The sequence below is a fragment of the Tsukamurella sp. M9C genome (assembly GCF_020169415.1).
In the GTDB taxonomy this organism is placed as follows: Bacteria; Actinomycetota; Actinomycetes; order Mycobacteriales; family Mycobacteriaceae; genus Tsukamurella.
This window is the reverse complement of sequence record NZ_JAIULG010000037.1, coordinates 1-46,653: the sequence shown is the minus strand read 5'-3', so window position 1 is coordinate 46,653 and position 46,653 is coordinate 1. Positions and strand designations below refer to the sequence as shown.

The 46,653-nt window shown below is 72.5% G+C and carries 43 protein-coding genes and 1 tRNA gene; 18 read left to right on the top strand and 26 right to left on the bottom strand.

The window, feature by feature from the left end:
- The 4 genes from LB823_RS16830 to LB823_RS16815 form a co-directional block, all read right to left on the bottom strand.
- On the bottom strand, positions 1-2,186 hold a 2,186-nt coding region (locus tag LB823_RS16830; protein WP_224649028.1), incomplete at its 3' end, for an ATP-dependent helicase.
- Positions 2,187-2,331: 145 nt separating this feature from the next.
- Positions 2,332-4,113, bottom strand: a complete 1,782-nt coding sequence (locus LB823_RS16825) for a hypothetical protein (protein WP_224649026.1) — start codon at positions 4,111-4,113, stop codon at positions 2,332-2,334.
- Between the two features lie 263 nt (positions 4,114-4,376).
- Entirely contained in the window at positions 4,377-6,149 is a 1,773-nt protein-coding gene (locus LB823_RS16820) for a hypothetical protein (protein ID WP_224649023.1), read from the bottom strand.
- 209 nt (positions 6,150-6,358) lie between these two features.
- Entirely contained in the window at positions 6,359-8,179 is a 1,821-nt protein-coding gene (locus tag LB823_RS16815) for a hypothetical protein (protein WP_224649021.1), read from the bottom strand.
- A gap of 43 nt (positions 8,180-8,222) precedes the next feature.
- Between LB823_RS16815 and LB823_RS16810 the strand changes: the two genes are divergently transcribed.
- Positions 8,223-8,507, top strand: coding sequence for a chorismate mutase (locus LB823_RS16810; protein ID WP_068524189.1), 285 nt, complete (start codon positions 8,223-8,225; stop codon positions 8,505-8,507).
- Positions 8,508-8,510: 3 nt separating this feature from the next.
- Here the strand turns inward: LB823_RS16810 and LB823_RS16805 are convergent, their stop codons facing one another.
- Positions 8,511-9,638 (bottom strand): NAD(P)/FAD-dependent oxidoreductase, encoded by a 1,128-nt coding sequence (locus LB823_RS16805; protein ID WP_224649009.1) that lies wholly within the window; start codon positions 9,636-9,638, stop codon positions 8,511-8,513.
- Between the two features lie 73 nt (positions 9,639-9,711).
- Here LB823_RS16805 and LB823_RS16800 point away from each other — a divergent pair, with 73 nt between their 5' ends.
- The 6 genes from LB823_RS16800 to LB823_RS16775 all read left to right on the top strand — a co-directional run bounded on the left by LB823_RS16800 (position 9,712) and on the right by LB823_RS16775 (position 15,419).
- Entirely contained in the window at positions 9,712-10,374 is a 663-nt protein-coding gene (locus LB823_RS16800) for a TetR/AcrR family transcriptional regulator (RefSeq protein WP_224649007.1), read from the top strand.
- Between the two features lie 95 nt (positions 10,375-10,469).
- Positions 10,470-11,267, top strand: coding sequence for a Stf0 family sulfotransferase (locus LB823_RS16795; RefSeq protein ID WP_224649004.1), 798 nt, complete (start codon positions 10,470-10,472; stop codon positions 11,265-11,267).
- Entirely contained in the window at positions 11,264-12,205 is a 942-nt protein-coding gene (gene cysD, locus LB823_RS16790) for a sulfate adenylyltransferase subunit CysD (protein WP_224649002.1), read from the top strand. The genes LB823_RS16795 and cysD overlap by 4 nt, the downstream gene beginning before the upstream one ends.
- Positions 12,205-14,094, top strand: coding sequence for an adenylyl-sulfate kinase (cysC, locus tag LB823_RS16785; RefSeq protein WP_224648991.1), 1,890 nt, complete (start codon positions 12,205-12,207; stop codon positions 14,092-14,094). Before cysD ends, cysC begins: the two co-directional genes overlap by 1 nt.
- A 125-nt stretch (positions 14,095-14,219) precedes the next feature.
- Positions 14,220-15,020 carry a formylglycine-generating enzyme family protein gene (locus LB823_RS16780; RefSeq protein ID WP_374201342.1) on the top strand — a complete coding sequence of 267 codons (801 nt, stop codon included), beginning with the start codon at positions 14,220-14,222 and terminating at the stop codon, positions 15,018-15,020.
- A gap of 18 nt (positions 15,021-15,038) precedes the next feature.
- A complete protein-coding gene (locus LB823_RS16775) occupies positions 15,039-15,419 on the top strand; it encodes a PIN domain-containing protein (RefSeq protein ID WP_224648964.1) in 381 nt (126 codons plus the stop codon).
- 22 nt (positions 15,420-15,441) lie between these two features.
- Here the strand turns inward: LB823_RS16775 and LB823_RS16770 are convergent, their stop codons facing one another.
- The 3 genes from LB823_RS16770 to LB823_RS16760 all read right to left on the bottom strand — a co-directional run bounded on the left by LB823_RS16770 (position 15,442) and on the right by LB823_RS16760 (position 19,989).
- Entirely contained in the window at positions 15,442-16,854 is a 1,413-nt protein-coding gene (locus LB823_RS16770) for a carotenoid oxygenase family protein (protein WP_224648950.1), read from the bottom strand.
- A gap of 110 nt (positions 16,855-16,964) precedes the next feature.
- Positions 16,965-18,395: a sulfatase gene (locus LB823_RS16765; RefSeq protein WP_224648948.1), complete on the bottom strand. Its 1,431-nt coding sequence runs from the start codon at positions 18,393-18,395 to the stop codon at positions 16,965-16,967.
- Between the two features lie 130 nt (positions 18,396-18,525).
- Positions 18,526-19,989: an NAD-dependent succinate-semialdehyde dehydrogenase gene (locus LB823_RS16760; RefSeq protein WP_224648946.1), complete on the bottom strand. Its 1,464-nt coding sequence runs from the start codon at positions 19,987-19,989 to the stop codon at positions 18,526-18,528.
- Positions 19,990-20,100: 111 nt separating this feature from the next.
- On the opposite strand from LB823_RS16760, the gene pgi reads away from it, so the two are divergent.
- Positions 20,101-21,759, top strand: coding sequence for a glucose-6-phosphate isomerase (gene pgi, locus LB823_RS16755; RefSeq protein WP_224648944.1), 1,659 nt, complete (start codon positions 20,101-20,103; stop codon positions 21,757-21,759).
- Between the two features lie 63 nt (positions 21,760-21,822).
- On the opposite strand, the gene LB823_RS16750 is transcribed toward pgi, so the two are convergent.
- Positions 21,823-22,620: an IclR family transcriptional regulator gene (locus LB823_RS16750; RefSeq protein WP_224648942.1), complete on the bottom strand. Its 798-nt coding sequence runs from the start codon at positions 22,618-22,620 to the stop codon at positions 21,823-21,825.
- A complete protein-coding gene (locus LB823_RS16745) occupies positions 22,620-23,672 on the bottom strand; it encodes a D-2-hydroxyacid dehydrogenase (RefSeq protein ID WP_224648940.1) in 1,053 nt (350 codons plus the stop codon). The genes LB823_RS16750 and LB823_RS16745 overlap by 1 nt, the downstream gene beginning before the upstream one ends.
- Before the next feature lie 56 nt (positions 23,673-23,728).
- Here LB823_RS16745 and LB823_RS16740 point away from each other — a divergent pair, with 56 nt between their 5' ends.
- A complete protein-coding gene (locus tag LB823_RS16740; protein ID WP_224648937.1) occupies positions 23,729-24,625 on the top strand; it encodes an NAD(P)-dependent oxidoreductase in 897 nt (298 codons plus the stop codon).
- Between the two features lie 3 nt (positions 24,626-24,628).
- Here LB823_RS16740 and LB823_RS16735 read toward each other — a convergent pair whose 3' ends face one another.
- The 3 genes from LB823_RS16735 to LB823_RS16725 all read right to left on the bottom strand — a co-directional run bounded on the left by LB823_RS16735 (position 24,629) and on the right by LB823_RS16725 (position 26,353).
- Complete coding sequence (locus LB823_RS16735) at positions 24,629-24,856, bottom strand: hypothetical protein (RefSeq protein ID WP_224648935.1); 228 nt, start codon at positions 24,854-24,856, stop codon at positions 24,629-24,631.
- A gap of 130 nt (positions 24,857-24,986) precedes the next feature.
- Positions 24,987-25,724: an SDR family oxidoreductase gene (locus tag LB823_RS16730; RefSeq protein WP_224648932.1), complete on the bottom strand. Its 738-nt coding sequence runs from the start codon at positions 25,722-25,724 to the stop codon at positions 24,987-24,989.
- A complete protein-coding gene (locus LB823_RS16725) occupies positions 25,643-26,353 on the bottom strand; it encodes a YitT family protein (RefSeq protein WP_224648930.1) in 711 nt (236 codons plus the stop codon). Before LB823_RS16725 ends, LB823_RS16730 begins: the two co-directional genes overlap by 82 nt.
- 61 nt (positions 26,354-26,414) lie before the next feature.
- On the opposite strand from LB823_RS16725, the gene LB823_RS16720 reads away from it, so the two are divergent.
- Positions 26,415-27,860 (top strand): PLP-dependent aminotransferase family protein, encoded by a 1,446-nt coding sequence (locus tag LB823_RS16720; protein ID WP_224648927.1) that lies wholly within the window; start codon positions 26,415-26,417, stop codon positions 27,858-27,860.
- 84 nt (positions 27,861-27,944) lie between these two features.
- On the top strand, positions 27,945-28,565 hold the full coding sequence (locus LB823_RS16715) for a DoxX family protein (RefSeq protein ID WP_224648925.1): 621 nt from the start codon (positions 27,945-27,947) through the stop codon (positions 28,563-28,565).
- Positions 28,566-28,748: 183 nt separating this feature from the next.
- On the opposite strand, the gene efeB is transcribed toward LB823_RS16715, so the two are convergent.
- From efeB to LB823_RS16700, 3 genes are all read right to left on the bottom strand, one after another.
- Entirely contained in the window at positions 28,749-29,996 is a 1,248-nt protein-coding gene (efeB, locus tag LB823_RS16710) for an iron uptake transporter deferrochelatase/peroxidase subunit (protein ID WP_224648923.1), read from the bottom strand.
- The gene (gene efeU / locus LB823_RS16705) at positions 29,986-32,016 is read right to left on the bottom strand and encodes an iron uptake transporter permease EfeU (RefSeq protein ID WP_224648921.1); all 2,031 of its coding nucleotides are present in this window, start codon (positions 32,014-32,016) and stop codon (positions 29,986-29,988) included. The genes efeB and efeU overlap by 11 nt, the downstream gene beginning before the upstream one ends.
- 66 nt (positions 32,017-32,082) lie before the next feature.
- Positions 32,083-32,955: a DNA-formamidopyrimidine glycosylase family protein gene (locus LB823_RS16700; protein ID WP_224648919.1), complete on the bottom strand. Its 873-nt coding sequence runs from the start codon at positions 32,953-32,955 to the stop codon at positions 32,083-32,085.
- A gap of 22 nt (positions 32,956-32,977) precedes the next feature.
- On the opposite strand from LB823_RS16700, the gene LB823_RS16695 reads away from it, so the two are divergent.
- From LB823_RS16695 to LB823_RS16685, 3 genes are read left to right on the top strand one after another with little or no spacing between them, the layout of a single operon-like run.
- Positions 32,978-33,730, top strand: a complete 753-nt coding sequence (locus tag LB823_RS16695) for a 3'(2'),5'-bisphosphate nucleotidase CysQ (RefSeq protein ID WP_224648917.1) — start codon at positions 32,978-32,980, stop codon at positions 33,728-33,730.
- Positions 33,731-33,734: 4 nt separating this feature from the next.
- Entirely contained in the window at positions 33,735-34,400 is a 666-nt protein-coding gene (locus tag LB823_RS16690) for an AraC family transcriptional regulator (protein WP_224648913.1), read from the top strand.
- Positions 34,401-34,452: 52 nt separating this feature from the next.
- The gene (locus LB823_RS16685) at positions 34,453-35,373 is read left to right on the top strand and encodes a sterol desaturase family protein (protein ID WP_224648911.1); all 921 of its coding nucleotides are present in this window, start codon (positions 34,453-34,455) and stop codon (positions 35,371-35,373) included.
- Here LB823_RS16685 and cobF read toward each other — a convergent pair.
- On the bottom strand, positions 35,346-36,110 hold the full coding sequence (cobF, locus tag LB823_RS16680) for a precorrin-6A synthase (deacetylating) (RefSeq protein WP_224648909.1): 765 nt from the start codon (positions 36,108-36,110) through the stop codon (positions 35,346-35,348). The two genes, LB823_RS16685 and cobF, sit on opposite strands and share 28 nt — an antisense overlap.
- Complete coding sequence (locus tag LB823_RS16675) at positions 36,107-36,730, bottom strand: TetR/AcrR family transcriptional regulator (RefSeq protein ID WP_224648907.1); 624 nt, start codon at positions 36,728-36,730, stop codon at positions 36,107-36,109. The genes cobF and LB823_RS16675 overlap by 4 nt, the downstream gene beginning before the upstream one ends.
- Positions 36,731-36,873: 143 nt before the next feature.
- Here LB823_RS16675 and LB823_RS16670 point away from each other — a divergent pair, with 143 nt between their 5' ends.
- Positions 36,874-37,968, top strand: a complete 1,095-nt coding sequence (locus LB823_RS16670) for a hypothetical protein (RefSeq protein ID WP_224648905.1) — start codon at positions 36,874-36,876, stop codon at positions 37,966-37,968.
- Here LB823_RS16670 and LB823_RS16665 read toward each other — a convergent pair whose 3' ends face one another.
- Positions 37,969-38,577, bottom strand: a complete 609-nt coding sequence (locus LB823_RS16665; RefSeq protein WP_224648903.1) for a pyridoxamine 5'-phosphate oxidase family protein — start codon at positions 38,575-38,577, stop codon at positions 37,969-37,971.
- 37 nt (positions 38,578-38,614) lie between these two features.
- Here LB823_RS16665 and rnhA point away from each other — a divergent pair, with 37 nt between their 5' ends.
- Complete coding sequence (gene rnhA / locus LB823_RS16660; protein WP_224648900.1) at positions 38,615-39,058, top strand: ribonuclease HI; 444 nt, start codon at positions 38,615-38,617, stop codon at positions 39,056-39,058.
- Here the strand turns inward: rnhA and LB823_RS16655 are convergent.
- Both LB823_RS16655 and LB823_RS16650 read right to left on the bottom strand, forming a co-directional pair.
- The gene (locus LB823_RS16655) at positions 39,055-39,489 is read right to left on the bottom strand and encodes a DUF2510 domain-containing protein (protein WP_224648898.1); all 435 of its coding nucleotides are present in this window, start codon (positions 39,487-39,489) and stop codon (positions 39,055-39,057) included. The two genes, rnhA and LB823_RS16655, sit on opposite strands and share 4 nt — an antisense overlap.
- Positions 39,490-39,507: 18 nt before the next feature.
- Positions 39,508-40,650 (bottom strand): metallophosphoesterase, encoded by a 1,143-nt coding sequence (locus LB823_RS16650; protein WP_224648895.1) that lies wholly within the window; start codon positions 40,648-40,650, stop codon positions 39,508-39,510.
- Positions 40,651-40,732: 82 nt separating this feature from the next.
- Between LB823_RS16650 and LB823_RS16645 the strand changes: the two genes are divergently transcribed.
- Positions 40,733-40,809 (top strand) — tRNA-Arg (locus LB823_RS16645).
- An 8-nt stretch (positions 40,810-40,817) separates the two neighbouring features.
- Here the strand turns inward: LB823_RS16645 and LB823_RS16640 are convergent.
- From LB823_RS16640 to LB823_RS16620, 5 genes are all read right to left on the bottom strand, one after another.
- Positions 40,818-41,810: an ABC transporter substrate-binding protein gene (locus LB823_RS16640; RefSeq protein WP_224648892.1), complete on the bottom strand. Its 993-nt coding sequence runs from the start codon at positions 41,808-41,810 to the stop codon at positions 40,818-40,820.
- An 82-nt stretch (positions 41,811-41,892) separates the two neighbouring features.
- A complete protein-coding gene (locus LB823_RS16635) occupies positions 41,893-43,473 on the bottom strand; it encodes a VWA domain-containing protein (protein ID WP_224648890.1) in 1,581 nt (526 codons plus the stop codon).
- Between the two features lie 31 nt (positions 43,474-43,504).
- Entirely contained in the window at positions 43,505-43,693 is a 189-nt protein-coding gene (locus LB823_RS16630) for an antitoxin (RefSeq protein ID WP_224648888.1), read from the bottom strand.
- Positions 43,694-43,703: 10 nt separating this feature from the next.
- Positions 43,704-44,816, bottom strand: coding sequence for an MBL fold metallo-hydrolase (locus LB823_RS16625; RefSeq protein ID WP_224648875.1), 1,113 nt, complete (start codon positions 44,814-44,816; stop codon positions 43,704-43,706).
- Positions 44,817-44,818: 2 nt separating this feature from the next.
- The gene (locus tag LB823_RS16620) at positions 44,819-45,553 is read right to left on the bottom strand and encodes an enoyl-CoA hydratase (RefSeq protein WP_224648873.1); all 735 of its coding nucleotides are present in this window, start codon (positions 45,551-45,553) and stop codon (positions 44,819-44,821) included.
- A gap of 23 nt (positions 45,554-45,576) precedes the next feature.
- Here LB823_RS16620 and LB823_RS16615 point away from each other — a divergent pair.
- The coding region (locus LB823_RS16615; RefSeq protein WP_224648870.1) for an NAD(P)-binding domain-containing protein at positions 45,577-46,653 on the top strand (1,077 nt) is incomplete at its 3' end.

Here is a 46,653-nt window from a genome sequence, read left to right as displayed (position 1 = left end):
CCGTACGAGCCCCCGCCCTGGCCGCCCCAGGACGGTCGGTCCTGCCCGAAGACCCCGCGCGAGCCGCCGAACTGGCTGCGCTTGGGCTCGAGGCGGCGCCACGAGATGAGGTGCTGCGGGATCTCGGCGAGGAACCGGGACTCGGGGTTCTGCATCGGATCGCCCCAGGTGGCGCGGACCATCGCGCGGGAGAGGTAGAGGCGCTCGCGGGCGCGGGTGATGCCCACGTAGGCGAGGCGCCGCTCCTCGGCGAGCTCCGCCTCGTCGCCCAGCGCGCGCATGTGCGGGAACTGCCCGTCCTCCCAGCCGGTCACGAAGACCACCGGGAACTCGAGGCCCTTCGCGGTGTGCAGGGTCATCATGGTGACGACGCCGGCCTCGCTGTCGGGCACCTGGTCGGCGTCGGCGACCAGCGAGACGCGCTCCAGGAAGGCGGCCAGGGAGCCGGGCTCCGGCGCGCCCTCGTCGACGACGACGTCGGTGAAGTCCTGCGCGGAGAACTCCCGCGCGACGCTGATCAGTTCCTCGATGTTCTCCAGGCGCGCGCCGTCCTGCGGGTCCGACGAGCCCTCCAGCTCGGCCCGGTAGCCCGTCTTCTCGACGACGGCGTCGAGCAGATCGCCGAGGTCCTGATCCTCGTCGGCCGCGGTGCGCCGCAGGTCGGCCATGAGGCCCGCGAAGGCGGCGATCGCGTTGCGCGAGCGCGGGTTCAGCATCACGACGGTGCCGTCGACCGCGTCCTCGATGGCGGTGCTGAACGTGCCCCCGCGGTTCTCGGCGTGCACGGTGAGGCAGGCCTGCGCCCGGTCGCCGATGCCGCGGCGCGGGGTGTTGACGATGCGCTGCAGGCTGACGGTGTCGTTCGGGTTGTCGATCGCGCGCAGGTACGCGACCAGGTCGCGGACCTCCTTGCGCTCGTAGAAGCGCACGCCGCCGACCACCTTGTAGGGCACGCCGTGGCGGATGAAGACCTCCTCCAGCACCCGTGCCGCGGTGTTGGTGCGGTAGAAGACCGCGACGTCGCTGTACTTGACGCCCTTGTCGGCCAGCGCGTCGATCTCCGAGACCACGAAGCTCGCCTCGTCGTGCTCGTTGTCGGCCACGTAGCCGGTGATCAGGTCACCGTCGCCCTGGTCGGTCCAGAGCTTCTTCTCGCGGCGGCCCGCGTTGCGGGAGATGACCGCGTTGGCCGCGGAGAGGATGGTCTGGGTGGAGCGGTAGTTCTGCTCCAGCAGGATGGTCTCCGCGTTCGGGAAGTCCCGCTCGAACTCCTCGATGTTGCGGATCGTGGCGCCGCGGAAGGCGTAGATCGACTGGTCCGCGTCACCCACCACGCACAGCTCGCTGGGCTCCACGCCGTCGGCGTCGGTCTCCAGGCCCACCAACTCGCGGACCAGCACGTACTGCGCGTGGTTGGTGTCCTGGTACTCGTCGACCATCACGTGCCGGAAGCGGCGGCGGTAGTACTGGGCGACGTTGGGGTGCGACTGCAGCAGCGCCACCGTCTCCCCGATGAGATCGTCGAAGTCGAAGGCGTTCGCGCCGCGCAGGCGGGCCTGGTACGTGCCGTAGACCTCGGCGACGGTGACCGCGAAGGGCTCCCCCGTCTTCGCCGCGTCCGCGGAGGCCTGCTCCGGATCGATCAGCTCGTTCTTCAGGTTGCTGATGTGGGTGGCGAGCGCCCGCGGCGCGAACTTCTTCGCGTCCAGCCCCATGTCCTTGACGATCATGGTGAGCAGGCGGCGGGAATCGTCCGCGTCGTAGATGGAGAAGTTGGAGTTCATGCCCGGCAGCAGGCCGGCCTGGGCGCGGAGGATGCGCACGCAGGTGGAGTGGAACGTGGAGACCCACATGATCTTGGCGCGGTTGCCGATGATGCCGGCGACGCGCTCCCGCATCTCCGCCGCGGCCTTGTTGGTGAAGGTGATCGCGAGGATCTGGCCGGGGTGCATGTTGCGGGCGGCCAGCAGGTAGGCGATGCGGCGCGTGAGCACCGCCGTCTTACCCGAGCCCGCGCCCGCGACGATGAGCAGCGGAGATCCCTCGTGCAACACCGCGGCGCGCTGCTGCGGATTCAGCCCCTCGAGCAGTTCCTGGCCGCGTTCCTGCCGCTCCACCTGCGCTGCTGGGCGGGAGAAGGGCTGACGCTGGCGGAGTCCGGACTGCTGCGGTGCTGGGTTACTCATCTCCCGTCCAGAGTAGCCGGGACGACCGACAGGTTTCGCAGCCGCGCGCCGGGGGCGGGCGTGGGCGCCGGGCACGAACAATCGAAGCGTTCTGCGATGTTCCGTCGCGGGGACCTCGCAGAACGCTTCGAAAGGTGTGTCGGCGTCAGGCTGCCGCGGGGGCCGCCTCCGCAGTGTCTGCGCCGGCCGACGCCTCGGCATCCGTCGTGTCTGCGCCGGTGGCGTCCTCGGATGCGGCGCCCTCGGCAGCGGCGGAGTCGTCCGTCGCCTCCTCAGCGGGGGTCTCCGCAGGCGTCTCCGCGGCCGGGGTCCCCGTCGCCGGCGCCTCGGCGGCCGGGTTCCCGGTCGCCGGGGTCCCGGTCGCCGGGGTCTCGACCGGTGCCTCGGTGGTCGGCGTACCGGCCGCCGGGGCGTCCTCGTCGGTCACCGTCGGAGTCGAGGGCTGCGCACCGCCCGTCGACGGGGCGGGCGAGGCCTCGTCGACGGTGTCCGCCACGGCCGCCTTCGCCGGCGCATCGGCCAGGGTCGTGGCGTTGCCCGCGTCGGCGGTCTTGCCGGTCAGCCCGTCGAGGAAGCCGGTCCCGACGCCCAGCAGGCCCGGGAGGAGGCCGATGGTGAACGGGTTGTCCGAGAACAGCGCGTCGCTGCCGGCGGTCAGTGTGCTCCCCAGCCCCGCCACCGCGGCGTTGATCGCCGCGATCGGGTCACCCGTGCCGAGCGCCTTCACGACGTTCTCGAGGCCGGTGAAGACCGTCGACGGCAGCACCCGAGTGGCGTTGTAGAGCCCGAGCGTCAGGTACAGCAGCGGCTCCGCCGCCCCGTCGAGTCCCTTGCCCAGGGGACCCAGGAACGGGTTGATCTTGTCGCCGGTCTGGAGGACGGCGCCGCCGAGCTCGAGCAGCGGCGCGGCCAGGATGCCGTGGATGACCTCGTAGGAGTCGGCCCACTTGCCGGCCGGAACGCCGGTGAGCAGGGTGCTGACGATCCGCTGCACGCCGTCGGGTCCGGCGAGGTTGGTCGCGATCCGGGTCAGCGTATCGGTCCAGATCCCGCCGATCGCGCCGAAGTCGGGCAGCGCGGTCGGCGACGCCGCGAGCGTGGACGCGGATGCGGACGTGAAGGTGACCTTGTTGCCCGTCGGCAGCGTGAACGGTCCCGCGCTCGCCCAGTCGGACCCGGCGATCCCGCCGATGATCGTCGGGACCAGGTTGATCAGGCTGGGGATCGCACCCATCTCCCCGAACAGCGCGCCGATCACCTTCTCGCTGACAGCGGAGGCCGTGCCGAACAGCGAGGTCAGCGCCGCAGCGGGACCGCCGGTGCTGAGCGCCTTGAGCGCGGCGGTGACACCGTCGGCGAGGAGCGCCGGCACCTCGACGCCCGCCTGGAGCGGGCCGAAGGCGAGGCCGATGAGCGGGATCAGCGCGGCCTTCAGCCCGTCGCCGATCGGCCCGAGCTGACCGCCGATCGCGTCCATCACCGGGAGCAGGCTGATCGTGGGGGTGAGGATCGCGCCGGTGATGGTGGTCGCGAAGGTCGTCCACGCGTAGCCCAGATTCCCCGCCGCGAGATCCTTCTGGATGCTCTCGAGGTTGTCGAACAGGTTGTTCCCGAGGTAGTCGAAGAAGGCCTTGCCGGCGTCGCCGGCCGCACCCGCGACGGTGCCCGCGGTGGCGAGTTGGTCCTCCACCAGCTTCGTCAGGCCGGTGACCGGGTCCGTGACGAACTTCAGGCCCATCGCCGTGGCCCAGTTCGCGACGGCACTGGCGGCGCCGCCGAGGTCCTGAACGATCGGCGGGAGCGACGGTGCCGTCACGGCACCCATCGACGTCGCGACCGGTGCGACCGCGATCGCCGCCGCGGCGGCCATGGCGACGGCGGGTGCGGCGTAACGACGGTGGGAGGACCGAGGATCTGCTGCGAGCATGGAGAAACACCCTTCAACTGGAGTGAGCCGGATCACACAAGAACCGGACGAACGGAACATACGCCCACGTCGTGGATTTTCGGACGGCTTTCGAAGAAGCTTTGCGACACCACACGTCCATCTGTCTCAATGCAGTCTGCACGTTTCTGAACACACCAGGTCACGCGATGTTTCTCCGCCTGATACGGAACCGCTCCCCAGCGGTGGCGGCGCGGCCGGTAGTTCCGCGGCGCTCAATGCTGGGGAGCGGTTCCTTCGCACCGTCAGGCGTCGGCGGAGACCTCCGCGCCCGTCGTGGAGTCGGAGGCGCCCTGCTCGACCTCGGCGCCACCCGTCGGGGCCTGCTCCTCAGCCTCCGCCGGGACCTCCGTGGTGGGCTCGGCGGGCGCGCTCGGCTCGGCGGGCACCGACGGCTCCGCCGGAACCGTCGGCTCCGCGGGCTCGACGGGGGCGGCGGGCTCCGCCGGGGTGACCGGCTGGGCCGGGGTGACCGCCGCATCGTCGTCGACGACGGTGCCGCCGGCCGCCGGCGTGACGACCGCCGGGACCGACGCATCGACGGCTGCGGACGTCACGGGCGCGAGGGCCGTTTCGGCGGTCGTCGCGACCACGTCCGCGGCGGGCTTCGCCGAGTCCGCGGCGGGCGCTGCGGGCTTGAACGCGTCGAGGATGTTCTTGCCGATGTTGGCCAGCCCCGGGAAGACCGCGTTGTCGAAGGGGTTGTCCTTGGCGACGAACAGGCGATCGTTGAGGAACGTGGTCAGAGCGCCGATGTCGGCCGTCAGCCCGGTGAGCGCCTTGGCCGGATCACCGGACAGCAGCGCCGTCACCAGGTTCTGGCCGATCGCGACCACCTTGCCCGGGGTGTCGAAGAGCACCGCCAGAGCGGAGTTCCCGAGCCCGATGAAATCCGCCTGGGAGTTCGTGAGGCCGACACCGATCGGGCCGAGGTACGGGTTCACGAGATCGGTGATCGGCATGATCCCGCCCAGCAGGACGATGATCGACAGCGCCTTGGCCTTGTCGGCGACGTCGCCGATCGCGCCGGCCGGATCACCCTTGCCGAGCTTGCCGAACGCGTCGGTGATCGTCTTCACGACGCCGGGGGTCCACTCGTCGCCCTTGACGCTCGAGACGAACATCTCGAAGCCCGCCTTCCAGGCGTCGAACAGCGTCGCGAAGTCCGGCATCCCGAGCGCCGGCGCGGAGGCGACGGCGGCGCGGGCGGCCATGGCGTCGGCCTGCGCGGAGGCGGGCAGCTTGGGGATCAGCTCACCGAGCACCGCGGAACCGGCCTTGACCAGGTTGGGAATCAGTCCCGTCGCCGCATTGGTGACGTTGGCCTCGAGGAACTTCCCGATGCCCGCGACTCCGGACGAGACGGCGGCACCGATCTTGGTGACGTCGCCGGAGAGCATCGCCTTGACGATGGCCTCGCCCGCGGCGAGCACCTCGTACGGCAGGCGCGTGGTGAGCGCGAGCGCGGACTGGCCGAGCGGGATCAGGTACGGGAAGGCCGCGTCCAGCCCCTTGCCGAGCGCCCCCAGCTTCGGGTTGAACTCGCCCGAGATGGGGAACAGGACGGCCATCATCCCGATCATCGCGGTGGTCTCGACCAGGCTGCCGATCGGCCGGTACGCGCCGGCGACGCTGCCGGCCTTGAGCGCCTCGAGCGCCTGCTCGAAGGACTTCTGCACGCCGCCGCCGAACTCGCCGGCGAGGCTGGCCTGGACCTGCTTGAAGGCCTCCTGCAGCGTGTTCGCCAGGAAGGTCACGTCGCCCCAGCCCCACGTGGGGGCCGCCGCGGCGGCAGCGACGGGCCCGGCGGCGCGGGGCAGGAGGTTCGCAACCGAGCCTGCGACCTGCGTCTGCAGGTTCACGAGCTTCGCCGGGTTCACCAGGACGGTGGACGCGGGCGCGGTGACGGCGCCGACGGAGGCGGTGATCGGCGCGACGGCGATCGCGGCCGCGGTGACCATGGCGAGGGAGGCGCCGGCGTAGCGGCGCGGGACGGATCGACGGACGACGGCTTGCATTTCAGGCAGCACCCTTCGGCTGGAGTGAGTCCGATCACAGAAGATTCGGACCAGCGCACCATACAACCCACACCGTGGATATACGTCCGAATTCGCGGAACTCTGCGACATTGGACGTTGATGTGTCGCACCGTTGAATCCACGCTGCGGGCAAATGCCAGGTGAGGGCGTATCCGCTCGCCGCAAGCAGCCGGAGAGGCTCGCAGGGGTCAGGACGCCGGGACCAGCAGGCCGACGGGCCCACTACCCACGCAGGCGACGAGGCCCGGGGTCTCGGCGCGCGCGATCAGGCCGTCGCCGGTCCCCGTCACCCGGGCGTAGACGGTGTGCGCGCCCCTGCGGACGGGCACTCGGACCGGCGTGGCGCCGCGCTGCTGCTGCAGCACGACGACCCCGTCGGACGAGGCGAGGTAGTTGAACTGCACGACCCAGTCCCAGAAGGCGAGCGGGCCCTCGTAGGCCAGGGTCGCGGGGGCGGCGTCGTCGACGCGGGTGCCGCACGGGAAGGGGCCGAGCGGCAGGCTGCGGACGCGCGTGACCTGCCCGGGGCGGAAGCGACCCTGCTGGTCGACGACGGTCGCCTCCCCCGCGTGCTCGGCGAACCGCGGGTGCGCGGGCTGCGTGGCGAGGATCCGCGAGAGCCGATTGTTGGGACCGGCGAGCCGCGCCAGGATGTCGCCGTGGACCTCCTGGTCGAGCACCTCGCGATCCGCGTACGCGGCCGCCCCCGCGCGCAGGTTCTGCAGGTAGGGGCCGGTCGGATTGTCGTGCCACAGGGGCGCGAAGCGGACGGCGGAGACGGTGCCGCTGAGCGCGAAGGCGATCACGACGGCGGCCCACAATCGCCGGTCGCTCGGGAATCCGGCGACTTTCGACCTCAGGAGGCCGAATCTGGCCTCGTGACCCCGGATTCGGCCGGTTTCACAACGAAGAACGATCGCCGCAGCCAGGGTGAGCACCCACGCGAAGTCGGCGAAGTAGCGCAGGGAGAGCGGCAGCAGCGCCGACGTGTACTCGGAGCTGCGCAGGAAGAAGACCGTCGACGAGGCGCCCAGGAAGTAGGCCCCGGCCGCACCCCAGGCGGCGAGGCCGCGCGGCGCCCGCCACCAGGTCGCCGCGAGGATCGCGGCGATCGCGAGCAGCCCCACGACGGTGATCGACACGTCGGTGACCACGAGCGGCGGCCCCGGATTCTCGCGCCGCCACGTCCACGGCCCGCCGACCGCGGCCGGCGCGAGCACCGCATTCACCGACCGCCACAGCACACGGGCAGTGAACCCGACGGTGTGCGTGCCCGGCCGCGACGCCGTGACCGACAGCCACAGCACCACCCACGCCGCGACCACCAGCGCGAACGCCGCCCACAGCCAGCGGCCGCGGCGCAGCACCGTCCGGACCGGTCGACGGTGCCCGCGCACGTACGGCAGCAGGCAGGCCGCCGCGAGCGCGACGAACGGGATGACCAGCGCCTTCTCGAAGAAGAGCAGCGAGACCAGCAGCGCCGCCACCGCGTACCCGCCGGACCGCCGCCGGCCGCGCAGGTACCGCACCGTCTCGGCCACGACCACCGCGAGCCCGATCTGCAGCGGCAGCGCGTTGAGCGCCGACGCCCACCACGCCGTCGCCGTCAGGGTGAGCGGGCTGAACAGAAGGAAGACGAACGGCACCAGGACCACCGGGCGTCGGCCCGCGACGATCACCAGCGTGCGCAGGGTGAGCACCGAAGCCGCCAGCTGCAGCACCAGGATCGACGCGGCGGCCACCGGCCAGCTCAGCGGCGCGACCTTGGTGGTCACCGCGGCCGCGAACAGCGTGCCGGGCATGAAGTGGCCGTCGTAGTCGACGAACCAGGCGCCGAGGTCGGTCAGCGGGCGCGACGCCCGGCCGATGAACGCCACGTCGTCCCAGTAGAAGTTCCCGCGCGCGAGCACGTACCCGCGGACCGCGAGCTGCCCGACGAGGAGCAGCGCCGCGCCGATCCACAGCACGCGCCGCGAGGCGGGCACGGTGGGTGGGCTTGCGGCAGGCACGGTGCTCGATGGTAGATCCCACGGCTGTGGAAAACTTGAACCCATGAGCACACCGGACGACACCGGCGCCGAGACGCCGCTCGCCGACGAGGAGATCCAGGCCCTCCGCGAGGAGATCGACCGCCTCGACGCCGAGATCCTGGCCGCGATCAAGCGCCGCAGCGAGGTCTCGCAGATCATCGGCCGCACGCGCATGGCGTCCGGCGGCACGCGGCTGGTGCACTCGCGCGAGATGAAGGTGCTCGAGCGGTTCTCCGAGCTCGGCCGCGAGGGCCACACCCTCGCGATGCTCCTCCTGCGCCTGGGCCGGGGCCCGCTCGGCCGGTAGCCGTCAGGCCCGGCCGACCCCCGCGAAGAAGTCCAGCAGGCCGTTCGGCGCGTCGCCGCCGAGCATCATCGTCGCCATCTCGTCCGCGTCCGCCGCGGACTGCTCGGCACGGACGAACATCTCGCTCTCGTAGGCGGTGAGGGCGGCGTCGAGGTCGCCGGGGTTCTCGACGATGTGCCGGGCCAGCTCGGCACCGTCGAACAGCGCGATGTTCGCGCCCTCCCCGGCCGGCGGGCTGACGTGCGCGGCGTCGCCGACCAGCGTGACACCGGGGACGCGGTCCCAGCGCAGCCCGACGGGCAGGGTGTAGAGCCGCCGCGGCACGAGCGGCGTGTCCGATTCGCCGATGAGGCGGGTCAGCTCCCCCGACCAGCCCGGGTACTCGGCGAGCACGCGCTCGGCGGCCGACGGTGCCGACCAATCGATTCCGTCCGCCCACTCCTCGGGCACGTGCAGCTGCGCGTAGGTGTGGACGATGTCGCCCGCCTCCGCGTGCGTGCTGATCCCGCGGCCCGGCGCGAGCGCGAACATCGCGCCCTCCCCCACGAGCTCGGCGATGCCGGGGTGGCGGCGCCGGACGTCGTGCAGGTAGGTCTCGACGTAGGTGGTGCCGTAGTACGACGGTGCCGCGTCCGTCACCAGGGCGCGCACCTTGGACCAGGCACCGTCGGCCCCGACCAGCAGCCCGGTCTCGACGACGGTGCCGTCGGCGAACGACAGCTCGTGCCGCCCGCCGCCGAGCGCGCGCACCGCGACGACCTTGGCGCCCCAGCGGATGGCGTCGGCCGGCAGGGAGTCGATGAGCAGCTGTCGCAGCTCGCCGCGGAGGACCTCGGGCCGGCCGCCGTCGCCGTCGTCCGGGAGGTCGAGGAGGACGGTGCCGTCGCGGCCGAGGGCCCGGGTCGCCTCGCCGCCCTCGTGGATCAGCGCGCGGAACTGCGCGGTGAGGCCGGCCGCCTCGATCGCGGCCTGGCCGTCGGCCTCGTGGATGTCGAGCTGGCCGCCCTGCGTGCGCGACATGGGCGTCGGCTCGGCCTCGTAGATCACGGCGTCGATGCCGTGGACGTGCAGGACGCGGGCCAGGGCGAGGCCGCCGAGCCCGGCGCCGATGATCGTGATGGATGCCTGCATGGCGCTCCCCTTTCATTGGAACAACGTTCCATACGAGTTTGGAACATCGTTCCATTCGTGTCAAGATGGAGCCGTGCCACCCCGCAGCCGCCGCACCGACGCCCTCTCCCGCGACCGCATCGTCGACGCCGCGATCGGCCTGCTCGACGAGAGCGGCGCCGACGCACTGACCTTCCGGGCCCTCGCGACCGCCCTCAACACGGGCAGCGGGGCGATCTACCACCACGTCGCTGGCAAGGACGAGCTCCTCGCCGCCGCGACCGACGCCGTCCTGCGGCCGATCCTCGCCGCGCCCACGGGCGGCTGCGACCCCCGCGAGACGATCCGCGGCCTCGCACTCACCCTGTTCGACACGATCGATGCGCACCCGTGGCTCGCCGCCCAGGTGATGGCCAATCCGGGCCGGGCGGCGAACCTGCTGCTCAGCGAGCGGATCGGCGGCGCCGTGCTGGCGATGGGCACGCCGGAGGAATCGCTGTTCGACGCCGCCACCGCGATCGTCGGCTACGTGCTCGGATCGGCGGCCCAGAACGCCGCCAACGCTCGGTCGGACCTCGCCCGCAGCGGGCCCAGCCGCGAGGAGCTGCTGGGCGGCGTCGCGGCCCGCATCGGGCAGTTGCAGCCCGACGAGTTCCCGTACCTGCACCGCATCGCCGCGACCATGGCCGATCACGACGACCGCGCCCAGTTCCTCGCCGGACTCGACCTGCTCCTGGCCGGCATCGACGCCCTGTAGCGAACGCACCACATCGGCCGCGATCCGTCAAGGATCACGTTCACAGTGCCATCGAACCCCAGGTCGGAAGGCCTTTCTGCGCCAGACTGGCGGGCATGCCCAGCCCTGACGACTATCTCGTGTGCGCCAGCCAGCGCAGCGGGAGCACCCTCCTCGTGGAGTCGCTCGCGGCCACCGGCGTCGCCGGGCGGCCGCAGGAGTTCTTCCAGTACTACCCGTCCTCGTCGCTGTCGCCGCAGCCGCGCGAGTGGTTCGCCGGCGTCGACGATCCGTCGCTGATCGACCTGCTCGACCCGACCGACCCCGCCACCGTCGACCCGCGCGGCCCCGCGCAATGGCGCGACGACGTGCTGCGCGAGGGCCGGACCCCGAACGGCGTCTGGGGCGGCAAGCTCATGTGGAACCAGACGCCCGTCCTCGTGACCCGCACCCGCACCGCTTCGGGTTCGGTACGGACGGCCATCCGCTCGCTGTTCGACGGTGCCGACCCCCTGTACGTGCACGTCCACCGGCCCGACGTGGTCGCCCAGGCCGTGTCGATGTGGCGCGCCGTGCAGACCCGGGTGTGGCGCGACGACCCCGATCACGACCGCGAGCGCGACGAGCGCGCCGTGTACCGCGCCGAAGGGATCGCCCACCTGGCCGGGATCCTGCGCGAGCAGGAGCGGTCGTGGCGGGCGTGGTTCGCGTTCGAGGGCATCACGCCGCTCGAGATCGACTTCCACGAGCTCACCGCCGACCCGCAGAAGACGACGGCGCGCGTGCTGGACGCGCTCGGGCAGGACCCGCACCTTGCTCCCCCGCCGCCGCTCAAGCCCCAGTCGAACGACCGCTCCAAGGAGTGGGCGGAGCGCTACCGCGCCGACGCCGCCGAGAACGGATACCCCCTATGAGCACCGTGACACCCGAACCGATCGCCGCCGTCGACGAGCTGCGCGTCCTCGAGGCCGAGGCGGTGCACATCATCCGCGAGGTGGCCGCCGAGCTGGAGCGGCCGGTCCTGCTGTTCTCGGGCGGCAAGGACTCCATCGTGCTGCTCCGCCTGGCGGAGAAGGCCTTCCGGCCCTCGCCGCTGCCCTTCCCGATCCTGCACGTGGACACGGGCCACAACTTCCCCGAGGTGATCGACTTCCGCGACCGCCGCGTGGCCCCGACCGCGGAGAACCCCGACGGGATCGAGCTCATCGTCGCCTCGGTGCAGGAGTCGATCGACACGGGCCGGGTCGCCGAATCGACGGAGTCCTCCGGCTCGCGGAACCGGCTGCAGACCCGCACGCTGCTGGACGCGCTGGAGGCCGGGAACTTCGACGCCGCGTTCGGCGGCGCCCGGCGCGACGAGGAGCGGGCCCGGGCGAAGGAGCGGGTGTTCAGCTTCCGCAACGAGTTCGGGCAGTGGGACCCGCGGGCGCAGCGCCCCGAACCCTGGTCGCTCTACAACGGACGCATCCGCCGGGGCGAGTCCGTCCGGGTGTTCCCGCTGTCCAACTGGACCGAGCTCGACATCTGGCGGTACATCGAGCTCGAGGGACTGGAGTTGCCGCCGATCTACTACGCGAGCGAGCGCGAGGTCTTCGAGCGTGACGGGATCCTGCTCGCCGTCTCGGAGTTCACGCAGCCGCGTGCCGGGGAGGTCCCGGCCCGCGAATGGGTCCGATACCGCACCGTCGGCGACCTGACCATCACCGGCGCGGTCCGCAGCCGCGCCACCGAGATCCACGACGTGATCGCGGAGATCTCCGCCGCCACCGTCTCGGAGCGCGGCGAGACCCGCGCCGACGACCGCACGTCGGCGGCGGCCATGGAGGACCGGAAGAAGGAGGGGTACTTCTGATGACGGACGTACTGGCACCACCGACCACGCGGCAGCTGCTGCGCCTCGCCACCGCGGGCTCCGTCGACGACGGCAAGTCGACGCTCATCGGCCGCCTGCTGCACGACACCGGCAGCCTGCCCACCGACCACCTGGACGCCGTCACCGACGGCGACGAAGTGGACCTCGCGGCGCTCTCCGACGGCCTGCGCGCCGAGCGCGAGCAGGGCATCACCATCGACGTGGCCTACCGCTTCTTCTCCACCGACACCCGCAGCTACGTGCTCGCCGACACCCCCGGCCACGAGCGCTACACCCGCAACATGTTCACCGGCGCGTCCAACGCGCACGTCGCGATCCTGCTGGTGGACGCGCGCAAGGGCGTGTTGCGCCAGACCCGCCGGCACGCCCGCATCGCGACACTGCTCGGCGTGCCGCACGTCATCGCCGCCGTGAACAAGATCGACCTCGTCGACTTCTCCGCGGAGCGGTTCGCGGAGGTCGAGGCGGAGCTCGCCGAGCTCGCCGTCCGGCTCGGCCTGGGCGCGATCCCCGCGATCCCGCTGGCCGCCAAGCTCGGCGACAACGTCGTGCACCGCTCGGCGCACACGCCCTGGTACGACGGCCCGACGCTGCTCGAGCATCTCGAGGCCGTGCCCCTGCGGGCACCGTCGGCGGTCGCGACCGAGCTGCGCCTCCCGGTCCAGTGGGTCTCCCGGCCCACCGCCGAGCGGCGCCGACGGTACGCCGGCCGCGTCGCCGCCGGCACGCTGACCGTGGGCGACGAGGTACTCGTCCTGCCGTCGGGCAGCAGGTCGACGGTGACCGCACTCGACACGCTCGACGACGACCGCGCGACGGCCGTCGCGCCGCTGTCGGTGTCCGTCGAGCTGGCCGACGACATCGACGTGGGCCGCGGCGACGTGCTCATCTCCGGCGCCGACGGCGCGCACCTGCCGGTGAACGCCCGCGAGCTGGAGGTCACCGTCTGCTGGCTGGCCGAGAAGCCCCTGCGGGCCGGGGACCGCGTGGCGCTCAAGCACGCCACGGCGACGGTGCGCGCGACCGTCCAGTCGCTGGAGCGGCGCCTGGATCCGGAGACGCTCATCGAGCAGGTGGGGCCGAGTGAGCTGGCGCTCAACGACATCGGGACCGTGACGCTGCGGACCTCGTCGGTGGTGGTGGCCGACCCGTACGCGCAGAACCGGGACACCGGCGCGCTGATCCTCATCGACGAGGCGAGCAACGACACCGTCGGCGCGGGCACCATCACCGAGGCCCGCGAGGTGGTCCCCGGGCAGGCGACCCGCAACGACATCCGCTGGCACCCCAGCTCGTTGGGCCGCGCGGAGCGCTGGGCGCGGACCGGGCAGCGCGGCGCGACGGTGTGGTTCACGGGGCTGCCGGCGTCCGGCAAGTCGACGGTGGCGGTCGCCCTGGAGCGGGCGCTGGTCTCGCGGGGCCGCGTCGCCTACCTCATCGACGGCGACAACATCCGCCACGGGATCAGCGACGACCTGGGCTTCTCCCCCGGCGACCGCGCGGAGAACATCCGCCGCGTGGGGCACCTGACGCGCCTGTTCGCGGACGCGGGCGTCATCTCGATCGCGTCGCTGGTCTCGCCGCTGCGGTCGGACCGGGACATCGCGCGGGAGCTGAACCTCGCGGCCGAGATCGACTTCCTCGAGGTGCACGTCTCCACGCCAGTGTCGGAGTGCCGCAAGCGCGACCCGAAGGGCCTCTACGCCCGCGCGGACCGCGGCGAGCTCCGCGGCCTCACCGGCGTCGACGGGCCGTACGAGAAGCCCGAGGACCCGGACCTGCGGTTCGACACCACCGGCGCCGACACCGACGAGCTGGCGCAGCGGGTGATCGCGTTGCTCGTTCGGCGGGGAATACTCGAGGAGTGAACTGCTGCACGCCCGAGGGCCCGGATCTGCCGCCGCACACCGGCGCGGCGCCGGGCGGCGGCGTGGCGCCGGTCGGCGGCGCGCACCCGATCGCGCAGGCGCACGTCCCCGCCGGGGCGTTCGCGATGGGCGACGCGCACGGCGACGGCTACCGCGCCGACGGCGAGCTCCCCGTGCACCGGGTCGTGCTGCCGGGCTTCGCGATCGACGCGACGACGGTGACGGTCGCCGCGTTCGCGGCCTTCGCCGACGCGACCGGGTACGTGACCGACGCCGAGCGCTTCGGTGCCTCCGCGGTCTTCCACGCGAGCGCGGCGGACCCGTCGGCCGGGGTGCCGGTGGCGGGCACGCCGTGGTGGCTGACGGTGCCGGGCGCGACGTTCCGCGCGCCGGGCGGGCCGGGCACCGTCGGACTGGACGACCATCCGGTCGTGCACGTCTCGCACGCCGATGCGCTGTCCTACTGCGCGTGGGCCGGGCGGACCCTGCCGACCGAGGCGCAGTGGGAGTACGCGGCGCGCGGCGGCCTCGACGGCGCCCGCTACCCGTGGGGCGACGAGCATCCGGCGCCGGGCCGGGACTGCAATGTCTTCGTCGGCGCCTTCCCCGAGCCCGACGGCCCCTTCGGGACGGTGCCGGCCGCGTCGTACGCGCCGAACGGCTACGGCCTGTACCAGGCGGTGGGGAACGTGTGGGAGTGGTGCGCCGATCGGTATTCCGCTCGCTACTACCGGGTTTCGCCGGAACACTCGCCCGCCGGGCCGGACCGCGGGACCGCCCGGGTGCTGCGCGGCGGCAGCCACCTGTGCCACGACTCGTACTGCTACCGCTACCGCGTGGCGGCCCGCAGCCACAACACCCCGAGCTCGACGGCGAGCAACATCGGATTCCGCACCGTGTCCGATTCCGATATCGTGATTTCATAGATCCGATATACGCCGGCGGTGCGATGGTCGAGGATCCAGACCGGCGAGATCACCACCACCGCACTGGAATCGTTCACGACGGGCGGGAACTTCCTCGCAGCATGCGCACCGCAGCTCCTCGAGGCCCTCTACTCCACACGTTCTCCTCGTGAATGGGAGTCGGAGTACGCCGCCAAATGGGAGTTCCTCGATGTGCTCCACCCCGGCATCGAAACCCACGCCGTCTCCGTGGAGTTGCAGCGTCGCCTCTGGCGTTCCGGCACGGTGCGCTCGGCCGGCCCCGTCGACACGATGATCGCCGCGATCGCCATCCGGCACGATGCGGTCGTCGTGCACCGGGACAGCCACTACGAGCGGATCGCGGAGGTGGCGTCCGAGTTCCGTCAAGTACGGGCGTAGGCCGGGCGGCCACGGCGCCGGGTCAGGCCCGGGCGACGCGGTCCGTGAAGCTCCCGTGGAATCCGGGGAAGAAGCCGGTCGGGCCGGTGGCACGCGCGATCGGACCCGCGTCCACGTGCCGCGCGTCGAAGACGTGCAGCCCGGTGCGCGACGCGTCGACGTCGGTGACCAGGGTGAGCAGCCAGCCGTCGTCCTCGGCGGCGCCGTCGACCGCGGGCACGAACAGCGGCTCGCCGACGGCGTGGCCCGGTTCGTAGGCGAAATGCTGCTCGGCGCCGGTGTCGTGGTCGATCTTGTACACCCCGTTGGTCGCATCGGGCGCCGCGTCGAGGGTGGCGTAGTAGCCGTAGGAGTAGGGCCTGCCGGTGCGGCGCTGATCGTGCTGCGGCAACTCCAGCCGGTGCTCATTGAGGTCGCGCACCGTGACCCCCGCGGGCGTGATCGTCACGCGCGCACTGCATCCGCCGATGTTCTCCGTGGTCGTGCGGAACTCGCGCGCCGGCAGGAAGAAGTCGTCGGGATCTGCATATCGCACGACGTCCACGTGGACGTCGCCGCGCTCGTCCTCGAAGGCGTTCGTGATGTGGATGTACATCAGGTCCTCGTCGAGTGCCTGCTCGATGGGCGCACCGCCGTCACGAGGAACGAGGACCACCCGGGTGGGCCGGTCCGAGTGCCACCGGGCCGCCTGCTCCTGCGGCACCTGCAGCGCCGCAACAGGATCGACCGTGAGCGGGGAGATCAGGAAGACGAGGAAGCGCTCGGTGATGGAGAAGTCGTGCTGCACGTGGAGCGCGGTCAGAGGCACCGTCGCGAGCACCGTGGTCCGCCCGTCCGGCCCGGTGCGGAAGCACTTGAGCCCGACGGGGAGTCGCGGAAGGAGGCCGGGGACGAAATCGAGACCGAAGTTGAACATCTCGCCGGTGACCGGGTCGATGCGCGGATGCGGGGAGAACCGGCCGAAGGTCGACAGCGACCCGTCGAGCGTGCACACGCCGACGGTCGCGAGGGTGTCCGGGTCGAGCTCCCAGGGCTTCCCCGCGTCGGACAGCGCGAGCAGCCGGTCGGCATGGACGACCGCGTGGGTGTTGGCGGCGTCGGCGGGGAGCTTCAGGTTCCGCCACCAGCCCGGCACCGTGTTGCCGATGCCCTTGATCCGCGCGCCCTCCCCCGCCTCCTCCTGCCGGTACTTCGGCGTCCGGACGTACCGGGAGCGGAACCGGACGCGCCCCTCGTCGAGCACGTACTGCGAGACCATGCCGTCGCCGTCGAAGGGGTGCCGGGCGACGAAGCCGCCGGCCTCGAACCGAACCGGCCCGTTGCGGTACAGGGTTCCCCGCAGTCCCGCGGGGAGCGCGCCGTCGACGTCCAGCTCCTCCGCGACGGGCGTCTCGGGCGGACTGGTCCGATACAGGTCTCCGACGGTGATCGACATGGCTCTCCCGGGGTACGAACGACTGTCGATACGATTAAATTACTAGTTGTATCAACTGTGCGGCGGAACGGGCGAGCACGAGGGAAGAACGCAGGTGGATCCGCGGCCCGTCACCGACCGGCGGCACGCGCCTCCGCCGGGGCGGCGTGCTCGGTCGGCACGAGCTCGCGACGCTCGCCCTGCGGGCGGCGCGACGGCAGTGGAACCTCGTCGGCGTCGGGCTCCGCGCGGCCGGCGAAGAACGCCGCCATGAAGGCCTCGGCGATCGCGGTGCCCTCGGCCTCGGTCGGCAGCACGTCGCCGGTGTCCTCGCGCCAGGTCGCGAGCACGCCGGCGAGGCGGCGGGCCACCCACTGGTAGGCGGGCTCGTCGACCACGTTGCGCCGCTCGTACGGGTCCACGACCAGGTCGTACAGTTCCCGACGGGGCCGCGGCGCGGCCGTCTCGTACGGGTCGAGCGAGGCGGCGGAGGAACTGTCGGCGATGTCGAGCGGCAGCAGCAGCGCGGGCCGGTCGGCGTAGTTCTCGATGTAGCTGAACTGCTTGGTGCGCACGGCGCGGATCGGGTCGTACGCGTCGTGGTAGGTCTTCTGCGTGAACAGCCCGGCGCGCACCTGCTCCCCCGTGGGCTCCAGCAGCTCCGCCGCGTGGGTCTCCCCGTCGACGTCCTCCGGCAGTGGCAGGCCGAGCAGGTCCAGCACCGTCGGAGTCAGGTCGACGCCCGAGAACAGGTCGTCGTAGACGCGGGGCGCGAGCCCGAGGGAGCGAGGCGGGCGCGCGATGAAGGCGACGCCGGTGCCCTCGCCGTAGAGGGTCGACTTCGCCCGCGGGAACGCGAGGCCGTGGTCCGTGATGAACAGGATCCAGGTGCTCTCGGCGAGACCCAGTTCGTCGACGGTGTCGAGCAGCCGCCCGACGGCGGCGTCGGCCTGCGTGATGCTGCCGTGCAGCCCGGCGAGGTCCTCGCGGACCTGCGGGGTGTCCGGAAGGAAGCCGGGGACGCCGATCGCGTCCGGGTCGGCGGGCTCGTACTGGTCGACGGGGTACGGGCGGTGCGTCTCGAAGAAGCCCGCCGTGAGGAAGAAGGGCTCCTCATGGCCGACGGCGTCGGCGAGCCACTCCTGCGAGCGCGCGACGACGTACTCGCACAGCGAGTCCGAGACGTCGGCGGTGTCGAACCCGAGGCGGGTGGGGTCCGCGCTCTCGTGCTGCATGCCGAACAGGGCGCTGCGGTACCCCGCCTCGCCGAGCAGCGACGGCAGGGTGCGCACGTGGTCGCGGTACTCGAAGCCGTGGTGCGCGAGCCCGACGAGGCCGTTGCGGTGCGGGTGCAGGCCGGTGAACAGCGAGCCGCGCGCGGGCGAGCAGAGCGGCGCCGTCGCGTGCGCGTCGGAGAAGCGGATGCCCTCCGCGGCGAGGCGGTCCAGGTTCGGGCTGACGACGCCCTCCGCGCCGTAGCAGGTGAGGTGGCGGCCCAGGTCGTGCCAGTGCACCAGGATCACGTTCTCCCGGGTGCCGCTACCCACCTGCTTCTCCACCATCCCTCGACGTTGCCACAGCTCGCCCCGCCGCGGCGAGCTTTGCGATCACCCCGACTGCAATTGAACGACGTTCTGCAGAGGAAACCCGCAGGTCAGATTCTCCAGAACGTCGTTCAATCGGGGAGGGGGGTCACTGGAGGGCGATGTAGCGGGTCTCCAGGTACTCCTCGATGCCCTCGCTGCCGCCCTCGCGGCCGAAGCCGGAGGCCTTGACGCCGCCGAAGGGGCCGGCGGGGTCGGAGATGACGCCGCGGTTCACGCCGACCATGCCGGCCTCGATCCGGTCGGCGACGCGCAGCGCGCGGTCCAGGTCCTTGGTGAAGATGTAGGCCGCCAGCCCGTACTCGGTGGCGTTCGCGGCGGCGACGCCCGCGTCCTCGTCGGCGAAGGCGACGATCGGCGCGACGGGGCCGAAGACCTCCTCGGTGAGGATCCGGGCGTCGGCGGGGACGTCGGCGAGCACCGTCGGCGGGAAGAAGTGGCCGGGCCCCTCGGGCGCGACCCCGCCGAGCCGCAGCGACGCGCCCTTCGCGACCGCGTCCTGCACCAACTCGGAGACGGTGGCCTGCTGGTCGGCGGAGACGAGCGGCCCGATGCTGACGCCGTCGTCGGTACCGCGGCCCAGGACGTACTTCCCCATCCCGTCGACGAGCTTCGCGGTGAACTCCTCGACCACGGACTCGTGCACGTGGAAGCGGTTGGCGGCGGTGCACGCCTCGCCGCCGTTGCGCAGCTTGGCGAGCAGCGCCTGCGCGACGGCGTGGTCGACGTCGGCATCGTCGAAGACGACGAACGGCGCGTTGCCGCCCAGCTCCATCGACGTGCGCAGGATCCCGGGCGCCGACTGCGCGACGAGCGCGGCGCCGACCTCGGTCGAGCCGGTGAAGGTGAGCTTGCGCAGCCGCGGGTCGGCGAGCAGCGGGCCCGTCAGCGCGCCGGACTTCGAGGTCGGCAGCACGGAGATCACTCCGTCCGGGACGCCCGCGTCGCGCAGCACCTCGGCGAGCAGCAGCATCGTCAGCGGCGTGAGGCCGGCGGGCTTGACCACCATCGTCGCGCCGGCGGCGAGCGCGGGCCCGATCTTGCGGGTACCCATGGCCAGGGGGAAGTTCCACGGGGTGATCGCGAGGCACGGCCCGACGGGGGCCTTGCTCACCAGGATCCGTCCGGTGCCGGCGGGCGCGGGCGTGTACCGGCCGGCGATGCGCACGGCCTCCTCTGAGAACCAGCGGAAGAACTCCGCGCCGTACTTGAGCTCGTTGGCCGACTCGGGCAGCGCCTTGCCCATCTCCAGCGTCATCAGCAGGGCGAAGTCGTCGGCGCGGGCGTGCAGTCCCTCGTACGCCGCACGCAGGATCTCGGCGCGCTCGCGGGCGGGCGTCGCGGCCCAGGCCGGGCCCGCGGCGACGGCCGCGTCGAGGGCCGCGGCTCCGTCCTCGGGCGTGGCGTCGGCGACCTCGATCAACACCTCCTCCGTGGCGGGATCGTGCACCGGAAAGGTTGCGCCCGAACTCGAATCGCGGAACACCCCGTTCACGAAGATCCCGGTGGGGATGCGGTCGAGGAGGTCACGGACGCGCTGCTCGGTTGCCATACCGCCACCCTAGCTCCGCGCCGAGGGCGCGCGCAGGGCCTTGTCCCGGCGCCCGCTGTGACCTCGTCCGTGAACCGCCCGCGGCGGCGCTCCGGACACTAGGCTGACGCCATGAGCGACAGCGACATCACCGCGTCCACCGCCTGGCGGAACCTCGTCGATCACCACCGCGAGATCGCCGGGACCACGCTGCGGGAGCTGTTCGCCGCCGACCCTGACCGCGGCTCCGACTTCGTCTTCGAGGTGGGCGATCTCTACATCGACTACTCCAAGCACCGCGTCACGCGCGAGACGCTCGGCCTGCTGACCGCTCTCGCCGACGAGGCCGGGGTCGCCGCCCGGCGCGACGCCATGTTCGCGGGCCAGCACATCAACTCCACTGAGGACCGCGCCGTCCTGCACACCGCGTTGCGCGCACCGTCGAGCCTGGACCTGCAGGTGGACGGGCAGGACGTGACCGGCGACGTGCACGACGTGCTGGAGAAGATGGGCGCCTTCAGCGACGAGGTGCGCTCCAAGCGGTGGCGCGGCGCGACGGGCGAGCCCATCACCGACGTGGTGAACATCGGCATCGGCGGCAGCGACCTGGGCCCCGCGATGGTCTACAAGGCGCTGCGCGCCTACGTCCAGCGCGGCCTCACCTGCCACTTCGTCTCCAACGTCGACCCGGCCGACATCTCGGCCACGCTGGCGCAGCTCAACCCCGCGACCACCCTGTTCATCGTCGCCTCGAAGACCTTCTCCACGCAGGAGACGCTCACCAACGCGCACGCGGCGAAGGCCTGGCTGCTGGAGAAGCTCGGCGTCGGCGAGGAGGCCGTGGCGAAGCACTTCGTCGCCGTCTCCACCAACGCGGAGCGGGTCGCGGCCTTCGGCATCGACACCGCGAACATGTTCGGCTTCTGGGACTGGGTCGGCGGCCGCTACTCCGTGGACTCGGCGATCGGGCTGTCGGTGATGATCGCCGTCGGCCCCGAGCGGTTCGCCGAGTTCCTGGCCGGATTCCGCACCGTCGACGAGCATTTCGCGACCGCGCCCGCCGAGGCGAACGCGCCGCTCATGCTCGGGCTGATCGGGCTCTGGTACTCGGACTTCTTCGGCGCGCAGTCCCGCGCGGTGCTCCCGTATGCGCAGGACCTGGCCCGCTTCCCCGCCTACCTGCAGCAGCTCACCATGGAGTCGAACGGCAAGTCGGTGCGGGTGGACGGCACGCCCGTCACCGTCGACACCGGCGAGATCTTCTGGGGCGAGCCGGGCACCAACGGCCAGCACGCCTTCTTCCAGCTGCTGCACCAGGGCACGCGGCTGGTGCCGGCGGACTTCCTCGGCTTCGCGCAGTCCACCGACGACCTGCCCACCACGGACGGCGTCGGCACCATGCAGGACCTGCTGATGAGCAACCTGTTCGCGCAGACCAAGGTGCTCGCCTTCGGCAAGACGTCGGACGAGATCGCCGCGGAGGGCACCGATCCGGCCGTGGTGCCGCACAAGGTGATGCCCGGCAACCGGCCCACCACCACGATCCTCGCGCCCAAGCTCACCCCGTCCGTCGTGGGCCAGCTCATCGCGCTCTACGAGCACCAGGTGTTCACCGAGGCCGCCGTCTGGGGCATCAACGCCTTCGATCAGTGGGGCGTCGAGCTGGGCAAGGTGCAGGCCAACGCGCTGCTGCCCGTCATCGCGTCCGACGGTGCGCCCGCCGCCGACCTCGACTCGTCGACCGACGCGCAGGTGCGCTGGTACCGCGCGCAACGCGGCCGCGCGGTCTGAGCCGCGGGGCGGGACCGCCGGGGCTGGACCGCCGGGCCGGGCCGCCGGGTTAGGGCCGCCGGGCTAGGGCCGCTCCGTCGCCGCCCGCTCGCGCCACGGATTCGTGAGCCGGGCGGCCGCCTCGGCCAGCGCAGTCGTCACGGCGGCGACACGCGCATCGTCGAGCTGCTCGGTGGGGACGGCGACGCCCAGGCCCAGCGGCGGGTCGCCCGGCGCCCACGCGGGCAGGGCGACGGCGATGCCGGTAAGGCCCAGCGTGCCGCGGCCGGGGTCGATGGCGTAGCCGCGCTCGCGGACGCGGGCCAGCTCCGCGCGGATCGCGGCGTCGGTGATCTCGGTGCCGTCGACGGCGCTGCGCGCGGGCACGGCGGTCGCGAGGATCGCGTCGAGTTCCTCGTCGGGCAGGCTCGCGAGCAGGGCCTGCCCGGACGCCGTGAAGACGGCGGGCAGCCGCGAGCCGAGCGGCGTGCCGAACCGGTAGGGCACCCGGCCCTCGTGCCGCGCCAGGTAGAGGGCGTGGGCACCATCGAGCATGGCGATCTGGACCAGCTCGCGGTGCAGCACGGGCGACGCGGAGATCACCGGGAAGAACTCGCGGACCTGGTTGAACTGCAGCGCGTACGCGCCACCGATCTCCGCGGTACGCCTGCCCAACGAGAAGCCGCCGGGCACGCGGCGGATCATGTCGCCGTCCTCCAGGGCCTGGCACAGGTTGGCGCAGGAGGACTTGGCGATGCCCAGGCCGCGGGCGAGGTCGCTGAGGCTCAGGGCCGGGCTCTCGGACTCGGCGAGCAGCGAGAGGATGCCGATCGCGCGGGTCACCGCGGGCGCCGGGGCCCGCGGGCCCTCCGGGGAGGCCATCAGTAGAACTCCACCGTGTCGACGACGTTCGCCATCGGCGCACCGTCGAGCAGGGCGGTCGCGTTGCGGGCGAAGAGGCGGGCGATGCGGGTGCCCTCCTGCCGGCTGAGCGCCGCGGTGTGCGGGCTGGCGAGCACGCGGGGATGGCCCCAGAGCGGGCTCTCCTGCGGGAGCGGCTCGGTCGCGAAGACGTCGAGGGCGGCGAAGCCGACCCGCCCGTCATCGAGGGCGGCGAGCAGCGCGTCCTCGTCGATGACGGTGCCGCGGCCCACGTTGGTGAGCAGGGTGCCGGGGCGCAGGCCCGCGAGCAGCTCGGCGCCGATCAGCTTCTCCGTGGCGGCGGTGCCGGGCAGGGTCACGATGATGGCGTCGGCCTGCGCGGCCGCCTGGGCGAGGTCGTCGAGCGGGATCACGCGGTCGACGTTCTCTACGGGGCGGCCGCTGCGGGAGGTGCCCCAGACCGTCGATCCGCAGGCCTTGAACCGGGCGGCGGTCGCGGCGCCGATGCCGCCGAGGCCCACGATGAGCACCGTCATCTCGTCGAGGTGGCGCATGGCCCAGCGCTCGGCGGGCCAGTGCCGGGCGGCCTGGTCGGCCTCGAGGCGGCGCAGGTCCTTGGCGCCCGCGAGTATCCCGAACAGGGCGAACTCGGCGAGGGTGGAGCCGTGCACCCCGGCGCTGGTGGTGAAGGCGACGCGCTCCAGCTCGGCCGGGGTCAGGCCCGCGGCGCGCACCTGGGCGCCGCCGCCGGCCGCGGTCGCGTGCACCCAGCGCAGCGACGGATTGGCGCGGACGGTCGCGGCGAGCCGGGCGGGGCTGACGTCGGGGAGGCCGAACAGGGCGTCGGCGCCGTCGAGCAGAGCGGTGAAGGCGGCCTCCTGCTCGGGACTACGGGTGAAGGCGGGGTCGCCCTCCCAGTCGGCGTCCCACCGGGAGGGTTTGTTCAGTGAGTGGTCGCGCAGCAGCTCGACGCGGGGCTCGAGCCGCTCGATGAGCAGGCAGTCGTCCTCGGGCAGGTCGACGGCGAGGGCGGCGCGGAGCGTGGAGGTCATGCGGCGAGTCTAATCAATCGGCCAACATATTGAACGCGATTCGCTAGGTTGGACGAATGACGGAGGTTTCGGCCCCCTTGAACGGGGTGACGGTCGGCGTGATCGGACTCGGCGCCATGGGCGCCCCCATGGCGCGGCACCTCGCCCGCGGCCACGGGAGCGTGCACATCACCGCGCGGCGCTCGCGCCCCGACCTCGTCGCCGACGGTGCCGTGCAGCACGACGGCGCCGCATCGCTCGCCGCCGTCGCCGACGTCGTGCTCCTCATGCTGCCAGATCTGCCCGAGGTGGAGGAGGTGCTGGCGGGCGGGCTGCTCGCGGGCGACCGCCCCCTGCTGCTGCTCATCGGCTCCACGTCCTCCGCGCCCGGCGTCCGAGCCCTCGCCGAGCGCCTCGACCGCGAGACCGCGGGCCGGGTCCGCGTCGTCGACGCCCCCGTCTCGGGCGGCGACGACGGCGCGATCGCCGGCACGCTGTCGATCATGCTGGGCGGCACCGAGGAGGACTGCGCGCTCGCCGCCGCGGTGCTGGCGCCGTGCGGCACGCCGGTGCGGCTGGGGCCGCTCGGGGCGGGGCAGGTCGCGAAGGCCTGCAACCAGCTGGTGGTCGCCGCGACCATCGCCGCCCTGGGCGAGGCGACGGTGCTGGCCGACCGGTCGGGCATCGACCTCGGCACGATGTGGGACCTGCTCGGCGGGGGCTACGCCGCCTCGCGCCTGTTGGACACGCGCAAGGAGAAGCTGGTCACCGGCGACGACACCCCGTCGGGGATGGCGAAGTACCTGCTCAAGGACTTGAAGTCGGGGGCGGAGGTCGCCGCCGCCACGGGCACGGAGGCGGCGCTGCTGCCCGCCCTGTTGGCCGAGTTCGAGGAGATCGTCGCCGCCGGGCTGGGCGAGCGCGACATGTCCGTCACCCGGCGGTTCGTCGCCGAGCGGAAGCCGTCGGAGTAGGGCTCACGGCTCCTTGGGGATCTGCCAGGTGCCGTTCGCGTTGCAGCTGAGCACGAAGCCCTGGCTGCGCTCGAGCGCGAGCTTGCCGACGTTGTAACCGGCGCAGCTCTCGCCGATGCTGCCCCGGGCGTAGTCGCTGATGTCCGGGTCGGCGTGGACGGGGGCCGCGGCGACGATGAGCGCGACTCCGGCTGCGGAGGCGATCGTGGCTGTCTTGATGAATGTGCGCATTTCGCACCACCTTTCGTCCCTGCTAACGCTAGGAACTTCGGTGTCGCGGCACATCCGGGCCGGGCCCCCACGTTTCGGGGCGGCGCCTCAGGGGTGGGCCCCTAGTCCTTCCGGGGGATCCGGTCGGGGCTCAGATCAGGCGGCGGGTGACCTCGTCCGGGGCGTGCCGCAGCACGGCACCGATCGGCGCCCAGGGCCACGGCGGCACAGCGGCCTCGCGCGGCGCTCGGTCGATGGCCTTGACGATGGCCTTGACCCCCTGATCGAGCGGGACCATCAGCGGCGTCTTGAGGCCGTCAGTGATCGCCGTCTCGATGTAACCGGGCTTGATCACGGTGATCTTGATCGGCCCGTTGGGGAACTCCGCCTGCATGCCCTGGCCGAGTGCACTGAGGCCCGCCTTGCTGGCCGCGTACGCCGTGCCCGCACCGGGGTGCCCGCGCTCGCCCGCGATCGAGGAGACCAGGACGAGGTGGCCGTGGCCCTGCGCGCGGAAGATCTCGAGCACCGCCTCGGCCTGCGCGAGGGCGCCGGTGAGGTTGGTCTGCACCGTCTCGATATTGGCCCTGGCATTGCCGGTACCGACCGAGGCGCCCTTGCCGATGCCGGCGTTGATGATCGCCCGGTCGAGGCCGCCGAGCCGCTCCGCGATGTCGGCGATGGCGACGGGCACGGCGTCGAAGTCCGTGACGTCGAGCCGGCCGACCTCGACGGCGCCGGCCTTGGGGCAGGCGGTGAGCTCGGCGCGCAGGGCCTCGAGCCGGTCGAGGCGGCGGGCCAGGAGCCCTACGTCCTCGCCGCGCTCCGCATACGTCCGAGCCATGCCTTCGCCGAGACCGGAGCTGGCTCCGGTGATGAGGATCCGCATTCGCCCACCTTAGCGACTGCATCGTCTCCGCCGCCGTGTTCGCCGCGGGCGAGCGCCGGGCCGCCGAGTCCGGTCTTCGCGAACAGCTGGATCAGCGGGCCGACGCCCACCGCGTACAGCACGGTGCCGATGCCGAGGGTGCCGCCGAGCAGGAAGCCCACGATCACGACCAGGACCTCCATCGACGTGCGCACCACCCGCACGGAGCCGCCGGTGCGGGCGACGAGCCCTGTCATCAACCCGTCGCGCGGGCCGGGGCCCATGCCGGCCCCGATGTAGAGCACCGTCGCGAAGGCGTTGAGGACGATGCCGCCCAGCATCATCGGGACCGCGACGACCAGCGCGGGGTTCTCGGGGAACAGGGGCGCCATGGTGTCGAAGGCGACGCCGATGACGATCACGTTGGCGACCGTGCCGAAGCCCGGCTTCTGCCGGATCGGGATCCACGCGAGCAGCACGAGCGCGCCGACGACGATCGACGTCACCCCCACCGACAGGCCGATCTTCTCCGCGAGCCCCTGGTGCAGCACGTCCCACGGCATGTTGCCGAGGCCCGCGCGCAGGATCGCGACCATCGCCGTGCCGTACAGCCACAGGCCCACGAACAGCTTCATGAGTCGAATCATCATGACACTCACTCTGACGCCAAGTGGCATGGCAATCCATAGCCAGTTCTGAGATACTGGCCTCATGTTCCCCTCAACTGGCACTGTCGGCGCGGCCGCCCTGGTCCGCCAGCTCGGCTCCTGGAAGCCCGACGGTCCGCGCCCGGCCTACCTCGCGCTCGCCGAGGCGCTGCGCCTGCTGGTCCTGGACGGACGGGTCCCCGTCGGGACCGCGCTGCCGAGCGAGCGCGCCCTGGCCGCACACCTCGAGGTCAGCCGCACGACCGTGACCACCGCGTACGCCGAGCTGCGCGACAGCGGGCACCTGCAGTCCCGGCAGGGCGCGCGCAGCGTGCTCTCGCTGCCGCACGCCGTGCCCGCCGAGCCCGCGGACACCGGCCCCGAGGCCGACCTGATCCGGCTGAACATCGCGGCGCCGTCGGCACCGGACCAGATCGTGCACGACGGCTACCGGCACGCACTCGCGTGCGCGCCGCCCTACCTCGCGGGCATCGGCCTCTACCCCGGCGGCGTGCGGGCGCTCAAGGAGGCGATCGCGCGGCGGTACACCGACCGCGGCCTGCCCACCGCGGAGGAACAGATCCTCGTGACCTCCGGCGCCCAGCACGCGCTGCGCGTCGTGCTGGACACGCTGGTCCATCCGGGCGACCGCGTCGTCATCGAGCAGCCGACGCACCACGGCACCATCCTCGCGCTGCGCCGGCACAATGCGCGGCCCGTCGCCGTGGGGCTGCACCCGGAGCACGGCTGGGACCTCGACCAGCTCGAGGCCGTCGTGAAGCAGCAGAATCCGCGGATCATCTTCACCATCCCCGACTTCCACAACCCGACGGGGCTGCTGCTCGACGAGGCCGGGCGCCGGCGGCTCGGCGAGATCTCCGCGCGCTACCGCGTGCCCGTGGTGGTCGACGAGACGATGGCCGAGCTCGCGCTCGACGTTCCCACTCCCCCGCCCGTCGCCGCGTTCGCGCCGCGCGGCGCCCGGATCATCACGCTCGGGTCGGCGAGCAAGACCATCTGGGCGGGCCTGCGGGTGGGCTGGATCCGCACCGAGACCTCCCCCGATTCGCTCACCGCCGCCCGCTACGACATGGACCTCGCGGGCGCCGTCTTCGAGCAGCTCGCCGCCGGCTACGCCCTCGACCACCTCGCCGACTTCCTGCCCGGGCGGCTGGATTCGCTGCGAACGGCGCGGGCGGTCGCGCTGGACGCGGTCGCCGAGCACCTGCCCGGCGCGACGGTCTCCCCCGGCGTCGGCGGGCTGTGCCTGTGGGTGACGCTGCCGCGGCCCGTCGGGACCGCCACCGCCGCGGCCGCCGCGGGCCTCGGCGTGCGCATCGCCGCCGGCTCCGCCTTCGGGGTCGACGGTGCCCTCGAGCGCAACATCCGCATCCCCTACTCGCTGCCGCCTGACCAGCTCGCCCAGGCGATCGAGCTGGTGGGCACCGCGTACCGTCGGGCGACGGGCGGCGCGACGATGCCCGACCTCGAGGGGCAGCTCGTCGTGTGAAGTGGACCACTCCCGGGAATCCTTGGGACCGCGGTCCGGTTGAACGCCTCAGAACCGACGACCTCCGCTGGAAGGGACCCCGACATGGGACAGAACAACACCGCACGTGACCTCGGGCTCCTCGCCCTGCGTACCGCCGTCGGCGGCGCCCTCGCGTACCACGGCGCGCAGAAGCTCTTCGGGGTGTTCGGCGGCCACGGCCTTGAGGCCACCGGGCAGGGCTTCGAGTCGATGGGCTTCGCGCCCGGCAAGCCGAACGCCGCCCTCGCCGGCGCGGGCGAGCTGGCCGGTGCCGCCCTCGCGCTCGGCGCCGCGACCCCGCTGGCCGCGGCCGGCGGCGTGGGCGCGATGCTGGTCGCCGCCGAGGTCCACCGCCCGCAGGGCTTCGCCGCGCAGGGCGGCGGCAACGAGTACCCGATCACCCTCGGCGTCGCCGCGGCCGCGCTGGCGCTGACCGGCCCCGGCAAGTACTCGGTCGACCACCTGCTGGGCGACCGCCTGAACAAGCCGTGGATCGCGGCCCTCGCGCTGGGCGGCGCCGTCGCCGGCGGCGCGGTCACCATCGCCCGCCGCAACGCCGTGCTCGCGCAGGCCGAGGCCGTGTCCCAGGAGATCGAGGACGAGGCCGCCGAGGGCGACTTCCTGCTCGGCGACTACGACCCGGAGACGGGCACGAACGACGGCGCGGACAAGCTCATCAAGTAGTCCCCGCCGCCGCGGCACTCACCGGCCGCGAAAGAGCGAATGCCGCCGGACCCCTCACCCAGGGTCCGGCGGCATCGTCGTCTGTGCGCGGGCGCGCAGCTCAGAAACTACAATTCTGCGGGACCACACGTGTTCCAGCGCACGCGCGACGCCGCAGAAGGCGACATCGTGAGGAGCCCGGCCTCAGCGGAACAGCCCGGCCCCCAGGAAGTCGTCCGCACCCCGCACCCCGGGGACGGCGAAGAAGTAGCCGCCGCCGAACGGGGTCACGTAGTCGGTGAGCGGCTCGTCGATCAGGCGCTTCTGCACCTCCTCGAACTGCGCCTCGACGTCCTGCTGGAAGCACAGGAAGACGTGACCGCACGCCATGTTGCCGTTCATGTCCAGCCCCAGGTCGTAGTTGTACGACCGGCGCACCAGGCGCTGCTTCTCCGTCTTCTCCCCCTCGCGCGGGTTCGCCAGGCGGATGTGCGAGTCCATCGGGATCACGTCGCCCTCGGGGTCGGCGGCGTAGTCGGGATCGTCGGTCTCGGCGGCACCGTCGAGCGGGGCGCCGGAGTCGCGGCGCCGGCCGAACATGCCCTCCTGCTCCGCGATCGAGACGCGGTCCCAGAACTCGACCATCATCCGGATCAGCCGCACCACGAAGTACGTGCCGCCGGTCGCCCACGCGGGCTCGCCGCCGCCCGTCACCCAGATCAGCTCCTCCGCCTGCGATCCGACGGGGTTGGCGCTGCCGTCCTTGAAGCCCATGAGGTTGCGCGCCGCGCCCTCGGGCCGCGGCGGTGCGCCGTAGCCCTGCATCTTCCACCGCAGCTGCATCGCGCCGCGGGTGTGCTTGGCGATGTCGCGCAGCGCATGGTGCACGGTGTCGGGGTTATTGGCGCAGAACTGCAGCACCAGGTCGCCGTGCATCTGCGCGGCGTCGGGCTGGTCGTTGGGGAAGACCGTCATCGGCTTGAGCTTCGCGGGCTTCTTCGCGCCCAGCCGGAACCGGTCGTCGAACAGCGACGAGCCCACGCCGAGCGTGATCGTCAGCCCGTCGGCGGGGACCACGGGCCCGAGCACCGCGCTGTCCGCGGGCGGCTTGCCCACGCCCAGGTTCGCCGGGGTGCCGCCCGCGGTGAGGAAGCGCGCGCGGTCGGTGATGGTCCGCAGCAGCTTCTCCAGGCCCGCGCGATCGGTGATCACGTCGAACGCCGCGACCATGAGGGCCGCCTGCTTCTCCGCCGGGGCGGGCGTCAGGATGCCGGACTGGTGCTCGCCCTCGAACGGGTAGGAGTCGCGCACCGTCGGGCCCGAGGACTGCGCCGCGTCGCTGCGCGCGCCCCCGGCCAGCACGCCGCCGACGGCGGCCACGCCCACGGCGCCGACCGCCGCGCCCTGCAGGAACTTCCGCCGGCCGGTGCCGGTCGTCGTCTCATCGCTCATGCTTGGGGATCTCCAGGAGGTTGGGCACGGCGGACAGGGTCTCGAGGGCCTGCCCGACGGTGCCGTTGATCTTCTGCCGCAACGCCAGCGGCGGAGCCTCGAGCGGCGGGTAGGTGCCGTCGGGCCGCTTGACGGCGTCGAGGGCCTTGGTGATGTCGTCCAGCTCGCGACGAGCGGTGGACACCAGGTCCGGGACGCGCGGCGCGAGCAGCGGCTCGAGCACGCGGAGCACGGCGCGGGTGGCCTCGACGTCGGCGGCGGTCGCGGCGTAGCCGGCGTGCGCCCCCTGGTCGCTGACACCCGTGAGGTGGTCGCGCAGCGCGTCCTCGAGGATCTCCTGGGCGCGCTTGGTGAGCGTGATCGGGTCGCCGGCGATGTCGTCGGTGCGCAGGTCGGCGCGGACCTTCGTCAGGCCCTCGAGGGTCTTGTCGACCTGCGCCGTCAGCGCCGCCGACGGTTCGCCGGTCCACAGCCCGTACTCGATGCGCCGGATGCCGGAGAACTCCGGATCGCGGACCCCGTCGGCGAAACCGTCGGGCAGGCCCGCGACGGCCGTCCCGGCCTCGCCGAAGCTGTTGTACGAGGCGCCGACCTTCTCCCACGCGGTCATGGCGTCGAGCCACGCCGCCTTGGCGCCCGCGGTGTCGCCGCCGCCGAGCGCGGCCTTCACGCGGTTCAGGGCGGATTCGACGGCGGGGAGCACCGTCAGCACGTAGTCCTGGTACTTCGCGTTGGCGCCGTCGAGATCGTCCTTGGTCACGCGCGCGACGGCCTCCGGAGCCGCACCGCCGCCAGTCACGGTGAACTGCTCGGAGCGGGTCTCCTTCTGCCCTGCGAGGTAGCAGACGAACTGGTAGCTCCCGCCCCCGAGCGTCGCCGACAGGTCGGCGGTGGTGGCCGGCCCGAGGGTCTCGATCTCGCCGACGACGGCGTCGCCGCTGTCGACGAGGGTGATCTCGCCCGACTTGCCGGACTTGTTGGTGATGGTGATGCGCTGCTGCCCGGCCGAAGCGCCGCTGAAGCCCTTGGCGCAGTCCGCCTCGGTGACGGTCACCGCGCCCGCGGCGGCGGGCTTGGCCGGCAGGATCGCGATGATCAGGCCCGCGACGAGCAGCGGCACCAGCACGACGACCGCGGCCGCGAGGCCGGTGCGCGTGCCCGCGAGGCGCGCGGCCCAGGCCTCGAAGCGGCCCTTCTCGCCCGGCGTCGCCGGTGCGGGCTTCGTGCCGAGGAAGATCCCCAGCACGACCACCAGGTAGGCGAGCCACGCGAAGACCTGCAGCACCGTCATCTTCGGCGCGAGGTTGGTGATGCCGCCGATCAGCGCCACCCACCACGAGTCGGTGCTGATGCTGCCGGCCAGGTCGAACGCGATCCAGGTGCGGCCGGGCAGGACGCCGGCGTTCTGCAGGTCGCCGAGGCCGTAGGCGAGGACGCCCGCGGCCACGACGATGAGCAGGATCGCGGTGTACCGGAAGAACGTGGCGAGGTTCAGCCGCACGGCCTGCCGGTAGAGCAGCACGCAGATCCCGAATGCCACCGCGAGGCCCAGCGCCGCGCCGACGGCGGGGCCCACCGCGTCGCCCGAGGCGCGGGCCGCGGTCCACAGGAACAGCGTGGTCTCCAGGCCCTCGCGCGCGACCGCGAAGAACGCGGTGAGCACGAGCGCACCCGCGCCCAGCACCATCGCGGTCTCGACGTCGGCGCGCAGTTCCTTGGACAGCGACGCCGCGGTGCGCCGCATCCAGAAGATCATCATCGTCACGAGCAGCACCGCGAGCACGCTCAGCGTGCCCGCGACGACCTCGCGTGCCGTGGCCGACAGCTCCGACGTGGTGAAGGTCAGGATCGCCCCGAAACTCACCGACAACGAGGCCGCGCCCAGCGCGCCCAACCATACCGGCACCCGCGAACCGCCCGACTTCTTCACGGCGGCGAGCAGGATGCTCACGATCAGTCCCGCTTCCAGGCCTTCACGCAGGCCGATGAGGAAGTTCGGGACGGCATCACCCCAGTTCATGCCTAGAAGGTAAGGCACGCCTTCAATCGACTATGCAGCGATGCCTAACCTCAGGGCGGTTTGGGCTCATTTCAGCAGTTTCGACATCCGACGGTCCGCCAGCACCTTGCCGCCCGTCTGGCACGTGGCGCAGTACTGGAAGGAGCGGTCGGCGAAGGAGACCTCGCGCACGGTGTCGCCACAGACCGGACAGGGGCTGCCGGTGCGGGCGTGCACCTTCATCCCGGAGCGCTTCTCCGCCTTGAGGGTGGCGACGTGCTGCCCGACGGACCGCTCGACCGCGTCCTCGAGCTCGGACCGCATGGCGGCGTACAGGGCGTCCGCCTGCTGCGCATCCAGGGACTTCGCCGCCGCGAAGGGCGAGAGCTTCGCGGTGTGCAGGATCTCGTCGGAGTAGGCGTTGCCGATGCCCGCGATCGTGCGCTGGTCGCGGAGCAGCGTCTTGAGCTGCGCGCGCGAGCCGGCGAGGATCGCGCCGAACTCGTCGCGGGTGACGGCCAGCGCGTCGGGGCCGAGCGTCGCGACCATCTCGATCTCCTGCGGGTCGTGCACGATCCACACCGCGAGCCGCTTCTGGGTGCCCGCCTCGGTGAGGTCGAAGCCCTCCCCCTCGGGCCCGACGTGCACGCGCAGCGCGATCGGCGACTTCCCGCCGGGTCTGAGCGGCGTCGGGGAGAGCTTCTCGGACCAGCGCAGCCACCCGGCGCGGGAGAGGTGCACGACGAGCGCGAGGGCCTCGTCGCCCTTGCGCGCATCGAGGATGAAGTACTTGCCGATCCGGCGCGTGCCGGTGACGGTGGCCCCGACCAGGTCGTGCGGGCCCGGCGCATAGGTCTTGAGCACGGACAGCGCCGCCACGTCGACCCGCCGGACCTGCGTGCCGACGGCCTTGGCGCCCACGTAGTCCGCGATCGCGGTGATCTCGGGAAGCTCCGGCATACAGCCACTCTAGGGTGGGGGTATGACCTTCTTCGGCCGTTCCGACGGTGGCGCCCTGTCCGACATCGAGCTCGCGGCCGAGATCGCCGACGGTGCCGGGCGGATCCTGCAGTCCATCCGGCACGGTTCCCTGCTCGACGACGGGGTACTGGGCGACACCGGCGACCGGCTCGCGCAGGCCTGGATCGCCCGCGTCCTGCGCCGGCACCGGCCGAACGACGCGGTGCTCTCGGAGGAGGCGCCGGACTCCACCGAACGGCTCTCGGCCGAGCGGGTGTGGGTCATCGACCCGCTCGACGGCACCCGCGACTACGCGGCCCACCGTCCCGACTACGCCGTGCACGTCGCGCTCACGCAGGGCGGGCAGCCGGTGCACAGCGCGGTCTCGCTGCCCGCGATGGACCGGGTGTTCCGCTCCGACACTGTCACCGCGCCGACCGGGGCGTTGACGGGCAACCTCGCCCTGTCGCGCAGTCGCGCGACGCCCGGCATGTTCCGGGTCGCGGAGTCGCTGGGCCTGCAGCCCGTCTCGCTGGGTTCCGCCGGGGTGAAGACGATGGCCGTCGTGACGGGGCAGGTCGACGTGTACCTGCACGCGGGCGGCCAGTACGAGTGGGACTCCTGCGCTCCCGTCGGCGTCGCGCGCGCCGCGGGCCTGCACTGCTCGCGCCTCGACGGCAGCGAGCTCACCTACAACAACCCCGACCCCTACCTCCCCGACCTGGTGGTCTGCCGCCCGGAGCTGGCGGAGAAGGTCCTCGACGCGCTGAACTGAGCGCATGAGCGGGTGGACGGGGTCGGTGCACCTCAGCGTGGGCGCGCTCGCCTACGACGGCGCCGTCGGCACGACGGGGCGGCACCGGCACGCGGCGTGGCAGCTCCTCTCCCTCCGGTCCGGAACGGTCACCGTCACCGTCCAGCCGCCCGACGGTCCTCCGCGCGCCCGGGAGGGCGTGACCGCCTTCGTGATCCCGGCGGGCACCGTGCACGCGATCGGCCCGGTCTCGCCGGACGCGGCGGGGCTCACCGTCTACCTGGATCCGGACGCGGTGCCGGCGGACCTCCCCGAGGCGCCCACGGAGGCGGAGCTGCGGGCGCTGGCGACGGCGCGGGACGGGCTCCGGCCTGTGCATCCGTACGTGCGGTCGGCGCTGGACGTGGTGGCGCGGCGGCGATCCGAGCCCCTGTCGCTGACCACCGTGGCGGCGGAGATCGGGGTGTCGGCCTCGCACCTGAGCCGGCTGTGGCGCCGCGACCTGGGCCTCGCCTTCCCGGCCTGGGTGCGCTGGTCACGCCTGCGCGCGATGGCCGAGCGGGTGCGCGACGGGGCGTCGATCACCGACGCCGCGCACGCCGCGGGCTTCGCGGACGGGGCGCACGCCAGCCGGGTGTGCCGGGAGATGTTCGGCCTGTCGCCGCAGCAGTTGCTGGCCGCCCTCGGCTGATCCGATCGATCCGTACAAGCCCGGCGGCCGGTCCCGCGGCGAGGCTGGACGCATGAGAAACCTTCTCCGCTACGGCTATCCACTGCTCATGCTCGTCGGCGTAAACGGCACGATCATCGCGCTCGCCGGATCGGGCGCCCCGAAGCTCACCCTGATCGGCGTGGTCCTGGTCGCGATCGCGCTGTCCTTCACCGCCGAGCGCGTCATCCCCTACGAGCGGGCGTGGAACCGCTCGCATGACGACGCAAGCCGCGACGTGGCGCACGTGCTGGTCAACGAGTCGCTGATGCTGGCCTCGCTCGCGGTGATCCCGCTGGTCGCGGCGCTCCGCGGCCCGGGGTCGTGGTGGCCGCACGCGCTGCCCTTCTGGGCGCAGGTCCTGCTCGCGGTGCTGGTCGCCGACCTCGGGATCACCGTGGTGCACATGGCCAGCCACCGGTACGGCTGGTTGTGGCGGCTGCACGCGGTGCACCACAGCGTGACCCGCTGCTACGGGCTCAACGGGCTGATGAAGCACCCGCTGCACCAGACGCTGGAGACGATCGGCGGCGTCGCGCCGCTGCTGATCCTCGGCATGCCCGTGCCGGTCGCGTCGGCGCTGGCGGCGATGGTCGCGGTGCAGTTGCTGCTGCAGCACTCCAACGCCGACTACCGCGTCGGGCCGCTGCGGTCCGTGCTGGCGCTCAACGAGGGGCACCGGTTCCACCACCAGCGCGAGGCCGGGGCGGGCGACGTCGACTTCGGGCTGTTCACCTTGCTCTGGGACCACCTGTTCGGCACGTACGTCCTCGATCGCCGCCGCCGGTTCACCAGCGCCGACCTCGGCATGGCGGCCAAGCCCGACTACCCCACGGGTTACGGCGCGCAGCTCGTCGTGCCGTTCACCGAGGCGGGCGGCTGCGGGGAGATGGGCCCGCTGCCGCGCCGGACGGTGCGCGACCGGCTTCAGTCGGCGGGGCGGCGGAGCAGGTAGACGTCCATGATCCAGCCGTGCTTCTCGCGGGCCTCGGCGCGAGTGCGGGCGATCAGGTCGCCCACCTGGCCGACCGGGCCGTCGAGGAGGATCTCGTCGGGCGTGCCGAGGTAGGCGCCCCAGTAGACGTGGTCCGTCGGCTCGGCGGTCTCGCGGAACGTGCAGTCCGCGTCGAGCATCACGACGGTGTTGCGGCCGTCGTCCTCGTGCAGGCGGCGGCCGGTGGTGATGTGGATCGGCTCGCCCACCCGGTTGAGCAGGATCGCGTGCGCGGCGGTCAGTGCCTGCACGCTGGTGATGCCGGGGATCACCTTCGCCGCCAGCGGGAGTGAGTCGGCCACGCGATCCAGAACCCGCAGCGTCGAGTCGTACAGCGACGGGTCGCCCCACACCAGGAAGCCGGCGTTCCCGCCCTCGGGGACGTGTTCGGCGATCGCCGCGGCCAGCGCGGCGGCCCGGGCGTCGTGCCACGCGCCGACGTTGGCGGCGTAGGCACCGTCGGGCCGCGAGGCGCCGCGCTCGGCGGACCGGTCCCGCGGCGGGTCGGGCACGAGCACGACGGGGGTGTCGGGCGCGTGCCGGTCGACGATCTCCTGCCGGATCCCGGTGAGCGTGCCCGCGTTCGGCTTGTCGAGGACGAACAGGGCGTCGGCGGCGCGCATCGCGTCGATCGCGCCCACGGTGACGTGCCCCGGGTCGCCGGCGCCGATGCCGATGACCAGAGCGGTGCGGGTCACGCGATCGGCTCGCTGTACATGTTGAGCGTGGCGGTGAGCAGGTCGATGCGGTTCTGCTTGAGGGTCTCGTTCTCCGGGTCGATCACGCAGTACGACGCGGTGCCCTCGTGCACGGCGAGCAGCGCGTAGCCGAGCGCCTCGGGCGCGGTGACCCGGCGGCCGGCCGCCTCGAGCACGTGCATCACGGTGGGGATCATATTGGCGAGCAGCATCTGCTGGGCGTCGCGGACCGTCTGATTGAGCTCGGGCGTGCGGGTGCACAGCGCCACGAAGTCGCCGTTCACGCGCTGCCAGCGCTCGTTGACGGGGATCGCGCGGACGGCCATCTCGATGAGCTTGCCGTAGTCGGCGCCCTGGACGACGTAGGTGTCGACGACCTTGGCCATGACGTCCATGATCCACTGCACGTGGAACCGCCAGACCTCGATGAACAGCTCCTCGAGGCTGGTGAAGTTGGAGTAGAAGGCGCCCCGGGTGAAGCCGGCCGCCTCGCACACCATGGTGACGTTCGTCGAGCCGTAGCCGTGCTGCGCGAACACCAGGTACGCCGCCCGGATCAGTCGCCGACGGGTCTTCGCGCGACCCCGGGGATCGTCCGTCGGTTGCAGCGCCGCGGTCATCCGGCCGTCCCCGTGGGACAGAATGTGCGTCGCTGTTCCATCGGCTCAGTGTACCCGTCGGTAGCCTCGGCTTCAGCGGTACTTCAGCGACCGCCAACCGCGACGACCTAGCGTTGTGGACATCACGTCGTAGGAGGTCCGCAATGCCCGATTCACCGCCCGCATCCGCATCCGGCGCGGCCCGGATCGCCGGGCTCGTCCTCGCCGTGGCGGGCGCCGTCGGCCTCGTCGTGGCGGCCTTCCTCACGTGGTTCACGGTCACGGCCAGGGCGCCCGAGGGCGTGCCGGGAGGCCTGCTGTCCTCGCTCGAGGCCCGGGTCAGCGGGATCGGCGCGGTCACCATGCCCGCGTTCGGCGGGGTCGACGTCTCGTCGTCCGTGCCGAACGACGTCGCGTGGGGCGGATGGGTCGCCGTCGGGCTCGCAGTGGCCGTCGTGTTCCTCGCGGCGGTCGCGGCCCTCGGGCCCGCCGGACAGCGACGCCTCGGCGCCGCGGGGGCCGTCGTCGTCGGCGTGGCCGGGATCGCCCTCGGCGTGTACGCGGCGGTCGTCCCCGTCGGCACGCAGACGGTGGCGGTCGAGGGCGTGAGCGTGCAGGTCGACACGAAGGCGGGCGTCGGCCCCTACGCCGTGATCGTCGCCGCCGTGGTCGCGACGCTCGGCGCCCTCGCACTGCTCCTCGCCCGACGGTCCGCCCCCGCCACCGTCGCGCAACCCGCGCCGCAGGCACCGCAGTTCCCGGCGTCGCCCTTCGGTCCCGCCGGCCAGACGTCCGGCGGTCCGATGACCGGCGCTCAGCAGCCCGGCGGCCAGATCCCGGGCGCACAGCTGCCCGGCGCCCCGCTGCCCGGGGCGCCGCTGCCGGCCGCGCCGATGCCTCCGCAGCACGCGCCGCAGCCACCGTCGAACCAGCAGTACCCGCCCGCGGACGGGGGCTGGGGCCGCCCCGTCGCGCCGCCGATGCCGGCGCACACGCCTCCCCCGCTCCCCGCCCCGGCCGCCGTGCCGGACGAGCAGACCCGGACCGCCGTGGCGCCGGTGGCGCAGCGCCGGCCGCAGCCCGACTGGGACCGGAACTGGCCCGGCACGGTGCCGCCGAAGCCGGGTCCGGTCACCCCGTCGGAGCAGCACACGCAGGTCGTGAAGCGGCCGCCGCGCCCGGTGAAGGTCTCGCCCAGGCCCGAGACCGAGGCGATCCCGCGCCGCGACCCGCGCTTCGACAGCCCGACGCAGCCCTGATCAGCCGGCGTCGCCCTCCAGCTCGGCGACGCGGGCGCGCAGTCGGTCGATCTCGGTCTGCAGCTCGGCCTCGCGCTCCGCGGCGACCTTCTGGTACGCCGCCCCGAGCTGCTTGATGTACTCGCGGTCGAAGCGCGGGATGATGCTGCGCTGGCAATTCCAGTCGAAGGCCTCGACGGCGATCTCGATGACCCGGCGGTCCGCGGTCTCGCGCACCGTGCCGCGCCCGAAGACCTTGAGCCGCACGCGCCGCGGGTAGTCGACGAAAAACATGGCGAGCCGGTCGTCGTCCGCGAGGTTGCCGAGGGTGACGAACTGGTTGTTGCCCGGGATGTCGATGAAGCCGAGCCGCCCCGTCGCGGGGTCGTGCTGCACGAAGCCCGCCGGGCCGCTGCGGTACTGCAGGTAGGGCCAGCCGTGCGGGGTGACGGTGGCGAGGCAGAACTGGTCGGCGCGGGTGATCATGAGCAGCTCGCGGTCGGTGAGGGCCTGCGGGCCGTCGTCGCCCCGCTCGAGCTGACGGCCGTACGCGACGTAGCTGCCGTTGCGGCGCTGGCGTTCCAGGGCGTCGTCGCCGAAGACCAGGTGGTGGTAGTGATTGTTCGGCACGGCTTCACGGTAGCGCGCACCGCTAGGATGGCTCCTCGTGGCGGACGAGATCGTGATCTACACCGACGGCGCGTGCTTGGGGAATCCCGGGCCGGGAGGCTGGGGCGCGGTGCTGCGCTTCGGCGAGCACCAGAAGGAGCTGTACGGCGCCGAGAAGGACACGACGAACAACCGCATGGAGCTCATGGGCGCCATCTCCGCGCTCGAGGCGATCACGCGGCCGATGCCGGTGGTGCTCTACACCGACAGCTCGTACGTGAAGAACGGCATCACCAAGTGGATCGCCGGCTGGAAGCGCAACGGCTGGAAGACCTCCGCCAAGCAGCCCGTGAAGAACGCCGAACTGTGGCAGCGCCTGGAGCAGGCCGCCGCGCAGTACGAGATCGACTGGCGCTGGGTGAAGGGGCACGCGGGCAACGAGGGCAACGAGCTCGCCGACCAGCTGGCCTCGCGCGGCGCGCAGGAGGCGCGGGACGCCTAGTCGCGCTCCGAACGTCGAGTTCTGCGACGACGGACAGGTCCCTGCGTGCCTCCGTTCCCGGAGAACGCGACGTTGGGAAGCAGGCGACGCTTCACGGGTCGTTGCGCGGGGCGCAGCCTCGGCGGCGCATCGGCCGTGCGGGCGCGGACCTTCGCCGAGGTAGCGCCGGGTGACGCGAACCGGCGGGTCCACTTCGTGCCGTTCCACCAGCGCATCCGCGCGGCGTCCTCGGGGTCGGGGTACCAGCCCGCGGGCGCGACGGGCGGCGGCAGGTCGACCCGGCGCGGCAGCGACAGGCCCGCGGGGACGCGGGTGGCGGGGAGCTTGAGGACGGGCACGCGACGGGCGGCGGTGGATTTGCGGCGGGTCCGCGCCGACGGGGCCACGCTCACCGTCACCGGCCCGACCTCGGTACTCGCGCGGATCGCCATACCCGGATCATGCCCCGGTCAGGCCGCGCTCAGCTCCAGAATCGCGATCTCCGGCGGCGCGGCGACGCGCACGGGCGGCCCCCACGCGCCGGCGCCACGGCTGGTGTAGACGGGCATCCCGTCGACGGATTCGAGCCCCTGCAGCGCGGGCTGCTGCAGCCGGACGAAGTACCGGAAGGGCCAGATCTGGCCGCCGTGCGTGTGCCCCGCGACCTGCAGGTCCGCGCCGCGCTTGGCGAACTCGCGGCCCTGCAGCGGCTCGTGCGCGATGGCCACCGTGAAGGCCGCGGGATCGACGCCGGCGAAGGCCGCGTCGTAGTCCACCTCGTGCGGCGCCTTGCCCGTCCGGTCGTTGGCGCCCACGAGCGTGACCGTCGCGCCGTTCCGCTCGAGCCGCGCCGAACCGTTGGCCAGCGGGACGACGCCGACGTCGCGCCAGCGCTGCACCCAGTTCACGACGTCGCCGGCGTAGTACTCGTGATTGCCGGTCACGGCGAAGACGCCGAGCGGGGCGCGCAGGTCGCGCAGCGGCGTCAGGTCGTCGCCGATCTGCGCCACCGTGCCGTCGATGAGGTCGCCGGCCATCAGCACGAGGTCGGGCCGCTGGGCGTTGGCCCGGTCGACGACGCCCTGCACGAAGCCGCGGCTGCGCACCGGGCCGGCGTGGATGTCGGTGATGAGCGCGACCTTGAGCGGGCCGAACGCGGCCGGCATCGAAGCGAGCTTCACTTGCGTGTGCGTCACCCGCGGCGTCGCGGCCTCGACCAGCCCGTACAGCGTGGCGGCGACGGCGCCGACCACGCCCACGAGGGCCACGGCGCGACGGAGCGGCGCACCGTCGACCCCGGGGCGGACGAGCCGCACCAGCCGGGTGAGCACCCACAGGACGCCGAGGACGAGCAGGGTGAGCAGCAGGTAGAAGATCGTCGCGAGCCACGTGAGACCGGCGGCGCTGATCCAGCGGACGCGATCGGGGGCGATCACGCCCGCGCCCGCGAGCAGGCCGACCGCGCTGCACGCCGTGAGGACCACGGCCACGGCGACGGCGACGTTCCCGGCGATGCGCGCCGGCCGGGTCGTCCACCGCCGGACCACGCGACGCTGCACGAGAGCCAGCGAGCCCAGCGTGACGACCAGAAGTACTGAGATGCCGATCGGCACGCGGCCAACCCCCTCGTGATGCTGCAAACTCGGACATCCGAATGTACCCGGCGGGCTCCGCGTGGCTAAACTCGTGCCGCACGCCCTCGTAGCTCAGTCGGATAGAGCGGATCTCTCCTAAAGATCAGGTCGCAGGTTCGATTCCTGTCGGGGGCACCAGTACGCGGTTACCGCCCGGAGATCCAGGACGGGATCGCAGGCCCCTCGACCCCGAACGCGGCCGCGATGTCCGCGAGGATCGTGTACGCGCCCTGCACGCTCACCGAACTGATCCACTCCCGGTCCTCGACCGTGACGACCTTCGGGACCAGAGACGCCCACAGGGGGTTGCGTTCGAACTCGCCCCGCGCGTCGGCGGCCTTCGCGCCGTTGGTCGCGACGAAGATCCTGGTACCGTCCGCCATCGGGATCTGCTCGGGGCTGATCTCCACCATGAGCTCGTCGACGTCCTGCGCCGCGGGCCGCGCGAGGCGCGCGTCTGCGATCACCATGCCCGTGAACGACTTCCGGCCGTACAGGCGTGTGGGCCCGCTGGTCACGAACCGCACGACGGAGATCGTCGCCTGCTCCCCGGCCTTCGCGCGCACCGCGCGCCCGACCTTCGCGGCTTCTGCCTCGTACTGGGTGAGACGCTCGGCGGCCAGCGACTCCTTGCCGAGGCTCTTCGCCAGGAGCGCGATGTTCTCTCGCCAGGTCTGCCCGGTCGTCTCGCTCATCACGGTCGGCGCGATCGCGCTGAGCTGCGAGTACTGCTTCTCGTGGCGGACCTTGGCGCTGACGATGACATCGGGGTCCAGCGTGGCGACGCGCTCCACCGAGGGCGCCGTCAGCGGGCCGACGCTGACCGCGCCCGCACCGAAGCTACGCGACGCGCCCAGGTGCTCGGCGAGGCCGCCGCCCTCGGTGCGGTAGTCGGTGTACCCGACCACCTGGGTCTCGAGCATCAGGGCCTGCTCGACGTAGGAGTCGTCCAGCGCGACGATCCGCTGCGGCTGAGCGGGGATGGTCGTCGTCCCCATGGCGTGCTCGACGGTCCGCGGGAAGCCCGCCCCCGGCGTACCGCTGCCCGCGGACGGGCCGGTCGGCGAGGCGCTGCCGCAGGCGGTGAGGGTTCCGATGGCGAGCGCGGCGATCGCGATCCGCACGAGGGACGACTTCATGGGCGGGCTCCGTTTCCGAACACGTCAGACGATGAGGGGAGCCTATCCTAGGTAGTCCGATATGCCCGACCGGTCCGGAAGCCTACTTCGCGCGCTTGGCGACCGCGTTCACGAAGTCCGCGAGCATCTGCTGCTCGGTGTCGGCCGACTGCGCAGTGCCGCTGGTGGCGTCCGCGATCCGCTTGAGGGCGGGCAGGTCGGCGTCCTTGCTGATGCCGACGGTGTGGATGTTGACCGGCCGCGCCGGGTCCACCAGCTTCTTCAGCTCCGCCACCAGCTGGTCGAGGGTGGTGCCGCCGTTCTTCTCGTTGCCGCCGTCGCTGAGCAGGATCAGCGAGTTCGAGTAGGCGGGGTCGAAGTCCTTGACCGCCTGCCGGTAGGCGGCGAGCGTCGTGTCGTAGAGGCCGGTGCCGCCGCGGACGCGGCCGGGCAGCGAGTTCACGCCGTCGAGCAGCAGCTGCCGCTGGGTCTTGTCCCCCCGCTTGTCGGAGAGGCGCGCGGTAGGGACGACCTCGGTCCAGTCCTTGCCGCCGTTCGTGGCGAGGGAGAAGGTCCACAGGCCGACGGCGTTCGCGTCGGGGATCTGGGTCACGACCTTGGTGAAGCCCGACGCGAGCATCCCGATGCGGGTGGTGTCGCCCACCTTCTCGTCCATCGAGCCGGAGGTGTCGACCACGACGAGCGCCTTGAGCGGCACCGCGAGGGTCGAGTAGGCCTGCTCGGCGTGCGCGAGCCGGGTCCGATCGGGGTCGGGGAGCGCCGTCACCGCGCCCACGCCGCCCGACGGTGCCTCCGCCAGCGCGGTGCCGCGCAGGCCGTCGCGCGCGAGGGCGGCGAGGCCGTCGCCGGAGGTGAAGGCCGCGGCGAGGCGCTTGCCGGCGTCGGTCGCGGCGGCCTGACGCTCGCCGGTGGCGGCGACGGCGAGCAGCAGCTCGTCGCGCGGGGCACCGGTCTTGGGGACGACGGCGGCGAGGTCGCCGCGTCCCTTCTTCGCGGCGAGGTAGGCGTACTCGGGCACGACCACGACGCCGCCGTCGGCGGCCGCGGCCGTGACGGGATCGCCGTCGACGCGCTTGGCGGCCTGGGCGTACTGCGCCAGGACGGCGTTGAGGGCCTGGTCGTCGCCGCCGCCGGGGCGGGTGGACTCGGCGACGGCCGCGACGACCGGCGCGTCGGCGTAGGGGGAATCGGCCGTGACCGCGCGGATCGTGGCCTGCGTCATGGCCTCGGACCAGCTCGCCGGCTGCGGGACCGCGGCGCCCGCCAGGACGATCGGGGAACCGGCCACGACGGTGGTCGGCAGGTCGCGGCCGAGCTGGGCGGAGACCGCCTCGGCGCGCGAGCGCGACGGGGCGAACCACAGGTCGGCGGCGCCGGCCTGCAGCCGACCCGCGGACTCGCGGTCCGGCGCCTCGGCGACCGCGATGGTGGTGCATCGATCGGAGGCGAGCGACGCCTGCGAGCGGAGGGCCGGAGCGAGCGCCGGATCGGCCATCACGGTGACGGTGCTCGACGCGCCGCAGCCCGCGAACTTCCCGCCGACGATCGCGACGATCCCGGCGACGAGCACCGCGACCAGGCCTGCTCCGACGAGAAGCCGCGCGACGTTCCTGCCGCGCGGCTTCTCCGCGGCCGGTTCACCCGGCGCGTAATGACGACCCATGAGTGCGGTGTCGCCCTTTCTGAAGGTTGAACTACTGCTGCTGGTCCTGCTGGCCCTGCTGGCCGCCGGCGAACTTCTTCGCGGCGTCCTGCGCCTTGTCCACCTGCGCGGAGTACTTGCCGCCGGTCTTGCCGTCGATGAAGTCGCCGGCCTTGTCGATGACGCTCGGGTTCTTCCCCAGCGCCTGCTTGGCCTTGTTCGCGAGATCCTTGAAATCCATGCGTGCCAGGCTAGCGGACCGTCGACCACCAGTCGTGCGTACCAGGCATGATCGCGCCCGCGGGGCCCGCGCCGGCACCGTCGACCCGGCCGCCCGGCATGGGGATGATCGTGGCGACCCCGGCCTCCTCCGCGGCGGCGAGGAGCCGCTCGACGGGCTCGGACCAGTCGTGGAAGGCGAGGTTGAACGTGGCCCAGTGCACGGGTACGAGCGGGGCGCCCGGCTTGGCGATCATCGCGTGGATCGCGACGGCCTCCTCCGGGTTGGTGTGCACGTCGGGCCAGAGGGGGTCGTAGGCGCCGATGGGCAGCAGCGTGAGGTCGAACGGGCCGAAGTGGTCGCCGACCAGCTTGAAGCGCTCGGTGAAGCCGGTGTCGCCGCCGAAGAAGACGGAGTGCTCCGGGCCGACGAGCGACCAGGACGCCCACTGCGTGGAGTTGCGGGTGAGGCCGCGGCCGGAGAAGTGCCGGGCCTCGGTGCACACGACCTTGACGCTCTTCCCGTCCCTCGTCAGCGTGTGCGCCTGGTCCCAGTCCAGCTCGACGATCCGGTCCTCGGGGACGCCCCACGCGCGCAGGTGCCCGCCCACGCCGACGGGCACGCAGAAGGGCACGTCGCGGTCGCGGGTGAGCTCGTCGATGGTGGGCAGGTCGAGGTGGTCGTAGTGGTCGTGGCTGATGATCACCGCGTCGATGTGCGGCAGCGCGCTCAGTGCCACGGGAACGGGGTGCAGCCGCGCGGGGCCGATCGTCGGCGACGGCGACACCCGCTCGCCCCAGACGGGGTCGGCGAGGATCCGGAAGCCGTCGACCTCGATGAGCACCGACGAGTGCCCGAACCAGGTGACGGCCAGGTCGGAGGGCTGTTCCGGGCTCGGGTCGGCGGCCAGCGGGATCGGGCCCGACGGTGCCCCCACCCCGTGCCGGGCCCGGCCCACGACGCCGCGCGCGATCTTGGCCGCGTCGAACCGCTGGTGCGGGCTGTCCGGATCGGTGTTGGTGTACACGGTGTCCACCTGCGCGCCCATCGACCGCTTCAGGCCGCTCGCGGCGCGGATCCCCGCGGCGCCGGCGATACCGGCGGCCGCGCCCGCGGCGAAGGTGACGACGTTCCCCAGCCGCATGATCAGCGACCCGTGAAGCGGGGCTCGCGCTTCTCGATCCGGGCCATGATGGCCTCCTTGAGGTCCTCGGAGTCCCACACCGCGTGCAGGCGCTCGATCTCCTCCTCGGTGGCCGGCTCCAGCGCGACGTCCGACTTGAACAGCGCCTTGTAGTTCTGCAGCGACAGCGGGGCGAGCTTCGCGATGCCGCGGGCGAACTCGAGCGCCGCCTCGCGGTCGCCGATCGCGTTGGCGAAACCCAGGTCCAGCAGCTTCTCGGCGCCGATCTTCTGCGCGGCCATCAGCACACCGCGGGCGTGGCCGCCGCCGACGAGGTCCTCGAGGCGGCGCAGCGTCCACTTGTCGATGGTGACGCCGAGCTTGGCGGCGGGGATCGCGATCGTCGCGCTGGGATCCAGCACGCGCAGGTCCGCGAGCATCGCCATCTGCACGCCCGCCCCCACGGCCGGCCCGTTGACCGCGGCGACCAGGATCTGCTTCATCGCCTCGACCCGGCGGTAGAAGCGGATGACCCGCTCCATGAAGTTCTTGTCCAGCACCGCGCCCGATCGCAGATCCGCCCCCGCGGAGAACACGGTGCCCTGCCCCGTGAGCACGATGACGAAGACCCCGTCGGCCTCCGCGCGGTCGAACGCCGCCTCCAGGCCGTCCATGATCTCGGGGTTGAGAGCGTTCCGCGCTTCCGGGCGCTGGAACTCGATGACGGCGACCTTCTCCTCCAGCGTGTAACCAATCATGGCAGGCAATCTACGCTACGGGGGTGAAGGATGTCGTCGTGGTCGGTGCTGGCCAGGCCGGTCTCTCGGCCGCCTACTTCCTCCCCAGGTTCGGTATCGAGAATTCTATTGTTCTCGATCACAACGCCGGTCCCGGGGGCGCGTGGCGGCAGCGCTGGCCGTCGTTGACGCTCCGCTCGGCGAATCACGTCCATGACCTGCCGGGCTGGGGTCTGCAGGACGCGCTGGGCACCGACTGCGATGACGTCCCGGCCGCCACCGGCGTCGCGCAGTACTTCGGCGACTACGAGAAGCGGTTCGACATCGACGTGCACCGGCCCGCCCACGTCGCCTCGGTCTCGCGCTGCGACGAGGGCTACCTCGTGGCCGGGCACGGCGCCGAGGGCCCGTTCGAGTATCGGACCGCCGCGGTCATCAACTGCACGGGCACGTGGGACCGGCCGTTCTGGCCGACGGTGGCGGGCGCACCGTCGTTCCGCGGGACCCAGTTGCACGCGCACGACTACCGCACCGCCGAGCCCTTCGCGGGGAAGCGGGTCGCCGTGGTCGGCGCAGGGATCACCGCGGTGCAGCTGCTCCTGGAGATCGCCGAGGTCGCGGAGACGTCCTGGTTCACCCGCCGCGAGGTGCAGTGGGACACCACGCCCTTCGACCCCGACAAGGGGCGTCGCGCCGTGGCGCGCGTGGAGGAGCGGGTGCGGGCGGGCCTGCCGCCCGGCTCCGTGGTCTCGGTGACCGGACTGCCCATAACCGAAGCCATGCGCCGCGGCATCGAGGCGGGGGTGCTGGTCCGGCGCCCGATGTTCGCCTCCCTGACGCCCGACGGTCCGCTGCTCGCCGACGGAACGCTCGTGCCCGCGGACGTGATCCTGTGGTGCACCGGCTTCCGCTACTCGATGGACCACCTCGCGCCGCTGAACCTGCGCTCCCCCGGCGGCGGCATCGTCATGACCGGCCGGCTCGCGACCGAGGTCGCCGGCGAGCCGCGGCTGCACCTGCTGGGCTACGGCCCGTCCGCGTCGACGATCGGGGCCAATCGCGCTGGGAGGGAGGCGGCGAAAGCGATCGCCGAGGTCGTCGGCGGGGCGCTGGGTACGGGC

Excerpts from the sequence above, each read along its gene's own strand:
- LB823_RS16825 (WP_224649026.1), bottom strand. The coding sequence starts at position 4,113 with ATGCTCGCAGCAGATCCTCGGTCCTCCCACCGTCGTTACGCCGCACCC.
- LB823_RS16820 (WP_224649023.1), bottom strand. The coding sequence starts at position 6,149 with ATGCAAGCCGTCGTCCGTCGATCCGTCCCGCGCCGCTACGCCGGCGCC.
- LB823_RS16810 (WP_068524189.1), top strand. The coding sequence starts at position 8,223 with ATGAGCACACCGGACGACACCGGCGCCGAGACGCCGCTCGCCGACGAG.
- LB823_RS16805 (WP_224649009.1), bottom strand. The coding sequence starts at position 9,638 with ATGCAGGCATCCATCACGATCATCGGCGCCGGGCTCGGCGGCCTCGCC.
- LB823_RS16795 (WP_224649004.1), top strand. The coding sequence starts at position 10,470 with ATGCCCAGCCCTGACGACTATCTCGTGTGCGCCAGCCAGCGCAGCGGG.
- cysD (WP_224649002.1), top strand. The coding sequence starts at position 11,264 with ATGAGCACCGTGACACCCGAACCGATCGCCGCCGTCGACGAGCTGCGC.
- cysC (WP_224648991.1), top strand. The coding sequence starts at position 12,205 with ATGACGGACGTACTGGCACCACCGACCACGCGGCAGCTGCTGCGCCTC.
- LB823_RS16780 (WP_374201342.1), top strand. The coding sequence starts at position 14,220 with ATGGGCGACGCGCACGGCGACGGCTACCGCGCCGACGGCGAGCTCCCC.
- LB823_RS16770 (WP_224648950.1), bottom strand. The coding sequence starts at position 16,854 with ATGTCGATCACCGTCGGAGACCTGTATCGGACCAGTCCGCCCGAGACG.
- LB823_RS16765 (WP_224648948.1), bottom strand. The coding sequence starts at position 18,395 with ATGGTGGAGAAGCAGGTGGGTAGCGGCACCCGGGAGAACGTGATCCTG.
- LB823_RS16760 (WP_224648946.1), bottom strand. The coding sequence starts at position 19,989 with ATGGCAACCGAGCAGCGCGTCCGTGACCTCCTCGACCGCATCCCCACC.
- pgi (WP_224648944.1), top strand. The coding sequence starts at position 20,101 with ATGAGCGACAGCGACATCACCGCGTCCACCGCCTGGCGGAACCTCGTC.
- LB823_RS16750 (WP_224648942.1), bottom strand. The coding sequence starts at position 22,620 with ATGGCCTCCCCGGAGGGCCCGCGGGCCCCGGCGCCCGCGGTGACCCGC.
- LB823_RS16745 (WP_224648940.1), bottom strand. The coding sequence starts at position 23,672 with ATGACCTCCACGCTCCGCGCCGCCCTCGCCGTCGACCTGCCCGAGGAC.
- LB823_RS16740 (WP_224648937.1), top strand. The coding sequence starts at position 23,729 with ATGACGGAGGTTTCGGCCCCCTTGAACGGGGTGACGGTCGGCGTGATC.
- LB823_RS16735 (WP_224648935.1), bottom strand. The coding sequence starts at position 24,856 with ATGCGCACATTCATCAAGACAGCCACGATCGCCTCCGCAGCCGGAGTC.
- LB823_RS16730 (WP_224648932.1), bottom strand. The coding sequence starts at position 25,724 with ATGCGGATCCTCATCACCGGAGCCAGCTCCGGTCTCGGCGAAGGCATG.
- LB823_RS16725 (WP_224648930.1), bottom strand. The coding sequence starts at position 26,353 with ATGATGATTCGACTCATGAAGCTGTTCGTGGGCCTGTGGCTGTACGGC.
- LB823_RS16720 (WP_224648927.1), top strand. The coding sequence starts at position 26,415 with ATGTTCCCCTCAACTGGCACTGTCGGCGCGGCCGCCCTGGTCCGCCAG.
- LB823_RS16715 (WP_224648925.1), top strand. The coding sequence starts at position 27,945 with ATGGGACAGAACAACACCGCACGTGACCTCGGGCTCCTCGCCCTGCGT.
- efeB (WP_224648923.1), bottom strand. The coding sequence starts at position 29,996 with ATGAGCGATGAGACGACGACCGGCACCGGCCGGCGGAAGTTCCTGCAG.
- efeU (WP_224648921.1), bottom strand. The coding sequence starts at position 32,016 with ATGAACTGGGGTGATGCCGTCCCGAACTTCCTCATCGGCCTGCGTGAA.
- LB823_RS16700 (WP_224648919.1), bottom strand. The coding sequence starts at position 32,955 with ATGCCGGAGCTTCCCGAGATCACCGCGATCGCGGACTACGTGGGCGCC.
- LB823_RS16695 (WP_224648917.1), top strand. The coding sequence starts at position 32,978 with ATGACCTTCTTCGGCCGTTCCGACGGTGGCGCCCTGTCCGACATCGAG.
- LB823_RS16690 (WP_224648913.1), top strand. The coding sequence starts at position 33,735 with ATGAGCGGGTGGACGGGGTCGGTGCACCTCAGCGTGGGCGCGCTCGCC.
- LB823_RS16685 (WP_224648911.1), top strand. The coding sequence starts at position 34,453 with ATGAGAAACCTTCTCCGCTACGGCTATCCACTGCTCATGCTCGTCGGC.
- LB823_RS16675 (WP_224648907.1), bottom strand. The coding sequence starts at position 36,730 with ATGACCGCGGCGCTGCAACCGACGGACGATCCCCGGGGTCGCGCGAAG.
- LB823_RS16670 (WP_224648905.1), top strand. The coding sequence starts at position 36,874 with ATGCCCGATTCACCGCCCGCATCCGCATCCGGCGCGGCCCGGATCGCC.
- LB823_RS16655 (WP_224648898.1), bottom strand. The coding sequence starts at position 39,489 with ATGGCGATCCGCGCGAGTACCGAGGTCGGGCCGGTGACGGTGAGCGTG.
- LB823_RS16640 (WP_224648892.1), bottom strand. The coding sequence starts at position 41,810 with ATGAAGTCGTCCCTCGTGCGGATCGCGATCGCCGCGCTCGCCATCGGA.
- LB823_RS16635 (WP_224648890.1), bottom strand. The coding sequence starts at position 43,473 with ATGGGTCGTCATTACGCGCCGGGTGAACCGGCCGCGGAGAAGCCGCGC.
- LB823_RS16630 (WP_224648888.1), bottom strand. The coding sequence starts at position 43,693 with ATGGATTTCAAGGATCTCGCGAACAAGGCCAAGCAGGCGCTGGGGAAG.
- LB823_RS16625 (WP_224648875.1), bottom strand. The coding sequence starts at position 44,816 with ATGCGGCTGGGGAACGTCGTCACCTTCGCCGCGGGCGCGGCCGCCGGT.
- LB823_RS16620 (WP_224648873.1), bottom strand. The coding sequence starts at position 45,553 with ATGATTGGTTACACGCTGGAGGAGAAGGTCGCCGTCATCGAGTTCCAG.